This is a genomic window from Kribbella sp. NPDC049584, from assembly GCF_040675555.1.
Classification (GTDB): Bacteria; Actinomycetota; Actinomycetes; order Propionibacteriales; family Kribbellaceae; genus Kribbella.
The window spans coordinates 112,339-169,410 of the sequence record NZ_JBFAPF010000005.1; the positions used below are offsets into that span (position 1 = coordinate 112,339).

Here is a 57,072-nt window from a genome sequence, read left to right on the forward strand (position 1 = left end):
ACAGGTACGGCGAACGCGGTCTCGCCGGATTTCAGCGTGAGGACGGCGGCGTCCGCGCTGTCCGGGAGCTTGCCCTTGAACGTGATCGTTCCGTGCACGGTGCCGCCGGTGGCCACCTTGCTCGGCCAGCTGCTGCGGCGGGTGTCGGCGCGCAGGGCCGTGCCGTCCGCCGCGGTGAACGTCGCGCCGGCGATCGGGATCGTCACCGGCTCCTTCGCGCCGTTGGCGAGCATCACCTCGACGCGGGTGAAATGGCTCGTGTACGTGACGTTCTCGACCGTGACGGTGACCGCGCCGGAGGGTTTCGCGACGGGTTTGACCAGCCGGTCCTCGCCGGACTCGTTGCCGGTCAGGTAGCCGCCGACGTACTCCGTGCCCGCGGTGAGCGCGAACCCGCCGACGCCGACGCCGACGAGTACGACGGCGATCGCGATCAGGATCGACACGTCCAGCCGCCCGGGACGGTGGTCCTTCGGTGCGGCCGCGTCGAGCAGGGCCAGCACCATCGACACCACCAGCGCGATCCCCGGCGGCACGAGCCAGCGCAGTTCGCCACCGGGTCCGTCGGCGAGGAACGTGACGATCAGGTTCACGACGAGCCCGACGACGATGATCCCCGCGCCGACGATCAGCACGCGAGGCAGCCGCACGGTCCCGACGGCATCGCCGCCCTCGAACCCCGCAGTACGTCGGTCCGCATCGGGCAGTCGCCCTGCGTCCGTACGCCGGTCTGCATCGGGCGACCGGCCCGCGTTCGCACGTCGGTCCGCGGTGGCGCGTCGGTCGACGCTCGTACGACGATCCGCGCCGGGCAGCCGTCGCTCCGCCGGCGCGCGGCTCGGTTCCGGCCAGTTGTCCGGCTGGTTCCAGTTCGGCTCCGCCTGCTCGACCCGCGCCGAGATCTCCGACGGCGTCCGAACCGGCTCCGGGTTGTCCGCGGACGGATAAGCCGCCCAACCAGTGTCACCCGGCCGCCCGGCCTCCACCTCAAACCCAGGCACAACCCCAGCAGGCCCATACGAGGCCTCATCCTCAGCCCTGTCCTCGCCCTCAGCGCCGTGCTGCGCCTGAGCCCCGTACTCCGCCTCAGCGCCATGCTCCGCCTGGGCCCCGTGCTCCGGCTGAGCCCCGTACTCGGCCTGAGCGCCGTGCTCCGCCTCGGCGCGGTACTCCGCCTCACCGCGGTACCCGGCTCGGTCGCCCTGGTACGCCAGTCCGCCGTATTCGCCACCGCCGACCGCCTGGTCAGCCCGGGGCTGCTCCGGATCGGCCTGGTACGCAGGCTCGTCGTACTGCTCGCCGCCGTCCATAGCCCCGTCGGCCGCCCACGGCTCCTCAGCAGGCGGGAACGCCCCACCCGGCGCGGGCCCCGCAGGTGTCGGAGGCGGAGTGGGCACAGCAGCTGCCGGTGGCGGGGGAGCCGGTTGGCCGAACCCAGCCGGCTGGGCAGCCGCTTCGCGTTCATCGGCGCCGGGATAGGCGTCCGGCTGTGCCCCCGCGGCGTACGCCTCATCTGGGCGGGCGGCTGCTTCGCGGTCGTCCGCGCCTGGATAAGCGGCCGGCTGAGGACCCGGCGCGTACGCCTCGCCCGGCTGGGCCGCCGCCCGCGTCGCCGGGTCCGGGATGGTGGATTTGTGGAAGGTGAGGACCGATCGGCCGATGTGGATGCGGTCGCCCGTGCTCAGACGGGTGGGCGCTGTGATGCGGTGGCCGTTGAGGCCGGTGCCGTTGCGGGACTCGTCGTGGAGGGTCCAGGTGGCGCCGTCGCGGGCCAGGCGGGCGTGGATGCGGGAGATCTGGTCGTCGGCCTGCAGCCGGATGTCGGCGTTGGAGGCGCGGCCGATGGTGATCGTGTCGGCCTCGGCCGGCAGCGTCCAGCGCTGCTCACCGAGCGACAGCACGAATTCGGTTTCCACTCACACCCCAGCCGGCGTCATCCTGATCGCGTTCCGTCGCGCCGCTGCCGGCGCGTCGCACCCCGCGGCAGCCAACCCGTCTGCGCGATTCTGCCATCCGCGTCCGCTCCGGACCACCGGCAGTCCCCCCAGCACCCTCCGCGACAGCCCCCTCACGCCCCGGCCCGAGGCCGCCCGACGGACGGCCTCCGGTTGTCACAAATCTCAGGATTCGGTCGCCTTTGTCAGCTGTTAGTAGCGATGACAACGCGGTCAGTTGTCCTCAGGGTGCCAACGGCACGGTAGCGCCTTGCCCGGGTGAGGTCGCGGACATAGTGTCCCCCCGCGCGATTCATCGGGGCCGGATGAAAAGGGGGAGCCCAGCAACAGGCCCGATGAGTAGGCCGGAGGTTCCAGGCGGAGTGGTGCACCGCCTGCAGTCCGGCGAGGCGCAACCCGCCCAAAGCACCGTATTCGCGAAGGGACCAATACCAATGGTCTTGTTCCAGCGTTCTCGAAAGCCTGCCATCGTCTTGGGGCTCACCGGCCTCGCGGCGGCAGCACTCGCCGGATTCGGTACGTCGGCCGCAGGGGCCGCGCCGAGTGCGGCACCCCCGCCCCGGCCCTCGCAGGCGCAGTCGAAGGCGTTCGCCGTCGATTCCGCGTCGTCGCTGGTCGCCGGCCGGCCGAGCGCACTGCACGCCTCGAAGGACGACAAGTTCACCGCGAAATCGGTGATCTCGGATCCGTCCGGCCTGCAGTACGTCCCGTACGAGCGTTCGTACAAGGGCCTCCCGGTCATCGGTGGTGACTTCGTCGTCGTCACCGACGCCAGGGGAGCCGTGAAATCCACCTCGGTCGCCCAGACCACCGCCGTACCCGACCTGTCGACGACGGCCAAGGTGACCGCCGCGGCCGCACTGAAGACCGCCACCAAGCAGCTGAAGAAGGTCGACTCCTCGACCGCGCCGACGCTCGCGGTCTACGCGCTCAACGGCACCCCGAAGCTCGCCTGGCAGTCCCGGGTCAGCGGCAGCAAGGGCAACGAGCCGTCGAGTCTGTCGGTGTACGTCGACGCGCAGAGCGGCAAGGTGCTCGGTACCCAGGAGCACGTGATGGCCGGCAACGGCACCGCGGCGTACAGCGGACCGAACCCGGTCCACCTGGACACCACGCTGTCCGGCAGCACGTACTCGATGAAGGACCCCAACACCACCAACCAGTCCTGCCAGGACGCGGCGAACAACACCACGTTCTCCGGCCCGGACGACAACTGGGGCAACGGGACGGCGTCCAACAAGGAGACCGGCTGCGTCGACGCGTTGTTCACCGCGCAGACCGAGCGGCACATGCTGACCGACTGGCTCGGCCGCAACGGCTTCGACGGCAACGGCGGCGGCTGGCCGATCCGCGTCGGGCTGAACGACGAGAACGCGTACTACGACGGCACGCAGGTGCAGGTCGGCCACAACACGGCCGGCGGCTGGATCGGCTCGATGGACGTCGTGGGTCACGAACTCGGCCACGGCATCGACGACCACACCCCGGGCGGCATCTCCGGCAGCGGCACCCAGGAGTTCGTCGCCGACACGTTCGGTGCGGCCACCGAGTTCTACAGCAACCAGGGCTCGGCCTACGACCCGCCGGACTTCTACGTCGGTGAAGAGGTCAACCTGGTCGGCAGCGGCCCGATCCGCAACATGTACAACCCGTCGGCGGTCGGCGACCCGAACTGCTACTCGAGCTCGATCCCGGGCTCCGAGGTGCACGCCGCGGCCGGTCCCGGCGACCACTGGTTCGTCCTGCTCTCCATCGGCAGCGGCGGCAACCCGAACGTGCCGACCTGCAACAGCTCGTCGGTGACCGGTCTGGGCATCCAGAAGGCCATCAAGATCATGTACAACGCGATGCTGATGAAGACCAGCAGCAGCTCGTACCTGAAGTACCGCACCTGGACCCTGACCGCGGCGAAGAACCTGTACCCGGGCAGCTGCACCGAGTTCAACACCGTCAAGGCGGCGTGGGACGCGGTCAGCGTTCCGGCTCAGTCCGGTGACCCGACCTGCACCGTCTCCGGCGGCGTCACGGTCAACAACCCGGGCAACAAGAGCGCCACGGTCGGCACCTCGATCGCGCCGTTCACGCTGACGGCCAGCGGCGGCACCGCGCCGTACACCTGGTCCGCCACCGGTCTGCCGGCCGGCATCACCATCGGTTCCTCCACGGGCACCGTCTCCGGTACGCCGACCACCGCCGGCACCTACAACGTGACCGCCACGGCCACCGCGAGTGCGGGTGGGTCCGGCAGCACGTCGTTCAGCATCACTGTCAGCCCAGTCGGTGGCGGCTGCTCCTCGCCCGGCCAGAAGCTCGGCAACGCGGGCTTCGAGACCGGTACGGCGGCACCGTGGTCGGCCTCGACCGGAGTGATCGACAACACCGCTTCCCAGCCCGCGCACAGCGGCACCTGGAAGGCGTGGCTCGACGGTTACGGCCAGACGCACACCGACACACTGAGCCAGTCGGTCACCATCCCGTCCGGCTGCGCGGCGACGCTCACCTTCTACCTGCACATCGATTCTGCGGAGACCACCACCACTACGCAGTACGACAAGCTCACGGTGAAGGCGGGCTCGACCACGCTGGCGACGTACTCGAACCTGAACAAGGCGAGCGGCTACTCGCTCAAGTCGTTCAACCTCTCGTCGTTCGCCGGCCAGACGGTGTCGATCAGCTTCACCGGCACCGAGGATGTCTCGCTCCAGACCTCGTTCGTCATCGACGACACGGGCCTGAACCTGAGCTGACCCCCTGAAAGGAACCCGGCCGCCGCACCTTCGGGGGTGCGGCGGCCGGCTCATGCCCGGGGCTCAGCCGAGTGACATCCGGGGCTCGCCGTTGACGAGGCCGGTGCCGGCGATGGTGCAGGTTCCGCCGCGGTTCTGGGTGTAGGTCTGGCGGACGCAGTTGCGGAGTGCGAGCTGGGCCCAGTAGTTCGGGTGCAGGGACTCCTGGATGAAGTAGTCCGAGCCGACCGTGGTGACGGTGCGGATCTGGTTGATCCACTCGGTCTTGTCGACGGCGGTGGGCTGGGTCCAGGAGGTCAGTCCGACTTCCTCGTACAGGCCGACCGTTTTCTCGCACAGGCGACGGCCGTTGAAGGCGGACTGGAGTTCGAGCAGGCGGGCGTTGCTGAGGCCGGACTGGCCGATCGCAGCGCGGACGGTGTTGTTGATGGTGACCAGCGCGGTCGCGTTGGCCCAGTCGGCGTCGGCGTTCCAGAAGCCGCAGCCGCCGGTGCTCTGCCGGGTGTAGCCGGACTGGCTGTACCGGAACCCGGTAGCCGACGGGATCGGGGACGGATACGTCTGTACGACGAGGTTCCACGCGGTGTCGCCGTATCCGGCGTTGCGCATCGCGGTGCGGACGTTCTGGAACGCGGTCGCGATTCTGGCGCGGACGGTGGTGATGTTGGCGGAGGCGAAGTTCGCGACGACGGAGGAGTCGTCCTTGCAGTAGTCGGGATCCCAGGACGGCGACAGCAGGAAGTCCTGTACGCACTGGGTGACGATCGACGCGAAGTTGAAGTCGTTGCCGCCGATCGAGACGACGACCTGCTTCACGTTGTGGCCGACGGCGAACTGCTGCAGCATCTTCGCCTGGCCCAGGTTGCCGGCGCCGTCGTCGTAGAAGTCGATCCCCGGCTTGAAGTAGTCGCCGGTGGCGGTCGTGGTCTTGGCGCCGGAGCAGGCCAGGTTCAGTCCGCCGACTCCGCCGCCGATGTACGCCTCCGCGGACAGGCTGCGGTGGCATCGCGGGATCTGCTCGGCGGTGTGGCTCGCATTGTCGTGATAGGCGTGAGCACCGAGCGCGTCGGCCGGTGCCTCGGAGTCGTTCGAGCTACCGGCCCAGCGGCCGGCCTCACCCGAGATGTAGGAGTCCCCAACGGTGACGACGTACGGCGTACCGGAGCCGGGACCGTCGGCGTGGGCCGGAGGAGCGACCAGGCCGAGCCCGGTCAGGGACAGTAGGAGGATTGCTGCGGACACTCGACGCCAAGCTGAGAAAACAGAGGGCGGGTTTCTCACCGGAAGGCCTCTCTCGCCGGAGTTCGGTGATCCCAGGACCCCCACCAGATCACCGTCGGCGTCAAGGTACTCCCGGGTAACCCCTCAGGGGTAGACCGAGCGTACTGACACGTTTGCGCCCTGTCACCACCGTGTCAGTTCGATCCGGGGCGGCTCAGCCGAGGAGGTTGAGTTCCTCCGGCCAGCGCTGCTGCCACCAGGCGCGCCAGCGGGCCTCGAGCTCGTCGCGGTCGACGTCGCCGTACACGGACAGGATCGCCATCGTGGCGCCGTCGGGCTTCTGCTCGCCCGGCGGGATGTGGCTGAGCACGAGCAGACCGTTGCCCCAGGCATCTACTGTCACGCCGACCTGATGCTCGCTGGTATACCAAATCTCGCCCTTGATGGGCTGACCAACGAGCTCCAGCTCGACGAGTGCGCCGGCCGGCTCCGCCGGGATGCCCAGCTCCGTGATCGGGGACACCGCGCCGGTGCCCGAGAAGAACAGCGTGTGCCGCGGCTCGCCCGGATGCCGCTCGACGGCGAAGCGCAGCTGGTGCAGGAAGGTGATCCAGCCTTCGGTCACGTCGTCGTAGTACGCCTCCCACTCGGGGTTCGCGCCGCGGGGCGCGCGGGTCAGCGTGACCCGGGATCCGCCCTCGATCGGCTCGACCTCGAAGCGGTCCCCGTGGCCGAGCGTCAGCGTCGTACCCTCCTCGGTCGTCTCGGTGAAGTAGATGAGGTCGATCTCCTCCTCCAGCCCACCTTGAGCGCCCTCGTACTCCCAGCCGTGCCAGTGCCGGATCTTCTCCTTGTTCCGCAGGGCGTCCCAGACTGCCTCGACCGGCGCCGCGACGGTGACCACGATCTTCATGACTCTCCTTCGGTACGGCGGGGTGCCGGGTGACCGCCCGCGATCAATCGGTACGGCCGTCCGCCTTCGCTGTCGAACTGCTCGACGACCTGCTGTACTGCCGCGGCCAACGCATCGGTGAACCGATGCACGTCGCCCGGCTCGGCGAACCGCACGTCGGCCTCGAGCGTGAAGGTCAGCAGCCGCTTTCCTTCGACGTCAGCCGCGTTCTGCATCCGCGCTACCTCGCGGACCGTGCCGGCGGCGACCTCGACCAGGTGCTCGGCGGCGTACTGGTCCTGGATCTGGGTGAATGCGTGGCCCATCACGCCTGGATCGACCACCAGGCCGGCCGATGCACGCAGGATCCGCTCGGTGAATCCGCGCCGTTGCCGCTCCTCGACGAGCTCGACCAGGCCGGCCTTCTCCAGCTCGCGCAGGTGGTAGTTCACCCGCTGCCGGGGCAGGTCGAGCGCGGCGGCCACCTGGGTCGCGGACGCCGGCTCACGCAGTAGCTCGAGCAGCTGCCGCCGGATCGGCGACAGCGCCAACCGCACCTTCTCCGGCTCCTCGACGTAGCGCAGCATGTGCCCAATCTCTAATTGACAGGAAAATTTGTCAAGAGATTGGAGCCTGGGGATCCTTCGATGCGGGAGCATGGGCGGCATGTCGGTGCGAGGGCCGCAGTTGCCGGTGGGGACGCAGGTGGTGATTCGGGTGGCTGCCCCTGATGACCAGGGCGGTACGGCGCAGCGTGGCGCGACCGGGCGGGTGGCCGGCATCACCGCGGACGGGCGGTACGCCGTGCGGCTCGTCGACGGGCGGCAGACGGTTGCGCGGCGCGACCAATTGAGTCTGCGGACGGTATATCAGGACGAGGCGATCCAACTCGAACTGCCGGACGGGGGTCGGCTGGTCCGCGAACACACGATCTATGCGGCGGTCGTCGGGTCGCGGGCGTTCGGTCTGGATACGGATGCTTCGGACACGGATACGCGCGGGGTGTACGTCGCGCCGACCGAGGCGTTCTGGTCGCTGGCCAAGCCGCCCACGCACGTGGACGGTCCGGAGCCGGAGTGGTTCTCGTGGGAGGTCGAGCGGTTCTGCGAGCTGGCCTTGAAGGCCAATCCGAACCTGCTCGAGGTCCTGCACTCGCCGCTGGTGGTACGCCAAACCCCACTCGGTGAAGAGCTGGTCGGACTGCGCCAGGCGTTCCTGTCGCAATTGGTGTACCAGACCTATTCGGGGTACGTGCTCAGCCAGTTCAAGAAGCTCGAGGCGGACTTCCGGCGGGACGGTTCGCCGAAATGGAAGCACGTGATGCACCTGATCCGGCTGCTCCTCGCCGCTCGCAGTCTGTTGCTGGAGGCAACATTGGTCGTCGACGTCGGACCGCATCGGGACCGGCTGCTGGCGGTCAAGCGTGGCGAGATCCCGTGGGACGAGGTCGAGCGCTGGCGGCTGTCACTGCACGAGGAGCTCGACAACGCGCTCCAGCAGACGGTGCTTCCGGCGACCCCGGATGTCGCGACGGTCGATGAGTGGCTGCGGTCCGTACGAAGGAGGAGTCTCGGTGACGCGTGACATGCGACAACTCGACTACGCCGAGCTGCGCACGATCATGGGCGAGCAGCCGTACCCACTGCTGTTCGCGACACCGGCCTATCTGCCCGAGCTGATGGTCGCCAAGGCCGAGGCTGAACATGCGCCGTTGGACGGCCCGTCGGGGGAGCGGTTGTCCGAGGATGTCACCCGGCTCAGCTGAGGTCGCCGCGCGCCGCCGCGCGGTTTGAGGTGGTGCTGTCGGCCGGCTGGGGGTTGGATAACGGTTACCAGGCTCTGGGCTGACAACGCAGGACAGTCGTAGGGTAATTACTTAACTTCGTGAAGCATTGACATTGTGGCTGACGAGGTAAATAGTTCCGTCCTGAAATCAATCAGAAAGCAGAGTGAATCAACAGTGTCGAACATCGAGATCCTGCAGCTCCGGGCCGCCGCGGTCAGCCTGGTGCTCGATTGCTCCGGCCCCGGCCTGCCGTCCGTCCTGCACTGGGGTGCGGACCTGGGCGAGCTGACCGAGAGCGCTCTGCTGGAACTACGCCGCGGCGCGGGTGCGGTCCAGGACGGCAACGGCCTGGACGAGAACCGCCCGATCGCGATCGTGCCGGAGTACTCGGCCGGCTGGTTCGGTATCCCGGGCCTGAGCGGGCACCGCGACGGGCACGACTTCTCCGCGAGCTTCCGGCTGACCGGCGTCGCGCAGACCGGCAACACCGTGCGGGTCGACGCCGCCGACACCGCGGCAGGCCTGGACCTCAAGCTCACCATCGAGCTGACCGACTCCGGTCTGCTGCGTGCCAAGGCGGACCTGACCAACACGGCCGCGACCACGTACACTGTCGACGGCCTGCTGCTCGCACTGCCGGTCCCCACTGAGGCGACCGAGCTGCTCGACCTGACCGGCAGGCACATCGGCGAGCGCCACCCGCAGCGCCACGCGTTCACCCAGGGCGCGCACATCCGCGACAACCGCCGCGGCCGCACCGGCGCCGACGCGACCCTGCTGCTGTTCGCCGGCACCCCCGGCTTCGGCTTCCGCGACGGCGAGATCTGGGCCGTGCACACCGCCTGGAGCGGCAACCACCGTTCGTACGCCGAGCGCGGCATGAGCGGGTACGCCGTCATCGGCGGCGGCGAGCTCTTGCTCCCGGGCGAGGGCCGCCTCCAGCCGCAGGGCACCTACAGCACCCCGTGGATCTACGGCTCGTACGGCGTCGGCCTCGACCAGGTCTCACACCGCTTCCACGACTACCTGCGAGCACGGGCGAACCACCCGAAGACCGAGCGCCCCGTCGTACTGAACACGTGGGAGGCCGTGTACTTCGACCTCGACCTCGACAAGTTGAAGGCGCTCGCGGACGCGGCCGCGGAGGTCGGTGCCGAGCGATTCGTCCTGGACGACGGCTGGTTCCGCGGCCGCCGCGACGACCACGCCGGTCTCGGCGACTGGTACGTCGACGAGGGGATCTGGCCGAAGGGCCTGCACCCGCTGGTGGACCACGTGAAGGGCCTCGGCCTGCAGTTCGGGCTCTGGGTCGAGCCCGAGATGGTCAACCCGGACTCCGACCTGGCCCGTGAGCACCCGGACTGGATCCTCGCCGCCGGCGACCGGCTGCCGCCGACCGCGCGTCATCAGCAGGGCCTGAATCTTGGTATACCAGCCGCCTACGACTACATCCTCGAGCGGCTCGACAGCATCCTGTCCGAGTACGACATCGCCTACCTGAAGTGGGACCACAACCGCGACTTCGTTGACGGCGGCAACCAGTTGACGGGCACGGCGGGGATCCACGAGCAGACGCTGGCGGTGTACCGGCTGATCGACGAGCTCAAGCGCCGGCACCCGGGCCTGGAGATCGAGTCCTGCTCGTCGGGTGGCGCCCGCGTCGACCTCGGCATCCTGGAGCGCACCGACCGCATCTGGGGCAGCGACAGCAACGACGCCCTCGAGCGGCAGACCATCCAGCGCTACACGCAACTGCTGCTGCCGCCGGAGCTGATCGGCTGCCACGTCGGCCCGCCCCGGGCGCACACCACCGGCCGGACGCAGACCCTGTCGTTCCGCGCGACGACGGCCCTGTTCGGCCATTTCGGCATCGAGTGGGACATCGCGTCGGCCAGCCCCGAGGAGCGCGCGGAGCTCAAGGGCTGGGTTGCGCTGCACAAGGAACTGCGACCGCTGCTGCACACCGGCCGCGTGGTCCGCGCCGACCGCGGCCCCGAGGATGTGCTCGTGCACGGGGTCGTCGCGCAGGATGGCGGCCGAGGCGTGTTCAGCGTCGTACAGGTGAAGCAGTCGGTGACATCTGCTGTCGGACGGGTCCGGCTGCCCGGCCTCGACCCGCAGCGGACGTATCGAGTCAACAAGGTCGCGACACCCGGACCCGAGTCGCGGTCCACCGCCTGGTCGGCCGACCGTGGAAGCGTGGAGCTGAACGGCGCCGCCCTCGCCTCGGTCGGAGTACTCATGCCCGTGCAATGGCCCGAGAGCGCGATCTTGCTGGAAGTTACAGCGCTGAGCTCTAACGCGATGGGGTAAGCCGCCCGATCGCCGACAGAAGAGGAGATCCCCGTGACCGCCACCACCAACGCACCACCCGACACGAGACGAAGTCACGGGGACTCCGGAGCACCGCCGGGGAAGCGGCGAAGCCTGGGAGACCTGAAGGTGGCGATGATCTTCATCGCCCCCGCCACCCTGGGCTTCGTCGTGTTCTACATCTGGCCGACCTTGCGCGGCGCGTACCTGAGCTTCACCGAGTACAGCTTGCTCTCGGCACCGAAGTTCAACGGCCTGGCCAACTACGACCGGATGATCCACGACAGCTTCTTCTGGAACGCACTCGGCGTCACGGTCGAGTACGTCGTGATCAACATCGGCCTGCAGACCGTCCTGGCGGTCGGGATCGCGATGCTGATGTACCGGCTGACCAAGTCGATCACGGTCCGCGCGATCATCCTCGCGCCGTACCTGGTCGCGAACGTCGTGGTCGCGCTGGTCTGGTACTGGATGCTCGACGTGCAGGTCGGCGTCGTGAACACGTTCCTGGGCTGGGTCGGGATCGACCCGATCGCGTTCTTCGGCGACTCGCACTGGGCGATCCCGACCGTTGCCGGGATCAACGTCTGGCGGCACATGGGGTATACCGCGCTGCTGGTCTTCGCCGGCCTCCAGACGATCCCGTCGTACGTCTACGAGGCGGCCGAGGTGGACGGGTCGACCGAGTGGAAGACGTTCTGGCGGATCACGCTGCCGCTGCTGCGGCCTGTTCTGGTGATGGTCCTGGTGGTCACCATGATCGGGTCGTTCCAGATCTTCGACACCGTCGCGGTGACAACGCAGGGCGGTCCGATCAACGCGACAAGAGTCATCTACTACTACATCTACGAGCGAGCGTTCACCCGGTTCGACTTCGGGTACGCGTCGGCGATGGCGCTGGTCCTGTTCGCGATCCTCGCGGTCGTCTCGCTGGTCCAGCTGCGGTTGCTGCGGGCGCGGGAGAGTGATCTCGCATGAGTCTGTCGTCTGGTTCGGTGCGGCAGGTAAGCGTCGGGCGCACCGTCGCCTGGGTCCTGCTGTTCATTCTGCTGATCGTCACGCTGTTCCCGTTCTACTGGATGCTGCGGACCGCGTTCTCCGACAACACCCAGTTGCCCGGTCACCCGAATTCGCTGCTGCCGGTGGAGACGACGCTCGGCGCGTTCAAGCGCGTGCTGGGGTTGTCGAGCATCGAGGAGGCGCAGGCCCAAGGCGGCTCCGGCGCGGCGGTCAACTTCTGGCTGTACCTGCGCAACTCGTTGGTCGTGGCAACCATCACGACGGTGTGCCAGGTGTTCTTCAGCGCGATGGCGGCGTACGCGTTCGCCCGGCTGCGCTGGCCGGGCCGGGACAAGGTGTTCGCATTGTTCCTGGCTGCGCTGATGGTGCCGCCGATCTTCACCGTGCTGCCCAACTTCGTGCTGATCAAGAACCTCGGCCTGCTGAACAGCTTCGCCGGCATCATCCTGCCCGGCGCGTTCATGACGCCGTTCGCGATCTTCTTCCTGCGGCAGTTCTTCCTCGGGATCAACCGGGAGCTGGAGGAGGCCGCGATGATCGACGGCGCGGGGCACCGGCGGATCTTCTTCGGGTTGATCATCCCGATGAGCGCGGCGCCGATCGCGACGCTGGCGATCCTGACATACATCAACTCGTGGAACGACTACTTCTGGCCGCTGCTCGTCGGTCAGCAGGAGAACGTCCGCGTGCTGACGGTCGCGCTCGGCGTGTTCCGCTCGCAGACGCCACAGGGCGGTCCGGACTGGGCCGGGCTGATGGCGGCGACGCTGATCGCGGCGCTGCCGATGATCATCCTGTTCCTGGCGTTCGCCAAGCGGATCACGAACTCCATCGGCTTCTCCGGGATCAAGTGAGGGACAGGCCCATGAATTCACTGATTTCACGACGCAATCTGCTGAAGGCCGGACTCGCCGCCCTCGCCGTACCGTCGCTTGCCGCGTGCAACAACGGCGCTGCGGCCCGCGGACCGGGCGAGGTCATCTACTGGCTGTGGGACTCCGCCCAGCTGCCGATGTACACCGAGTGCGCGAAGGTGTTCCACGAGCAGAACCCCCAGTACACCGTGACCATCGAGCAATACGGCTGGAACGACTACTGGTCGAAGCTGGTGACCGGGTTCATCTCGGACACGGCGCCGGACGTGTTCACCGGACACTCCTCGAAGTACCCGCTGTTCGCGGACAAGGGGCAGGTCCTGCCGATCGACGATTACGTTGCCAAGGACAACGTTGATCTGAGCATCTACCAGAAGGGTCTCGCCGATCGCTGGATCGGTGCCGACGGCAAGCGGTACGGACTGCCGAAGGACTGGGACACCGAGGTCTACTTCTACAACAGCGCATTCACCGAGGCGGCCGGGATCAGCACCGACCAACTCAACTCGATGACCTGGAACCCGCACGACGGCGGGACGTTCGAACAGATCGTCCGCCGGCTGACGGTGGACGCGAAGGGGCGTCGGGGTGACCAGCCCGGGTTCGACAAGGAGAACGTGAAGGTCTACGGACTCGGGTACGCCGATGCCGGCGGTGGTGACGGGCAGACCAGCTGGAGTTGGTATGCCGCGATCAACGGCTGGAAGTACTCCCAGGGCGAACCGTGGGGCACCAAGTTCTTCTACGGCGACCCGAAGTTCACCGAGACGATCGGATGGTGGCGGGGCCTGATCACGAAGGGCCTGATGCCGACGTACGCGCAGGCGAAGTCCGGCGTGGACGTGACGACCTCCTTCGGCGCCGGGAAGTACGGGATGACCCCGAACGGCTCCTGGATGCTCGGGACGTACGGCCAGCTGAAGCAGGTGAAGACGAAGCTGGCGCGGTTGCCGATCGGTCCGATCGGGAAGCGGATGTCGATGATGAACGGTCTGGCGGACACCATCTGGGCCGGGACGAAGCGGCGGGACGCGTCGTGGGCCTGGGTGAAGTTCCTCGGTTCGAAGACTGCTCAGGACATCGTCGCCAAGGCGGGGGTGGTGTTCCCGGCGGTGGCGGCCAGCATGCCGGCGGCGAAGGCTGCGTTCGCCAAGAGCGGCTGGGACGTCACGCCGTTCCTGGAGCCGGTCGAGGCGGGCGACGTGTTCCCGTACCCGGCCAACCCGAACGCCGCGGACGTGACCGCGGTGATGACGCCGGCGATGGAGTCGGTGATGTCGTTCGAGGCCGACCCGAGCTCGCTGGCGAAGGCGAACGACGACGTGAACAAGATCCTCGCGGTCAACACCTGAGGCAACAGCTGAGGGAACAGCTAAGGGTTGACCCTGGCCGGGCCTACGCCCGGGGGAGTACGTCGTACTGCGTCGGCAGGCGCAGGGTGCTCCTCCGGGGGTAGGTCAGGTGTCGCCGCTGAGGCGACGCGGAGACGGGGCCCGCGACGACAACCTTGGTGCCATCGGAGAACCGACGAGCATCGAGGAGAATCATGAGCGACGACAGGCCGGGCGGATCGATCCGCATCGGCGACAGTGAGCGCGAGGACGCGGTCAAGCGTCTGGGCGAGCATTACGAAGCCGGCCGGCTGAGCGCCGAGGAGCACTCCGAGCGGGTCGAGCAGGCGCTGAAGGCGCGCACGGGAGCGGACCTGGACGGCTTGTTCACCGACCTGCCGGGCGCACACCAAGCCGGCGACGCCGCCTTCGGCGGCGAAGGTGAGGGTGGCGCCGGTGAGGGATGGAGCGGGCCGTGGGGCTGGCGGAAGCCGCCGTGGACGGCGCCGGAAAACGCTGCCGGCGCAGCCGGGCCAGGCACCGGACCCGGACGGGGAGCTGGCTACGGAGCCGGTAGTGGTGGGCCGTTCGGGGGGCAGCGGCCGGAGTGGGCCAGGCGCGGGTTCATCGGGCGGGTTCCGTTGCCGTTGCTGCTCATGCTCGGCGTGATCGGCGTACTCGCGTCGTTCGGGTGTGTGGTGCTCGGCGGGCACCCGCCGTTCCTGCCGATCGCGTTGATCGTCGCCGCAGTGATCGTCATCCGGAAGCGTCGAATGGAGCGCCGGGCATGAGAAAGGTATATCGGGTACTCGGTCTGCTGATCGCGATCGCGGTCGTGCTGCAGATCGCCTCGATCGCGCTCTCCGGGTTCACGATCGCGAAGGATGCGGACGACGGGACCGCGATCGGGGCGGACTACAGCAACTTCGGGCAGAGCTACCACAGCATCGCCGGCACGGTGATCGGCCTGCTCGCGCTGGTGTTCCTGATCGTGTCGTTCCTGACCGACGTACCGCGGGGTCGCGTGCTGGCCGGGATCGTGTTCGGTCTGGTGGTCCTGCAGTTCCTGCTCGCGGTGGTGTCCTTCGGGGTACCGGCGCTGGGCGTGCTGCACGGGATCAACGGGCTCGCGGTCGCCGCTGTCGCGAGCATGGGGGCTCGACGGGCCGCCGTACCCAACCAGCCCGTGACCAGTGGCTGAGGCCAAGAAACGGCGGTGGGGCCGGCTGGTCGCACTCGGGATCACCCTGGCGGTACTCGTACCGCTGGGGTATCTCTGGGCGACCAGCCTGGTCCCGGGCTCGTACAACCCGGCGGAGATGGGGTACGCCGATTACGGCGGCGGCCCCTCGATGGATCAGTCGATGGATCACGAGCACCAGGCCGGCATGAGCGGGATGAGCGGGATGAGCGTCGCGGAGCTCACCGGGCCGAATACTGGTACACCAAATGTGAACGTGACGCTGACGGCGCGCAAGCAGAAGTTCCAGCTCGCTTCCGGGGAGACCGTCGACGGGTACACCGTGAACGGGACGTCGCCGGGTCCGCCGATCCGGGCGCGAGTGGGCGATCTGATCCAGGTGACGTTCGTGAACGAGTCCGTGCCGGACGGCGCGACGTTGCACTGGCACGGGATCGACGTACCGAACGCCGAGGACGGGGTCGCCGGGGTGACGCAGGACGCCGTACCGATGGGTGGGAAGCACGTGTACCGGTTCAAGGCGTCGGCGGCGGGGACGTACTGGTACCACTCGCATCAGGTGTCGGCCGACGAGGTGAAGGGCGGTCTGTTCGGCCCGATCGTGATCGCGCCGGCATCGCCTGGCGAGGTGATCGCCACCATCCACACGTACGACGGCAAGCGGACGATCAACGGGCACACCGGGACCTCGCGAGTCGACCTTCCGGCGGGTACGACGGCGCGTGTCAGGGTGATCAACACCGACAACGCGATCCTGCGGGTCGGTCTGGCTGGTATGCCATACAAGGTGGTCGCGGTCGACGGACGCGACGTACACGGGCCGACCGCGGTGACGGCTGCGTATCCGTTGGCGGCAGGCGGGCGTGTCGACCTGGAGGCCGTCGTGCCGGCCGGCGGGATGCGGTTGGACGCGGGTACGGCGTCAACGTCGCTGGGGATCGGACCCGCCGATCCACCTCAGGCGGAACTGCCGGGGAACAACGTCGATCTGCTGAGCTATGGCACGCCGGCGCCGCTCGGCTTCGACCCCGCGAAGGCGAACCGCAACTTCGAGTACCGGATCGGCCGGTCGGCGGGCTTCCTCGATGGCATACCAGGGCTGTGGTGGACGATCAACGGCCACAAGTTCCCCGACGTGCCGATGTTCATGGTCGCCGAAGGAGACATCGTCAAGATGAAGATCTCCAACACCAGCGGCCAGGCACATCCCATGCATCTCCACGGCCACCACATCGTCGTCCTGTCCCGCAACGGCGTCGCCGCCACAGGCTCACCCTGGTGGACCGACTCCCTCGAGGTCGGCAACAAGGAGACCTACGAGATCGCCTTCGTGGCCGACAACCCCGGCCTCTGGATGGACCACTGCCACAACCTCCCCCACGCCTCCCAAGGCCTGATAACCCACCTCATGTACGAAGGCATCACCACCCCGTACCAAATAGGCGGCCACGCCGACAACGAACCCGAGTAGCCGGGTCAGGAGGCCTGGTCGGTGAGGTACGTCGGCTCGCGATGTAGCGCGGCGAGGCGAGCGCAGGCGGCTTCGATGGCGGCTCGTTGGGTTGTGTAGGAGCCCCACCACAGCGGGTTGTCCGGCTGGGGGTCGAGTTGGTCGTCGACGTCGGCGTACCACTCGTCGAGAGTTCTGAAGACTCGCGCGTGTAGATGGTTGTCGTTCACCGCCACCACTCCTGGAGTGAGAACCGTGTACGTCTTCAGGATGTGACGCGGGTGTGGCGTTGGCGGTGAACGACACGCGGGTTTCAGGTGACCAGGACGGTGATGCGTTGCGCGGTGTTGTTGCTGAAGCCGCCTCGGTTCCACTCGGCTTCGATGGGTTGTTCGCGGCCGCTGGCGTCGTACGCGCGGACGGTGAGCACGTGTTCGCCGGGCGTTGCCTCCCAGTCGTAGGCGAAAGCGCGCCAGGCGAGTTCGTCGTTGCCGAGGGCATCCAACGTGGCTTCGTGCCAGTTGACGCCGGCGTCGGTGCTGACCTCGACGCGTTCGATCGGGGCCCAGCCGGACCAGGCCCGGCCGAACAGCGGAACGGTGCCTGCGGCAACGAAGCGATGGCGGCTCATGAAGTCCGGGAACCCGGGCGGCATCAGCAGCGCCCGCGGCTCGATGCGGGTCACCGGCCGGCCGGGATCGTCCAGATTCTGGCGGATCACGTAGGCCACCGCGTTCTGGAACCCCTCGAACTTGTGGTCGATCAGCTCGATCGACCGCAGCCACTTCACGCTCGCCATCCCGTACCACCCCGGTACGACCAGACGCAGCGGGTAGCCGTGCTGCGGCGGCAGCGGTGCGCCGTTCATCTCCCACGCGACGATCGCGCCCGACTCGATCGCCTCGGTCAGCGACAGCCCGCGCTGATAGTCCTGTACGACGCCACGCTCGACCCCGCGATCCGCGCCCGTGAACACCACGTCCACGGCATCCTCGCGGATCCCGGCCAGCCGCAGCAGGTCCGACAGCAGCACCCCGGTCCACTCCGCCGTACCGACCGCTTCCTGCAGCCAGGGCTGGCTGATCGGCCGCGGTTGCAACGTCGCCCGCCCGTTGCCCGCGCACTCCAGCGTGACCCGGATCGTCCGGCGTCCCATCGCGCGCAACTCGGTCAGCCCGAACGACAACGGTTGCTCGACGCACCCGTTCAGCTCGAGCCGCCAGTCGCCCGCATTCGTTGCCGGTATGTCGTAGTGCACCAGCACGTAGTGCAGTCCCGGCGGCGTCACGTCGTACCGCAGGCCTTCCAGCGGCATCCCGTGATTCCGTGCCGCGAGCTGCAACTCGTCGGCGGTGATCCCCTCACCCGTGTCCGCCAACCGCCCGCGGACGCTGAATTCCTCGATTGAATTCACAAATCCCACCCCCAAGAGACAACCCTAAACCCCCCGCCCCTCGCTCCGCTCGGGGAAGGGACCTCGGAGGTAGGGGCCGCCTACAACCAGCCGTTGTCGACGGCGATGCGGGCCGCCTCGGCGCGAGTGCGGGCGCCGGTCTTGCCGATCGCGGCGGAGAGGTGGTTGCGGACGGTTCCCTCGGACAGGTGCAGTTCTTTGGCGATGTCGGAGACGGTCCCGCCTTCACGCGCGGCGCGCAGTACGTCGGCCTCGCGGCCGGTGAGCGGGCTGGTGCCGGCGACGAGGGTCTCCGCGGCGAGTGACGGATCGACGACACGCAGCCCCTGGTGCACCCGCCGTACGGCGTCGGCCAGCTGCGTTGCGGGCGTGTCCTTGACGACGAACCCGGCCGCGCCGGCCTCCATCGCGCGGCGCAGGTACCCGGGCCGGCCGAAGGTCGTCACCATCAGCACCCGAACGCCGGGCACGGCGGTGCGCAGGGCAGCGGCCGCCTCGATCCCGTCCAGCCCCGGCATCTCCACGTCGAGCAGCGCGACGTCGGGCTGGGAGTTCTTCGCGGCATCGATCACCTCGTCACCACGACCGACCTCGGCCACCACCTCCAGGTCGGGTTCGAGGTCGAGCAGCGCGGCCAGGGCTCCACGCACCAGTGCCTGGTCGTCGGCAATCAGCAATCGGATGCTCACAGGTCCATCCTCACAGGCCGACCCGGACAGCCAACCGGAACCCGCCACCGGGTGCCTGACCGATCTGCACACTCGCACCGGCCTGGTCCGCCCGCTCTCGCAACCCGACCAGCCCGTGACCGGACGCGCCGCCGCCGGGCGTCGGGCCCTTCCCGTCGTCCAGTACTTCGATCTGCGTCGCCGTGAGCCGGATCGTGCAACGCTTCGCGCCGGAATGCCGTACGACGTTCGTCACGCCCTCCCGCACCACCCACGCGAACAGCTCCCGGTTCTGCTCCGGTACTTCGTCCACGGTGGTCGGGAGATCCGCCTTGACCTCGGCGGCCTGCAGCGCGGCCCGCGCCGAGACCAGCTCACCGGCCAGGCTCAGCTCGCGGTACCCGGCGACGGCGGCCCGTACGTCGGCCAGCGCGGCCCGCGCCAGGCTCTCGACGTCCGCGACCTCGGCGGCCGCCCGTGTCGGGTTGGCTTCGATCAGCTTGCCGGCCAGCTCCGCTTTCACGGTAATGACCGTGAGCGAATGCCCGAGAATGTCGTGCAGATCCCGGGCAAACCGGTTCCGCTCCTCCTGCACGGCCAGCTCGGCCATGTCCTTGCGGGCCGCGTTCAGCTCGATGCTGCGCTGGATCGCCCGCCGCAGCCCGAACACCGCGAGCGCACCGAGGAAGATCGCGAAGCCGTAGCTGCCGTCATCGGTCCATCCGGGCACGACCCGCATAGAGATCTCGGCGCCGGCCAGCAGGATCGCGACGAACGCGACGGCGGCGCGGAGGTCGAGCAGCATCATCGCAACCGACGCGATGTAGACCAGTCCCGTCAGGGCCGTCTGGCCGGCGGTCGGGATCATCAGCAGGCACAGCGTCAGCATCAGGATCAGATAGCCGACCTGCTGCCACACGGCCAGCAGGTGCTTGCGGGCCATCCGGCGCAGGATTCCGAAGAACCCCAGGTAGCTGGCCGCGAACAGGATCACCGTGAGGAACCCGAGGATCTGGCTGATGCCGTCCTTGCGCTCCGCGATCTTCTGCAGCGGCTGCGCCAGGTAGAACAGCCAGACCCCCGCGGCCAGCCAGCCCCAACGACCTGGACCGGCGCCGACTCGCTCGGCCATTCCGTTCAGGACGCTGGGGTCGCGGTTGGTCTTCACGGTGGTCACGCTACCGCTCGCGTCCTCAGGCGCGAGCGGTGTCGGCGCGGAACCGGCGCAGGCCGATGAAGCCGAGTACGACGGTCCAGCCGAGCACCACGAGCAGTGCCTGCGTGTCGACGCCGCCCTGCGTCAGGGCGCTGCGGGAGGTCAGCCCGGTCCAGTACGCCGGGGTCAGTTGCGCGATGTGCTTCATGATCGACGGCATCTGGTCGACCGGCAGCCACAGACCGCCGAAGGCCGCGATCAGCATCGTGCTCAGACCCGTGATCGGCTGCACGCTGTCCGGCTTGGCGATGTAACCGATGACCAGGCCGATCGCTGCGAACGGAAGGGCGCCCAGCCAGGACACCAGCGCGACGGTCATCCACTGGCCGAGGTTCAGGTGCACGTGGCCGAAGATCATTCCGAAGGCGAAGACGACGAGCAGCGGCGGGATCGCCAGCAGCAAGGACAGGATGACCTTGTTGACGACGTACGCCTGGGGCTTCAGCGGGGTCAGCCGCAGCGTCCGGTTCCAGCCGCCGTCACGCTCGGCCGCGATCACACCGCCGCTGCTCATCGCGGCGGACATCGAGCCGAACATCGCCATACTCACCATCACGTAGGCGATCGCGGAGATTCCGCCCTCGGTCGCGTCCTTCGGCAGCGTCATGCCGAAGATCCCGAACAGCACCAGCGGCATCAGGATCGAGAAAATCAGCACCCGGCGGTTCCGCAGGGTCCGGCGGATGTCGAAGATCAGGTAGTTGCGGTTCATGCCAGAGTCTCCTCTTGGGCCGCGCTGATCGCGAGGACGGCGTCCTCCAGGTCGGCGGACGTTACTTCGATGTCGTGGGCGGTGGTGTTGTCCAGCAGGTGCCGCAGCGTGTTGTCGGAGTCCGCGCACTGCAGGAGGACGACCTCACCGCGGGTCTCGACATTCCGTACGCCGGGCAGCGACGCGAGCGCGGCGAGATCGGCGCCGGGGATCGTGGCGCGGATGGTGCGGCCGGACACGCTCGCCTTGATCTGCGCGGCGGTGCCGTCGGCAACGACCTTGCCGTGGCGCATCAGCACGACGCGGTCGGCGTACGAGTCCGCCTCTTCGAGGTAGTGGGTGGCGAACAGGACCGTGCGGCCGCGGGCGGTCTCCTCGTGCATCGACGCCCAGAAGTCGCGGCGGGACTCGACGTCCATGCCGGTCGTCGGCTCGTCCAGGACGATCAGGTCGGGCTGCGGGATGATCGCCATCGCGAACCGCACCCGCTGCTTCTGACCGCCGGACAGCGCCTTCATGGTCCGGCCGGTGAGGTCGGCGATGCCGGCACGCTCGAGCGCCTCCTCGACGGGCATCGGGTTGTTGTGCAGCCCGGCGACCAGGTCGAGGAGTTCGCCGACCTTGGCGTCCTCGATGATTCCGCCGCTCTGCAGCATCACGCCGACCTGCCCCTGGGCGATCGCGTCGGTCGGCGTACCGCCGTACACCTGGACGGTGCCGTTGTCCGGCTTCACCAGGCCGAGCAGCATCTCGATCGTGGTCGACTTGCCGGCACCGTTCGGGCCCAGCAGCGCCACCACCTCGCCGGCCCGGATGGTCAGATCCACCCCGGCGACGGCCTGCACGCTCGCATACTTCTTGGTCACACCCCGCAGGCTGACCGCAGTCGTTGTCGTCATAGCCAGAAGCTTGTCCGAGGACGGCGTACACCCCCTGGATCGCTCGTCACGACCGATCCATGACATCCGTCAGCCCGTTCTCAGGGTCGGTTCTCAGGGGTGGTTCTCAGGGTGTTCACCGACCGCGCCAACTAATCGCCGGGACGGACCGTCCAGAGGTGAAAGGGGGTGGTTGAGGTGGTCGAACTACGGGCACGAGTGGGAGGGTGGCAGGGGAGGAGCGCGATGGCGACGTTGACGGTGTGGAAGTTCGAGAACTGGGACGGGGCCAACCAGGCGATCGGGACGCTCGAGAGCCTTGCCAAGCAGAAGCTGATCAAGATTCATGACGCCGCGACGGTGTCGTGGCAGCCGGAGAAGCGGCGGCCGCGGACCCGGCAGGTGCGGAACATGACCGGACCGGGCGCGGTCGGCGGGGCGTTCTGGGGAATGTTGTTCGGGACGATCTTCCTGATGCCGTTCGCGGGCGCCGCGATCGGGGCCGCGGCGGGTGCGGTGGCCGGCAGGCTCATCGACGTCGGGATCGACGACGACTTCATCAAGGAAGTGCGGTCCCAGGTGACGCCGGGGACGTCGGCGCTGTTCCTGCTGTCCAGCGACGAGGAGACCGACAAGGTCCGCGAGACCTTCCGGAAGACGAGGCTCCGGGCCAAGCTCATCCACATCAACCTGAGCGACGACCAGGAGACCGCCATCCACGAGATGTTCGGCGACTAGACATCAGGGTGCGCTGAAACGTAACTCTGGAAGGCGGTGTACGGCGGGTTGAGCGGCGTACCGTCCGCCTCGGTCAGACCCCACTGCGTGCCACCGTCCAGCTCGTAGAACATCCCCGACTGGAACGCCTCGGTGGTGCGATGGGCCCGGAACTCGGCCAGCTGCGTCTGGATGTACGACGCCCTGTGCGTCGTGCCCTGGTTGGGGTCCGAGTTCCACTCCGTCATCATGAACGGCTTGCCGTACCGCGCCTTCGCGTAAACGGGCAGGTTGAACGACGGCCCGGCGCCGTCGGTGCCGATGTGGAAGATGTCGCCGTCGCCCTCGTAGTTGTGCCAGGTCGTGATGTCCCAGCGGATCTGCGGGTACCCACCCGAGCCGTCCGGCTGAATCCCGTCCCACAGGGCATCGGCGGCGCCGATGTCCGACTTGCAGAAGTTGATGCCGCACAACGCCGACGGCTGGACCGTCTTCACGCCGTCGATGAGGCCCTTCATGAACCCGCGCATGATCGGCCAGTTCGTGTTGTTGAAGTCGATCGCCTTCGTGCCGGCGTCGGCGACGTGGCCCGGCAGGATGATGTACGGATCCCGGGTGAGCTCGTTGCCGCATTCGTACATCGTCACGCCGTACGGCGCGAACGCCTGCGCGACCTGGGTGCCGATCGCCCGCGCGGCGTAGTACGCGTCCGACTCGGATCCGTACGCCAACGCTCCGGCCCCGTCGCGTAGACCGGCGTCGATTACCGGGAACGTGTGCTTGCCGACGCTGCTCAGGTAACTGGCGATCGACGCGGCGGCGCCGATCGTGCTCGCGTCGCCGCCGGTGTTCACGCGGAACACGGAGGCGCCCAGCGAGGACATCCGGTCGGCGATGACGGCCGGCGAGAGCGCGGTGTCGTAGTGGCCGTTGACGCCGTACATCAGGCCGGCCGGAGCGGACAGGGCGATGCGCGGGTCGGTCACCTTCAACCAGACGTCGTTGAAGCAGACGTACCACTGACCGCCGGTGCCGCAGTGGTACACGCGCCCGCCGTACCAGAGCAGGACGCTGACGTTGTAGGTGTTGCCAACGGTTACGCCGTTGCGGTAGATCACCCCGCCGGCGACCGTCCAGACGGCGCCGCCGTTGTCGGTGATCGCAGTGGCCGACGGGATGGTCGTGCCGTCCGGCGAGGCGTTCGGCGAGTCGCCGGCAGACGCGATCGACGTGCCGGTGGCGGCGGTGAGAGCGGCGGCCCCGGCGGCTCCGAGGAAGGTGCGACGCGAGATCTGGTGCATGTGGAAGACTCCCGTCCGGAGGGAGATGCGCAAGTGTTTGCGCAGCCAGCATGAGGGCCGGAAACCGAACCGTCAAGAGCTCGTCACGCGCCGTTGACAAAGTTGTCATCGCGGTTCTAGCGTCCCCGATCAACACGCATTTCAGCGTGAATCTTGATCATTGACGGAGTCCTCGTGAAGATTCGTCCGCTTTCTGCAGGGCTTGGCGTGGTGATGCTCTGCGCGATCTCACCAGCGTCCAGTGTGCAAGCATTTTCACAACCATCCGCACCGATCGGCTGTACGCCGGCCGCCGCGAATCCCACCACCGACAACGTGGCCGACTACCGGCTCGACACCAACGTGGTCGCGCCCGGCCGCTGGTCGTACCAATCGATCGCCGGCGACGCCACGAGCCTCCTGGGGAAGGGCGGGTCCGGGGTCTTCGCGGCCGACGAGTGGGCCGCCGACGCGAAGAAACCTGAGCACGCCTGGTTCGTCAAGGCCGACGGCTCCATCGGCACCGATTACCGAGCCATCGCCGAGACGTACACGGTCGCCGACCAGGCCGACGGCAAGACCGTGCATGTCAGTGGCACCTTCGAGTCCCCAGGCGGCCGCTTCCGCGTGCTGCTCGCCCACGACGGCGACGCCACCAAGACGGTAGGACCGTTCACAGAGCTTTACACGTACACGGGCAAAGCTGCCTCGTTCGACCTCAACATCGTCGCGTCGAAGGGCGACGACCTACTGTTCGTCAGCGATCAGGTCACCACCTGGTGGGTGCCCGGCAAGCTCAAGGCCGCGATCACGACGGAGTTGGCGCCGCAGACGGCAGCGGTCACGGCGACACCCGGCCCGGGCGCGCTCAGGTCCGGCAGCACGGTGCAGCTCGCGAGTGCGACGAAGGACGCGTGCATCCGCTACACCACCGATGGCAGCGACCCGACCACGTCAGCAACGGCCCAGCCGTACAGCAGCCCCATCGCCATCACGGCTGACACCGACCTGAAGGCCGTCGCCGCCGCGACCGGCTCCGCGCCGAGCATCGTGGCCGATCTGCCGTTCGTGCTCAACGAACCGTTCCGTGCCTTCGCAGGCGAGAACCAGGGCACGCAGACAGGGCTCGTCGCCGGCCTGCAATGGGATCGGATGGACTTCGACTGGGGTTCGGTCGAGCCCGCGAAGGGCCAGGTCGACCAGGCCGCCATCGCCGAGTACGTGCGCCAGTTCAACCTCGCGAAGTCCCACGGCATCACGATCCTGCCGGTGCTCGCGTACACCGCCGGCTGGGCGGCCAACCGGACCGGTTACTCCTACGAGTTCCACGGCAAGACCTATGAGTACGGGCCGGTGAAGTCCGAGAACAGCGGCCAGTTCACCCGCCAACTCGTCACCAAGGATGCCGGCGGCAACGTGCTGTCGACGAAGGACGTGCAGACGAGCATCGGCCGTACGCCGCCGCAGGATCCGCAGGACTGGACGAACTTCGTCAAGCTCGCGATCGACACGCTGAAACCGCTCGGGATCACGTACTTCCAGGTGTGGAACGAGGCCTATCCCGGCTCGGGCTTCTGGGAGGGCGGCATGGATCAGTACATGACCGACATTCAGTTGCCAGCGGCAAAGGTCATCCACGACGCGGGCGTCAAGCTGGTGTACGGCGGCTGGATCTGCGGCGCGCCGCTGAGCGAGTACGTCGCGCTGCTCGACAAGTACAAGGCCTGGAAGAGCATCGACGTCTACGACCTGCACTACATGCCACTCGGCACGATGCAGACCATCTACGCGGCCGCGCAGAAGCGTGGCGTCAAGAATCCCGCGGTCTGGCAGACCGAGATCGGCTTCACCACCGAGGACAAGTTCATCGCCGACATCTACCCACGGGCGTTCCACTGGGCGCTGAGCAAGGGCGGCGACGATCTCGACCGGTTCAAGCTGCTGTACTTCGCGGAGTGGGCGCCGGACGACACAGGTGCCTTCGGCTACAACCGGACCTTACGCACCGGCAACAACCTCAGCCCCAAGGGAAAGACACTGGTCACGCTGGCGAACCTGTTGCGTGGGGCAAAGGCCGAGGCGTACGACGACTTCGACACCACGCCTGAACTCAAGCCCGAGTTGAACGAGGCACTGTCCACGGCCAACGGTTTCCGGCTCGACGACAAGCGGGTCGTGCTCGCGATCGACCTCAAGCGCCAGAACCAGGCCGACATATTCGAGGACCCGAACACCGGTGACACCATCCACCTGAACTTCGGCGAGCCGACGATGACCGTCACCTTCCGGAACGTCCACGACGTCAAGACGCTCGACCGTGTCGACCTGTACGGCAATCGCACGCCGCTGCAGTGGAAGAGCACCGGCCACAACACGATCGAGGCCGAGGTGCCGATCATCGACCCCGACCCGACCGTGAAGGCGCTCAACCAGACGGAGCAGGAAGACGTGTTCTACCTGTCGCTCCAGCAGAACTGAAGGCGCCGGGCCGCCCTTCCACGGGGAGGGCGGCCCGTGGCGCCGGATTCAGTCTTAGATTTGGTCTCAGATTCAGGGCCGGAGGAAGGCCAGCACGTGCAGCCAGTCCTCCTCGAGCAGGTCGTGCCCGCCGGACCGTACGTGGTATCCGATCCCACCATCGTCGAACGCCGGGCGTGCCGCGACGACGGCCAGATACTCGCCGACCGGGTCGGCCCAGGCGTCGTCCTCCGCGCTGGCGACGTACACGCGGCGCGGGGCGATGCTCGCCAGCAGTTGATGCTGATCGACGGGCAGCGTGCTCTCGACGCCGGCGTACGCCGCCAACGACGGCAGGAACCAGTGCGGAAACCGCGAGGTGATGGCGGCGATGTCCTCTCCGCCCGGATGCCGGAAGAGCGAGGCGCCGCAACAGCCGGAGTCGTTCGAGACCGTGACGGCGAAGCGCTCGTCCTGCACACCCGCCCACAGCGCCGCCTTGCCGAGCCGGGAATGTCCGAGCGCGACCGCGCCGGCCGTCGTCAGACCGTCGATGCGGTCAGCGATGTCGAGGCAGCGCGACAGACCCCAGGCCCAGGCTCCGACCGCGCCCCATGATCCCGCTCCGGCCGGGAACAGCGCCCGTACGCCGGGAGCAGCCGGCGCCGGATCGTCCGGCTCGATCTGTCGATAGTCCACCGTGAGTACGGCGTATCCCGCAGCGGCGATCTTGGCGTAGGGCCAGCGTTGTGCCTGGTCGCCGTCGATCGTCTGGTCGTTGCCGGTGAAGTTCAGCGCGATGATGACCGGCGCCGGATCAGCGTTGGCAGGAAGGTGCAGGAGCGTGTCGAGCTCGAGGTCGCCGAGTGGGCAGGTGATCGTGGCTCGGTGGACCAAGCGATCGGCCGCACCATCCAGGACGCCCTCCTCGTGCGAGCGCAGTACGACGTCCACCAGGTCGCCACCTGTCGGCGTACGGCCGTAGATCGTGCGGGCGAACTCGTCGACCGGGTCGGCTCCGATGGGCGGCAGTTCGGGTAGCTCTGCCCGCTGCCAGGCAGCTGGAAGCTCGGTGGCGAGGTTCGTCAAGAGAAGCTCCCTCGGGTTTAGCGTTTTCGCACGTGCTCCACGCCTGGATCAGGCTAGTTGAGCGCAAGCAATTTCGCACCCTTACACTCGACCGACCGGGAGGAGGCAGGGATGGCGAAACGGGCCAGCATGAGCGACGTCGCCCGAGTGGCAGGCGTCTCGCTCACGACGGCGTCGCGCGCCCTGAGCGGTGGCGGGCGGGTGTCGGCGGAGACCCGGGCGAAGGTGATCGAGACGGCGGAGCGGCTGCAGTTCCAGCCGGACATGATCGCGCGGTCGTTCGTCACTGGTCGGAGCTTCATCGTCGGCGTGCTGGCCGAGAAGGCCCACGGGCGGTTCAGCATGCCGCTCATCGTCGGCGCCACGGACTTCCTCGGCCGCGAGAACATCGCCGCCGTCACGCTCGACGCGCACGGCACTCCACGGGTGCTGAACGACTACCTCAAGCGCCTACGCTCCCGCCGGATCGACGGTCTGCTCGTCGTCGGCGACGATCCGAACCGGGCGAGCCTGGTGCTGTCGGAGGACTTCGCGGTACCGGTGGTCTTCGCCTCATCGTCCGCGACCCCGGAGACGGACTACGTCGTCGCGCCGGACAATCGTGGCGCCGGCCGCGCCGCCGCCGAACACCTGATCGGCCTCGGCCGGCGCCACATCGCCCACGTCACCGCCGCCGTAGACGACCCGGCGGTCGGCGCACGCGTCGACGGTTTCACCGGCGCGATGCGAGCGGCGGGCATGCCGATCGCCATGGGCGGCGCACCGCTCTACGGCAGCTACCTGCAGCGGTGGGGGATCGATGCGGCGGAGCACATCATCGAGAGCGGCCAGCCGGTCGACGCGATCTTCGCGGCCAACGACGAGATCGCGATCGGTCTGTTCGCGACGTTCCACCGCCACGGCATCCGGGTGCCCGACGATATCGCGATCGTCGGCTACGACAACCGCCTGGCCGGCGTACGGCGTCCTGACGATCCGTTGAGCACCTTCGATCCGGAGCTCCCGACCGTCGGAGAGCGCGCCGCCGAACGCCTGCTCGCGGTGATCGGCGGAGCTGGTGAACCGGGTATCGACTATGTCCAGCCCCGCTTCGTAGAAGGTCGCTCGACGGTCGGCCCGACCCTCGAGCCGTACGACATCCTCTGACCGTTCGAGACAAGCGAAATCGGTTGACCGTTGAGTGCAGCGGGTGTGAGGGTCGCGGCGTGACCAGCGTTCCGAAGCTGCATGACGACGAGGTCGAGATCGACACGTCTCTCGTGGAGCGGCTCGTCGCTCAGCAGTTCCCGCAGTGGGCGGGGCTGCCGGTGCGGGTGGTGGCGGGGTCGGGCACAGACAATGTGACCTTCCGGCTGGGGGATGAGCTCGCCGTACGGCTGCCGCGGACCGAACGGACCCAGGGCCAGGTCGAGAAGGACCTGACCTGGATGCCGCGACTCGCGCCGCACCTGCCGCTTCCGATCCCGGAGCCGCTCGAGAAGGGTGAGCCGGGCGCGGGATATCCCCTCACCTGGGGCGTTTACCGGTGGTTGGAGGGCGAACCGTACTCGGCCGGGCTGATCGACACCGTGGATGCGGCGCAGCAACTGGCCGAGTTCGTCCGGTGTCTGCAGGAGGTGGATACCACTGGAGCTCCGGTGCCGCCGGACGATCCGTTCAGCCGGGGTACGCCGTTGGCGCCGCGGGACAGTCTGTTCCGGGAGGCGCTCGAGCAGTTGCAGGACGACTTCGACACCCCGCGGTTGCTCGCTGCCTGGGAGGCGTCGCTGGAGTCGGACACTTGGGACGGCCGGCCGAGCTGGATCCACGGTGATCTCATGCCAGGCAACATTTTAGTTGCTAATGGCAAGCTTTCGGCGGTGATCGACTTCGGGACTGCCTGGGCCGCCGATCCGGCCGCGGATCTACTGGCCGCCTGGTACACGTTCGACGGCCCGGCGCGGGCCGCCTTCCGCGAAGCGATGAGGGTCGACCGGGACAGCTGGGCCCGCGCGCGGGCGTGGGCGTTGTCGCTCACGATCATCGCGGTCCCGTATTACCGCGATCGCCGGCCGGGCGCGGTCCGTGGAGCACAGTCCTTCGTCGCCGAGATCCTGGCGGACTTCGACGCCTGACCGTGCGATGTCCTCGATTGGGTTGTGGACGACGCGCCGATGCTTGTGGATAGAGAATTCCCTTGAAATAAAGGGCTTCTTCGTTTGGAAAGTGTCGGTGGAGGTGCCTAGAGTTGGCGTATGGATGCGGTGGGTGAGCGGCCGGTGTGGTCGATGAGTGGAGGCGAGATGCTGTCCACTCTCGATCAGCTCGACGCTGCGCTCGCCCGGCTGGAGACGTACCGTCTGCAGGTGATCGCCGGTCTGGACGGTGTCGGTCACGCGCAGGAGATCGGTGCCCACAACACGGTTCAACTGCTCGAGTTCCGGTACCGCTTGGATCCGGCGCGCGCTCGCCGCGACGTCCGGTTGGCGTTGTCCTTGGCGAAGTACGACGCCGTCAAGGCTGCCTTGCCCGCCATGGATCAGCCAATCACCGACACCGAAGTGCGAATGCGTCCGGCGCAGGCCGAGGCGATCGTGTCCGCACTCGAGAAGGTGCCGACAACTGTCCCGGTCGAGGATCTCGATGTGGCGGAGCGCGAGCTGGTCGGACTGGCCCGTCACCTGCCGCCTCGCGAGCTGCGCGAAGCTGGTCAGCGCATCCGTGATCTGCTCGACACCGACGGCCCGGAACCTGAAGAAAACAAGGCATATGGGCGCGAAACGCTGACGCTGACTCCGGCCGATCGTGGTGTGAAGTTCCGCGGCTACCTTGCGAATGAGAATGCCGAGTTGCTGCGCGCGGTCGTCCATGCAGGTGCGCGCCCACACAAGACCGTCGACGGTGAACTCGACCCGAGACCTCGTGAGAAGCGTCAGGCGGACGCTCTGACCACAGCTCTGACAGTCGCCGCTACTGCGTGGGACACAGCGGCTCCGGGCACGGCGGTCCCCGGTTCGACCGAAGGAGAGGCGGTCGGAGACGGCTCGTCTCAGGTGCGGGCGGATGCGGCGGGCTCGACATCGACCGCTGCCGGGTCCGGTGGACGGGTTCCCGGATACGGAGCGAAGGCAACCATCACCGTCACGATCGACTGGCAGGATCTGAAGGCGGCGAGCGCGGATGCGATCGGCGATGCGGTGTACGGCGATGGCCTCTCCGCTGGGTTGGTCCGGCGCATGGCCTGCGACGCGAGGATCGTGCCGTTGGTGCTCGGTTCGAACTCGGAGCCGCTGGATGTCGGGCGCTCCGAGCGATTGGTGACCCGAGGGATGCGGCGCGCCCTGAACGCCCGTGACAGAGGCTGTGTTGTCTGCGGCGCCCCACCGATTCAGTGCGATGCGCACCATCTCGTGTCGTGGATCGACGGCGGCGAAACCAAGATCGCGAACCTGGCGCTGCTGTGCCGACGCCACCACATCGACGTACACGCTGGCGACTGGACAATCACCATCACCGACGGCGTCGTGCGCGTCTCCCGTCCCGATTGGGCAGATCCACCAAACCAACAGATCGTGAAACCCCAGGCCACGGCGCCACCCTTCTCACCGGTCCTCGCATCAGACCCGCGGCCGACTGTTGCGTCGGGTGGTGTGTCGGCTGGTGTGTCTGGTGTGTCGGGTTCGGTGCCGGGCGCGGCGGAAGGACGCGAACTGGTCGCGACGGCGGCACCTGTGTCGAGCACGGCTGGGTTTGTGGCCAGACGTTCGGCAATCGGGCGGCGACTGCTCGAGGAGCTGATGGCGCGCGGGCACGTGGGGGTAGACGCGGCAACCTCGTTGCGGGAGGCTGCGTGCCTCGCCATCTGGGGCGAGAGCCCGACGACAGCCGACCGACGGACGGATTCCGAGGACAAGCCGGTAGTCGCCGACGCGTTCGATCCCTGGGGCGAGGTGGCGGAGGTCAAGGCCCGCGGCGTTGTGAAGTAGTTGTTGCCGAGGTCGTGTTCCGCGCCTACCTACGTCGCTGGCGAGCCCGTCTATCGGGCCGGACACGAGCTCAGACTCGGCCAAGACTCGGCCAAGACTCGCGCACGGCTCAGGCTCAGACTCAGGCCGGGCGCGGCTCGGGCTCGGGCACGGCTCGGGCTCGGGCAGGAGGCAATCGGACTCGGGCACGGGCTCAGGCACGACACGGGCTCGGGCACTCGGGCACTCTGGCTCAGGCTCGGGCACTCGGTCTCGGGCAGGCAACAATCGAACTTGGGCACGGGCTCAGAACACGACACGGGCTCGTGCACGGGCTCGGGCACTCGGGCTCGGGCAAGGGCTCGGGCACGGGGCTCGGGCAAGGGCGCGGGCTCAGGCACTCGGGCACTCGGGCACGGGGCTCGGGCTCGGGCACTCGGGCACGGGGCTCAGTAAAGGGCTCGGGCACTCGGGGTCGGGGCCTGGTGCGGAGGACACGCAGCGCTGCTATCCCATTTGCCGAGGACTACGGGGACGGGGCGACTGGGCGGCGTGGCGGCTTACCAGAGTTTGTCGATGGGGCCGGGGTGGAGGGCGATTCGGCTGTGCCCGAAGGTGCCGGCTGCCTGACGGGCGGAGTCGCTGAAGAAGGCGGCCAGGGTGACTTTGTCGAAGCCTGGTTGGTCGCTGGGGAACGGGTCTTCGGGCGTGCCGCCGATGAGGGTTGTGCCGGGGAGGACCTGGAAGCCGGCGCGTTCGTAGAACGGTTGTAGTGGGCGGTCGCAGGTGAAGAGGGCGAGGTCCAGGTCTGTCATTTCCGCGCGGGCGGCAGAGACGAGTCGGAGGCCGTAGCCGTGGCCGCGGAGGTCCTTGCGGGTGACGACGGTGCTGAGACCGCCGGCGCGGAAGGTGTTGCCGGCGTGGACGACGGTCTTGTGGAGGATGTCGAGGGCGGCCACCACAGTGTCGTTGTCGATGAGGAGCATCGACAACGGATCGAGCGCCGGGTCGTGGACCAGGGCGTCGGAAGACACCTCGACCGGCGAGTCAGCAGGCGAGGACGGAGACGGAGGCAGGGGCGGCGCCAGAGGCGAAGGCTGAGGCGGGGGCGGCGCCAGAGGCGAAGGCTGAGGCGGGGGCGGCGCCAGAGGCGAAGGCGGCGCCGGAGGCGAAGGCGGCGCCGGAGGCGAAGGCGGAGGCGAGTGCGGCGCCAAAGGCGAAGGCGGAGGCGTGGGCGAGGGTGCCGGTGTGGTTGGCCAGGCTTCGTTCTGGAGGGCATGGACTTGGTGGCGGAGGGCGGCGGGGACGGCGGCCTCGGGGTAGGACTCGATGTGCATCAGGTGGACTTGAGGGTGTGGAGGCCCTGCCAGAGCAGGTCTTGGAGGGTGCGGGCCACCTTCTCGGGGCTGGGCGGGGTGGCGGAGCGGGTACGCCAGATGGCCAGCCGTTCGGTGGCGCCGGAGATGCTTTGGGCAACGATCTGGACCTCGTCCTCGTCGACCGGGCGGCCGGACGGCAGGTTCATCCGGACCATCGTGGCGATCAGCTCGATGAAGGCCGCGCGTACTTCGTCGGTCGCCTCCGCGGCCGGCCCCGCGCTGAGCATGCCCTCGTCGACGAGCACCGACCACGCCTGCGGATGGTCGTCGAGGAACTGGAACCACGCGACGAACCCGGCATACAGCGCGTCCTCGGCGTCCGGCGCCTGCATCACCGCATCGGACACCGTGTCCAGCAGTTGACCGCGCAGGCGGGCGAGGCACGCGAGGAAGAGTCCGTCCTTCGAGCCGTAGTACTGGTAGATCAGCGGCTTCGAGACGCCGACCTGCGCGGCGACGTCGTCCATCGATGTGCCCTGGTACCCGCGCTCACCGAAGATCCGCTCGGCCGCCTCGAGGATCTCCCGCTCCCGGGCGGCCCGGTCGCGGCGACGCTTCGGGGCGGCAGTGGTCGAGGTCACTTGCGCAGTCTAACTGACTCCGAGTAACTTACTGGGAGTAAGTTCCAGCCGAGCGGGAGGCCAGGGATGACTGAGCAGCATCGGATCGTGGTGATCGGCACCGGGTTCGCCGGGATCGGGATGGCGGTCCGGCTGAAGCAGGCCGGGTACGACGACTTCGTCGTGCTGGAGCGTGCTGACGACGTCGGCGGCACCTGGCGCGACAACACGTACCCGGGCTGCCGCTGTGATGTGCCGTCGCATCTCTACTCGTTCTCGTTCGCGCCGAACCCCGACTGGTCGTCGACGTTCTCGCCGCAGCCCGAGATCGAGGACTATCTGCGCAACGTCACCGACGCGTTCGGCGTCCGCCCGCACATCCGCTTCGGTCACGCGGTCGAGTCGGCGAGCTGGGAGGACGGCCGCTGGCGGATCACGACCGGGGCGGGTGAGTTCACCGCCGACATCCTGCTGTCCGGGATGGGTCCGCTCGCCGAACCGTCGTACCCGAAGCTGCCGGGGATCGAGGACTTCGAAGGCGAGGTCTTCCACTCGGCCCGATGGAACCACGAACTGAACCTCAGTGGTCGCAAGGTTGCTGTGATCGGGACCGGCGCGTCGGCGATCCAGTTCGTGCCGGCGATCCAGCCCGAGGTCGAGGAACTGCACCTGTTCCAGCGCACGCCGCCGTGGGTGATGCCGCGTCCTGACCGCAAGATCACCGCGGCCGAGAAAATGGTGTACCGGCGGTTTCCCCTTGTGCAGAAGGCGATCCGGGCCGGCATCTACTGGGGTCGCGAGTCGATGGTGCTCGGCTTCGCGAAGCTGCCCGCGATCATGAAGCAGGCGCAGAAGGTCGCCGAGAAGCATCTCGCGCACCAGGTCCGCGACCCGCTGCTGCGCGCCAAGCTGACGCCGGACTTCACCCTCGGCTGCAAGCGGGTGCTGATCTCCGACGACTACTACCCGGCGGTCGCGCGTCCGAACGTCGAGGTGGTCACCGACGGGATCGCCGAGGTCACGCCGACCGGGATCGTCACGAACGACGGCGTGAAGCACGAGGTCGACACGATCATCTACGGCACCGGCTTCAAAGTGACCGACCTGCCGGTGATGGACATGGTGCACGGCCGCAACGGCGTCTCGCTGCGCGAGGCGTGGACCGACGGCATGGAGGCCCACCTCGGTACGGCGATCGCCGGCTTCCCAAACTTCTTCATGTTGATCGGCCCGAACACCGGCCTCGGCCACAGCTCGATGGTCTTCATGATCGAGTCCCAGATCGCCTACATCCTGGATGCGCTGAAGACGATGGACTCACAGGGGCTGCGGGAGGTCGAGGTACGGCGGGAGGTGCAGCGTGCGTTCGTCGACGGGGTCCGCGCGTCGATGCGGAACACGATCTGGACCCGCGGCGGCTGCACCAGTTGGTACCTGGACTCGGAGGGCCGCAACACCACGCTCTGGCCGTCGTTCACGTTCCGGTTCCGCCGACTGACCAGGCGCTTCAACCCCGACGAGTATCAGACCCTCGCTATGTGACATTGAGCGTGTTACATTCGATCGGTCGGATAATCCGGGCTGATCGGAGGCTGCGGTGCTGGAGTTGCTCCTGCCGCTGCACGGGATCGGTGGTCGAGGAGACCTGCCGGTGCCGCTGTGGCTGGCGATCTACTCCGCCAGTGCCGCGGTCGCGGTCTCGTTCTTCGCGCTCGCGGCGTTCTGGTCGCGGCCTCGGTTCGAGCAGAACGCCGGGCGGCCGCTCGGCGTACTGACGCGGATCGTCGAGAACGGCGCGACTCGCGTCGTGCTGAAGGTTGCCGGGCTTGCGGCGCTCGGGTTGCTGCTCGGCGCCGCGTGGTTCGGCGATCCCGAGCCGTCGCGGAACCCAGCGCCGACTTGGCTGTACGTGTGGATCTGGGTCGGCATCATCCCGCTCTCGCTGGTCTGCGGCCCGATCTGGCGACTCGCGAATCCGCTGCGCACGATCGCCGGCCTGGTGCGGCGTACGTCGTACCGGCAACTGCCCGACCGGGTGGCCTACTGGCCGGCCGTGGCGGGACTGGTGGGCTTCCTCTGGCTGGAGTTGGTATACCCGGACGGATCCGAGCCGCTCGTGGTGGCCGTTGCCGTGACCGTTTACGCGATCGCGAATGTTGCCGCAGGCATCGTTTATGGTCCGGTTTGGTATACCACCGGCGACAGCTTCGAGGTGTACGCCGAAGTGCTCGCGCGGCTGAGCCCGATCGGACGGGGTGCCGGCGGTCAGTTGGTGGTGCGCAACCCGTTGGCCGGCCTGGCGACGATGCCACAGCGGCCGGGGATCGTCGGGCTGCTGTGTTTGTTGCTCGGGTCAACGGCCTTCGACGGCATCTCCCGCTGGTCGGCGTGGACCCAACGCACCGGGGAGCTGAGCCGACCGCAACACCTCGTGGTCTACACACTCGGGCTCACCATCTCGGTCGCGATCGTCACGGTCCTCTTCCTGCTGGCCGCCCGGATGACGGGAGCGGCGCAGACAGGCCCGGCGGGATCGGGGCGGCCGGATTGCCGGGCGTGTTCGTGCATTCGCTGGTGCCGATCGCGATCGGGTACGCCGTCGCGCACTACTTCTCGTTCGCGCTGTTCCAGGGGCAGCAGGGCTGGCTGCTCGCGACCGACCCGTTCGGGCGCGGATGGGACCTGCTCGGCACCAGCGGGACGCGGATCGACTACGCGTTCCTGAGCACCGGTTTCATCGCGGGGGTCCAGATCGGCGCGATCGTGCTCGGACACGTGCTCGGGGTGGTGTCCGCGCACGATCGCGCTGCCGACCTGTTCCGACGCAGGCAGTTGCGACGTACGCAGTACCCGATGCTGGCCGCGATGGTCGCGTTCACCGCGGGTGGCATCGCCCTGGTGACGGCATCATGATCGCCCTGCACATGGGCGGCATCCCCGAGACCGCGATGGTCCTCGGCCCGATCCTGCTGATCGCCGCCTTCATCCGTGTTGCCCGCCGCAACGAAGCGGAGCTTCCCGACGAGGACGACTGGGATGCCGACCTCGGCGACCTGCCTGATCACCCGCATCACACCCGGACACAGTGAGGCCCGGAGAACCCCCTGCGGTTCGCCGGGCCTCGCCCCGTAGTTCCCCGTGGATCTAGGCGGCCAGAGCCGGTTCGTAGTACCCGCTCAGGCGCGTGGGTGTTGCGATCGAGACGAGCTTGGCCAGCTCGGAGCAGCCGGCGCTGAGCGCGGCCTCGAGCGTCGGCCACTGGTCGACGCACCAGTACGGGTCGTCGGGCTGACGGTCGTTGTCGTCGTCGATATCGGCACACCACCCGCCGGAGCGGACGTGGTGGACATGCAGTCGAAGCTTCATGGCGGGTTCAGCTCTCGGGTTTCAGCTCTCGGATTCAGCTCTGGGTTCAGAAGGGCAGTGGACGGCCGGACGGCGTCCGGAGGTCGAGCGTCTGAGTCTGCGTCTGGCGGCGTGTCGTCGTGCCACGCGGCCGCCGACGGATCTGGATCTGGCGCATCGCCGTCCTCCTGCCTGGTCTGTTCTGGTAGCTATACGGTCCCGCGTGAGGACCGGTTCACACATGCGGAGGATTACCTATCTACGTCCCGAGCAATCCCTGATGCGGGCCCGGGGCGGAGCTAGGGGATCGGCTGACCGATGTGTAGTGCTACCTAGGGGGCTCAGCCGGTGGAGGGAAGGGCTTTCGGGTCGAGGCCTAGTTCTTCGTAGGCGACTTGTTCTATTTCGCGGGCCATGGCTTCGCGGAAGGCTGCGACCAGGGCCTGGCCGGCCAGGGGGATGATTCCTTCGAGGGTTCGCTGGATCTCGGGCCAGCCGTCGGCGGGCATGCCGGCGTTGGTGAAGTCGCGCCAGACGGTCGAGCGGAACAGTTCGACGTACGTCTTGGCGACCGCGTCCGCCTGGGCGAACAGCTTGGGCAGCATCTCGAAGATCGCTTCCATCGGGACGCCGAGCTTGATCACCTCGAGGCCGGTGCGGAGCAGGTCGGAGTTCGGGATGCGTAGGCGGCCGTCCTCCAGCCGCTCGGCGATGCTCAGCTCGACCAGGCGCTCGATCACGGCGGGGTCGTACGGCACGCCGGCCCGGTCGGCGAGCTGCTCGCCGTCGAGCACCTCCGGCTCCGACGGCGTCCACGGGTTGACGAGGGTCTCGAAAACGCCGAGCGCGAGTGCGCCATCGGGCAGCTCGCCCAGCATCCGCTCGACGGCGGCCAGCGTGTAGCCCTTGTCGAGCAACTCGCGGACGAGCGTGAGCCGGGCCACGTGATCGTTGCCGTAGTAACCGGTCCGGCCGACCAGGCGCGGCGGCGGGATCAGCCCGCGTCCGGCGTACGCGCGCACGTTGCGGACCGTCATCCCGACCTTGGCGGCCAGTTGGTCGACAGTGAGCTCCTCTTCCACCCTTGACAGTCTTCCAGACTCCACGTTACATAGTAGATGTAACATCAAGCATGGCGCATGTCTGATGTAAGGAGTCTCGATGGCGATCCCGCTGGCGACCACCGGTACGGCGAGCTTCGACCAGATCGCGATCGTCACCGGCGTCGTGGGTTTGGTGTACCTCGCACTCGCCGTGCTGCTGTGGCGGGAACGCACCGGACGCGTCACGCTGGTAGGTAGGTTTGCGGACACCATCGGGAGACTGGACGGAGTCCCCCGATGGGCCGCGCTGACGCCGTACCTGCATGCGGTCTCGCTGCTCGCCTGCGCGTTCGGGGTGTGGTGGGACATCGCGATCCACATCGATCGCGGCCGCGACACCGGCCCGTTCGGTACGGCGGCGCACTATCCGATCTTCTTCGGCATCCTCGGCGTGATCATCTCGGGCGTGTTGCCGATCGCGCTCGCCGGCAAGCCGCTGCCGGCCCGCACGATCAAGCTGACCAAGGGCTGGCGGATTCCGTGCAGCGCCGCGCTGGTGACGGTCTGCGGCACGTTCGCGCTGGTCGGGTTCCCGCTCGACGACGTGTGGCACCGGCTTTTCGGTGAGGACGTCACGCTGTGGGGGCCGACCCACCTGCTGATGATCGGCGGGGTGGTGTTCTCGATCTTCGCGCGGCTGCTGGCGATCGCCGAGGTCGAGCAGCTGGTCGGGGCGAACAAGCGCCGGATGTTCCAGGAGATCGTGTCGGTCGGTGCCTTGCTGATCGCGTGGGACCTGTTCAGCACCGAGTTCAACTACGGCGTACCGCAGTTTCCCCTTGTTCTGCAGCCGATCCTGATCGTGTTCGGCGCCGCGCTGGGATTCACGATCCTGCGTGCGCGGCGCGGTCCGGGTACGACGTTCGCGGCGCTGGCGGTCTACCTGATCATCCGCGGCGGGATCGCCTGGGCGGTGGCCGAGCCGCTGGGCCAGATCGTCGGGCACTTCCCGTTGCTGATCGTCGAGGCGATCCTGGTCGAGCTGGTCGCACTTGCCCTGGGCAACAAGAACCGCTTCCGCCTGGGCGCGGTCGCCGGTGCGCTGATCGGGACCGTCGGCCTGGTGGCGGAGTACGCGTGGAGCCACGTCTGGATGCCGATCGCCTGGCCGTCGTCGATGCTCCCGTCCGCCCTCGGGTACGGCGTCATCGTCGGAACTGGAGCCGGTCTCGTCGGCGCCTGGCTCGCGACGCGGTACGCCGAGGTTGCCGGCGAGGAGCGGGCCGTCGGGATCAAGCACATCCGGCCGGTCGCGGTCCGGCGTACGCATCAGCTCGGTGCGGTCGGGCTGGTCGCCGTTGTGGCGACCGTGTTCTTCTGTGTGCCGCGGTCGGCGGACCCGGGCGTGTCGGGCGTGGTGTCGTTGGAGCGGGTGGCCACGGGGGCCGAGCCGACGGCGTACGTCACGATCACGATGTCGCCGGGTGATGCTGCTGACGGTGCGCGCTGGTTCGAGGCGCTCGCCTGGCAGGGCGGCGGTTTGGTGTACCAGCCGATGGAGAAGGTTGCCGACGGCACGTATCGGTCGGCCGGCGCGCTGCCGATGTACGGGAAGTGGAAGTCGATGATCCGGCTGCACCAGGGGCAGCGGGACATGGTGGCGGCCTGGGTGTACGCGCCGGAGGATGCGGCGATCGAGAAGCCCGCGGTGCAGGTGTCGAACGGGCAGACGGTCGAGTTCGTCAACGAGCAGCAGATCCTGCGGCGCGAGGAGAAGTCCGACGTGCCACGATGGATGTGGAACGCCGGTTATGCGCTGCTCGCGGTGGTCGGGCTGCTCGAGATCATCGGGATCGCCTGGCTGGTCGGGCGTGGTGCCCGCGGCGGGCGGGCGCGTGCGGCTCATCTGGCCGGCGAACGGGAACGGGAGATTGCGTGACGATCCAGGTGGAGCGGTCCGGGGTCACTGCTCGCGACGGAGTACGGCTGAACGTCGAGGTGACCGGACCGGCCGACGCGCCGGTGACGGTGCTGCTCGTGCACGGGTGGACGTGTTCGACGCGGTCGTGGCACAACCAGGTGGAGAAGCTGCCGGAAGTCCTCGGGCCGGACGCCGTACGCGTCGTCACCTACGACCACCGCGGACACGGCCGGTCCGAGGCTGCACCCGTCGGGTCGATGGGGCTCGACCAGCTCGCTGACGACCTGGTGACGGTCCTGGACGAGGTCGTCGGTGACGGTCCGGTCGTGTACGCCGGCCACTCGATGGGCGGCATGACGCTGATGGCCGCCGCGGACCAGTATCCGGAACTGTTCGGCTCACGCATCCGCGCGGCGGCACTGGTCAGCACCACCTCCGGCCACCTCACCGAAGGCGCCCTCGGCATCCCACCCCGCTTCGACCCCGCAGCCGCCCGCATAGCCCCTCGAGTCCTGAACCTAGTAGGCACCAGAGCCGAGCGTAGGGCTGAAGCGGCAGCGCGCCGGGCGGAGGCGCGAGCCCGGCAGGAGTCAGAGGGCGAGCCAGCTACCGTCGTCGGGGCATCCGGGAGGCGGCCTGCCGCACGGTTCGCCGGCGCCGCTCGTCGTGCGGCAGTCGCCGCCGCCCAGCTGCAGAGGCCGGCGTTGCGGCGGGTGGTGTTCGGGAAGTATGTGGATCCGGCTGAGGTGGAGTTGTTTCTGGAGGATCTGGCGATTGTGCCGGGGCCGTCGTACGGCGGGTTCTTCGAGACGATGCTGGAGCACGAGCGGGGGCACGCGTTGAAGGTGCTCGACCAGTTGCCGGTGGAGATCATGCACGGGACGCGCGACCGGCTGCTGCCGCCGCGGCACGCCAACCGGATGGCGGCCGAGCTTCCCTCTGCCCGGCTGTGGATCTACCCCGGCGCCGGCCACATGCTCATGCAGGAACGCCCGCGCGACGTCACCCACCGGCTGGCATCCCTGGCGCGCAAGGTGTCTGCCTGAGAGTCGCGTCACGGCCGGTCGCGGTGTACTCGCCTACGCTCGACCCGTGAACCTTCTGTCCGACGTCGTGGTCGTGGACCTGACCCGTGCGCTCGCCGGTCCGCACGCGGCGATGATGCTCGGGGATCTCGGCGCCCGCGTGATCAAGGTCGAGACCCCGAACGGCGGCGACGACAGCCGCGGCTGGGGTCCGCCGTTCGTCGAGGGCGAGTCGACGTACTACCTGTCGGCGAACCGGAACAAGGAGTCCGTCACCGCCGACCTCAAGTCCGCCGAGGGCAAGGAGTTCCTGACCAAGCTGGTCCGCAAGGCCGACGTCCTGATCGAGAACTTCCGGCCGGGCGTGCTCGATCGGCTCGGGTTCTCCACGGAGGTCCTGCACGAGCTCAACCCCGGCCTCGTGATCCTGTCGATCACCGGCTTCGGGCACGACGGGCCGGACGGCGGACGTGCCGGGTACGACCAGATCGCGCAGGGCGAAGGCGGTCTGATGAGCATCACCGGCGCGGTCGAGCCCACCAAGGTCGGCGCCCCGATCGCGGACCTCCTGGCCGGTATGTACGGCGCTTACGGTGCGCTCGCCGCACTGCACGAGCGATCGATCACCGGCAAGGGTCGCGTCGTACGGACGAGCCTGCTCGCGTCGGTGATCGGCGTCCACGCGTTCCACGGGACGAAGTGGACGGTCGCGCATCAGTTGCCTGAACGCGTAGGCAATCACCACGCGCAGATCGCGCCGTACGGGATGTATCGCACCGCCGACACCAGCATCCAGGTCGCGGTGGGAAGCGAGGGGCAGTGGCGGACGTTCGCGCCGATCGTCGGACTCGATCCGAACGACGAGCGCTTCGCCGTCAACGCCCAACGCGTCGCGCACCGCGACGAACTGACGGCCGCGATCGAGGTCGCGTTCGCCGCCGAGCCGGCCGACGAGTGGCTGAAACGTCTTGCCGCGAAGGGCATCCCGGCCGGCAAGGTCCGCGACTTCCAGCAGGTGTACGAGTGGGAGCAGACGCTGTCCCAGGGGCTGCTGATCGACGTCGAGCACCCGACCCTCGGCACCGTCCAGCTGCCCGGTCCACCGCTCCGCTTCGACGACAATCCGTACGCCGGAGCGCGCGAGACCAACCTCCCGCCGCCCCGCCTCGGCGAGCACAACGAGTCCGTCAGAGCCTGGCTCGACGACTAGTCATGCACTTTACGTACGTAACCTCGGGGCATTACCAGTGACGTGAGAGGATCACCCGCGTGACTGCCTTGCCGAGTGTTTCGTACTCCATCACCGTTCGCCTCGAGGTGCCCGCGGGTGGCTCGACGGTGAGCAAGCTGACGACCGCGGTCGAGCAGGCCGGCGGTCTGGTCACCGCGCTCGACGTGACCGCGTCCGGCCACGAGCGGCTGCGGATCGACGTCACCTGCGCCGCGGCCGACACCGAGCACGCCGGCCGGCTGGTCGAGGCGATGCGGGCCGTGCCGGGGGTCGAGATCGGCCGGGTCTCGGACCGGACGTTCCTGATGCACCTCGGCGGCAAGATCTCGATGGAGGCCAAGCACCCGATCCGCAACCGCGACGACCTGTCGATGATCTACACGCCGGGGGTCGCGCGGGTCTGCCTGGCGATCGCGGCCAACCCGGACGACGCGCGCCGGCTGACGATCAAGCGCAACAGCGTCGCGGTCGTCACCGACGGTTCCGCCGTACTGGGGCTCGGCAACATCGGCCCGAAGGCCGCGCTGCCGGTGATGGAGGGCAAGGCCGCGCTGTTCAAGCGGTTCGCCGGGATCGACGCCTGGCCGCTGTGCCTGGATACGCAGGATCCGGACGCGATCGTCCAGATCGTCAAGGCGATCGCCCCCGGGTTCGCCGGCATCAACCTCGAGGACATCTCCGCGCCGCGCTGCTTCGAGATCGAGGCCCGGCTGCGCGAGGAGCTCGACATCCCGGTCTTCCACGACGACCAGCACGGTACGGCGGTCGTCGTGCTGGCTGCTCTCTACAACGCGCTGCGCGTGGTCAGCAAGGACATCACGAACGTGCGGGTGGTGCTGTCCGGCGCGGGCGCGGCCGGTACGGCGATCCTCAAACTGCTGCTCGCCGCGGGCGTGAAGGACGCCGTGGTCGCTGATGTCGACGGCATCATCCACACCGAGCGCGCGGGCCTGTCGCCGGAGCTGCGCTGGATCGCGGAGAACACCAACGCGGCGAAGTACAGCGGCAACCTGAAGGGTGCGCTCGCGGGCGCCGACGTGTTCATCGGCGTCTCCGCGCCGGACATCCTCGACGGCGCCGACATCGCCACGATGAACGAGGACTCGATCGTGTTCGCGCTGGCGAACCCGGTGCCCGAGGTCGACCCGGCCGAGGCCGGCGAGCACGCGGCGGTCGTCGCGACCGGCCGCAGCGACTACCCGAACCAGATCAACAACGTGCTGGTGTTTCCGGGCGTGTTCCGCGGTCTGCTCGACGCGCAGTCGTCGAAGGTCTCGGTCGACATGGAACTCGCGGCCGCCAAGGCGCTCGCCGGCGTCGTCACGGACGAGGAGCTGAACGCGACGTACATCGTGCCGAGCGTCTTCCACCCCGAGGTGCACACGCGCGTCGCGCACGCCGTCCGCGACGCGGCCGGCGGCAAGGCGCCGGCGCACGAGAACTACCCGGACGACACTCCGGCGTGACCGTGCGGGTAGCGGACGAGACGAGGACGGCGCGGACGGTCTGGCTCTGGCGGATCGCGTTCGTCGCCGCGGTGGCGTTGCAGCTGTACGGCGTGTACTCGCCGCGGGAGGCGGGTCCGCACATCGGGATCCCGCAGATCGACAAGGTCGCGCACTGCTTCCTGTTCGCGGCGGTCGCGTTCACCGGGCTGAAGGTCGGCGTGCCCGGACGATGGTTGCTGGGAGCACTGGCCGCGAACGCGATCGTCAGCGAGCTGGTGCAGCACTGGTTGCTGCCTCAGCGTGACGGCGACCCGTTCGATGTGCTGGCCGACCTGGTCGGGGTCGCGCTCGGAGCTTGGATCGCCGGCAAAACACGCAGTAGAGCGAACCGTCGTACGCCATGATGGAGGTATGACGGTCTCGACCCTGACCGGATCGCTGCTGGTGGCGACCCCGTTGCTCGACGAACCGCCCTTTCGCCGGTCGGTGATCCTGCTGCTGGACCACGACGACGACGGTGCGCTGGGCGTGGTGGTGAATCGTGCCGCCGACCTCGCCGTGAACCAGGTGCTCCCGGACTGGTCGACGGCCGTGGACGAGCCCGGTGTGCTGTTCATGGGCGGGCCGGTCGGGACCGACAGCGCGCTCGCGGTCGCCGAGGTGGTCGAGGCCACGGATCCGCCCGGCTGGCGCGAGTGTTTCGGCCGGATCGGTCTGGTCGACCTCGACGTACCGCCGGTGCTGCTCGAGGGCGCGATCGCCCGGATGCGGATCTTCGCCGGGTACGCCGGGTGGTCCAGCGGTCAGCTCGAGGGCGAGATCGCCGAGGGCGCCTGGTACGTCGTGGAGTCGGTGACCGAGGACGTGTTCGGGCACGACCCGGACACGCTGTGGCGCCGGGTCCTGCGCCGCCAGAGCGACCAGATGGCCTACCTGGCGACGTACCCCGACGACCCCACGATGAACTAGCCGATGAACTAGCCGATGAACTAGCGCGGGCTACTCGCCGTCGTCGCCGCCCTTGTCGTCGCCCGGGTTCAGCGAGTCCCAGATCTCCTTGCACTCCGGGCAGACCGGGAAGCGCTCCGGATCGCGGCTCGGCACCCACACCTTGCCGCACAGGGCCACCACCGGCGTGCCCATCACCATCGCCTCGGTCAGCTTGTCCTTCGGCACGTAGTGCGAGAACCGCTCGTGGTCCCCGCCCTCCAGCGGCTGCGTCCGCTCATCGACAACCGTCTCCGCACCCGGGGTCAGCTGAGTACTCATACCCCCGAGTGTATGACGTCCCACCAGACGATCCGGGAACTTTATCCACAGACTGCCCGTACCCCGACATGCCGTACGACGGTTGTCACGTCCGTCAGGTAACGTTCCTGCACGGCCGACAGTCGACTATCGGGGGAGTATGCCGTCCGTGGATTCGCATCTGCCCGCCGCGCCAGCCGTTCTTCCACCGGCGTATCCGGAGCGTGCGGCGTGGGGTACCGCGAGCAAGCTGCGAGCGTGGCAGTCCGAGGCGCTGAAGCTGTATCTCGACGCCAACCCGCGGGACTTCCTCGCGGTGGCGACGCCGGGCGCCGGTAAGACCACGTTCGCGCTGACCGTGGCCGCCGAGCTGCTGCACCGGCGGGTGATCGAGCGGATCACCGTGGTCACGCCGACCGAGCACCTCAAGGTCCAGTGGGCCGAGGCCGCGGACCGGGCCGGGATCGCGATCGACCCTGCGTTCGCCGGGCGGCGCGGCAAGACCAACAAGGACTTCCAGGGCGTCGCGGTGACGTACGCCGGGGTCGCGGTCAACCCGCTCGCGTTCCGGGTCCGGACCGAGCGGTTCAAGACGCTGGTGATCCTGGACGAGGTGCACCACGGCGGCGACGCGCTCAGCTGGGGTGAAGGTGTGCGCGAGGCCTTCGAGCCCGCGGCACGCCGGCTCTGCCTGACCGGTACGCCGTTCCGCAGTGACGACAACCCGATCCCGTTCGTCACGTACGAGGAGGGCCACGACGGCGTCGCCCGGAGCAAGGCGGACTACACCTACGGGTACGGTCACGCGCTGCGCGATCACGTCGTACGTCCCGTCATCTTCATGTCGTACTCCGGTGAGATGCGCTGGCGGACCAAGGCCGGTGACGAGGTGGCCGCGCGACTGGGCGAGCCGCTCACCAAGGACCTGACCGCGCAGGCGCTGCGGACCGCGCTGGACCCGACGGGCGAGTGGATGCCGGCCGTCCTGGCCGCCGCGGACAAGCGGCTGACCGAGGTACGGCGGCACATGCCGGACGCCGGTGCGCTGGTGATCTCGGGTGACCAGAACACGGCCCGCGCGTACGCCAAGACGCTGCGCGAGCTGACCGGCGAGGCGCCGACCGTCGTGCTGTCCGACGAGAAGGCGGCGAGCAAGAAGATCCAGAAGTTCTCCGAGGGCGACTCGCGCTGGATGGTCGCCGTGCGGATGGTGTCCGAGGGCGTCGACGTGCCACGGCTGGCTGTCGGGGTCTACGCGACGCCGACCTCGACGCCGCTGTTCTTCGCGCAGGCGGTGGGACGGTTCGTGCGGGCGCGGAAGCGGGGTGAGACGGCGTCGGTGTTCGTGCCGTCGGTGACCCGGCTGCTCGGCTTCGCGGCCGAGATGGAGGTCGAGCGGGACCACGTCCTCGGCCGGAAGAACAGCAACGACGACGGCGACATCTTCGCGCTCGAGGACGACCTGCTGAAGCAGGCGAACCAGACCGAGGGCGCCAGCGACGAGCTCGAGGGGAACTTCGAGGCGCTCGGGTCGGACGCGAGTTTCGACCGGGTGGTCTTCGACGGCGGCGACTACGGAACGGGCGGCGACCAGGCGTCGGACGAGGAGCTGGACTTCCTCGGCCTGCCCGGTCTGCTGGAGCCGGACCAGGTGCGCGAGCTCCTGCAGAAGCGCCAGCAGAAGTCCGTGGCTGCACAGAAACGCGGCCAACGCGGCTCCGGTGCGCCGGAACGCGAGGACCCGACGCCGACCGAGCTGGCCACCCACGAGCAGATCGCCCTCCTGCGCCGCGAGCTGAACGGTCTGGTTGCCGCCTGGCACCACCGCACCGGTCAGCCCCACGGGGTTATCCACAACGACCTGAGGCGCAAACTCGGCGGCCCTGCGGCCGCCCATGCGTCCTCCATCCAGTTGAAGGAACGCATCGAGCTCATCCGCGATTGGGCCACCCAGCGCCGGGCCTGAGTCGGTCCCGGCGGTGGCTGACTCAGGAGCGGGTTGCCAGCTCCTGCATGCCGATCACGTCGAGCAGCCGGATGGCCTGGTCGGACTCCGAGCCGGGCTCGGCCGTGTAGAGCACGACCCGCTGATCGCGCTCGGGGACCACGAGGACCTCGCAGATCACGTCGATCCGGCCGACCTGCGGATGGAAGATCGTCTGGCACAGCGACTGCTGCCGCCCGACCTCGTGCCGGGCCCAGATCTCCGCGAACTCCGGACTGCCGTCGAGCAGGTCACGCACCAGCCGCGCGAGCTCCGGATCGTCCGGGTACGTGCTGGTCGCGGCGCGCAGGTCGGCCGCGACCTCGCGGGCGAACTCCCGCGTCGCATCCTCGCCGAACAGCCGAGCCTGCCGATCCTGCCCATCGGTCAGGAACCGCAGCCGCAGCAGGTTCCGTTCCCGCGGCGGCAACGCGGAGAAGTCCGTGATCAACGCCGCGGCCAACGGGTTCCACGCGAGTACGTCGTACTTCGCGTCGAGCACCAACCCCGGTACGTCGAGCCGCGCGAGCATCCGCAGTACGCCGGACCGTACGTCGGCGGGTGGTCCCGGCGGCGGACCGGGCTGTTCGCCGGCCAGCCGGAACAGGTGATCGCGCTCGGCGTCGGACAACCGCAACGCCCGAGCCAAACCGGTCAGGACTGGGCGGGACGGGCGCGGGCCGCGGCCCTGCTCGAGGCGGGTGTAGTAGTCCGTCGACATGGTCGCCAGGCTCGCCACCTCCTCCCGGCGCAGACCCGGCGTACGGCGGCGCAGTCCGGCGGGCAGGCCGACATCGGCCGGTTGCAGCGCCTCCCGGCGTACCCGAAGGAACTCGGCCAGTCCGTCCCGATCCACGGTCCCAGGATCGCAGCTGACGAGACGGCCCAGCCAGGGACTGCCGATCCCAGGGTCGGCTCGCTCTGCCTGGGCAGCACGATCCGCCGGAGCGTGGACGGCATGAACACGAACAAGATCGCGCTCGTCACGGGCGCCAACAAGGGCATCGGCAAGGAGATCGCGCGGCAGCTCGGGCAGGCCGGGTTCACCGTCCTGCTCGGATCACGCGACGTCGAGCGCGGCGAGCTCGCGGTGAAGGAACTGGTTGCCGAGGGCCTCGATGTGGTCGCGGTCCAGCTGGAGGTCACGAACGAGGTGTCGGTCCGGGCGGCGGCCGAGCGGGTCGAGGCGTCGTACGGGCGACTGGATGTGCTGATCAACAATGCCGCGATCATCCCGGCGGGTGACGATGCCGTGTCGCGGATCGACGCCGGCGCACTGCGGGAGGCGTTCGAGACGAACGTGCTGGGGCTGGTCGGGGTCACCCAGGCGTTCCTCCCGCTGCTGCACAAGGCGAACGCGGCGCGGATCGTGAACCTGTCCACGTCGCTGGCGTCGTTCGAACAGGTCGGGGATCCGGCGTCGCGGATGTCGACCGTGCTGACGCTCGGCTACAACTCCTCGAAGGCCGCGGTGAACATGGTCACGGTCATGCTCGCCAACGAACTTCGCGGCACCGGCATCCTGGTGAACGCTGCCGATCCAGGCAACTGCGCAACCGATATGGGTGGGTGGAGCGCCGCGCGGACGCCTGCCCAGGGTGCGGCGGTCGCCGTCGGACTGGCGACGCTCGGCGCCGACGGTCCGACCGGCGGGGTGTACGCCGAGGAGGGACGCCTCGCCTGGTAGCTCCTGCGGAGTGTCAGACGATGGCACCGGACCAGGCCAGGGCCTGCTTGAGCAGTTGACCGCGGCCGCCCTCGAGGTCGTTCAGGAGACTCGGCGCCAGGGCTTCCTCGGGGGTGAGCCAGGTCAGCTCGAGGGCGTCCTGGCGCGGGTTGCACTCGCCGGTCACAGGTACGACGTACACGAGGGCGACCGCGTGCTGGCGCGGATCGTGCAGCGGGGTCACGCCGGGGAACGGGAAGTACTCCGCGACCGTCACCGGGACCAGCGTGGCGGGCAGGCGCGGGAACGCGGCCGGGCCGAGGTCCTTCTCGATGTTGCGCTGCAGCGCGTCGCGGATCGACTCGTTGTGCATGACCCGGCCGGAGACCAGCGTGCGGATGATCTCGCCGGTCGCGGCCGAGGTCCGCAGCAGGACCCCGATGTGCTCGATCTGGCCCAGGGCGTCGACCCGGGCCGGCACGGCCTCGACGTACAGGATCGGGACCCGCGTCCGGGTCTCGGCGAGCGCGAACTCGGACAGCCAACCGGGATTCGGGTCAGGCGTTTGCAACGACGACGTCATACCCACATCTTTGCTTACGGTCTGAAGGCGGATCGGTACTGGGATGGACTCAGTCCGAATGTTGAGCGGAATCTTCTCGTGGCGTGGCTGGGGTCGTGCCAGCCGACCATCGCGCCGACGCTCGCGACCGGGAGCTCGGTCTCGATCAGGAGGCCGGCGGCTCGCTCGGCGCGGATGCGGTTCAGGTACGCGATGGGGGACATGCCGACGGACTTGCCGAAGAGCCGAATCAGATAACCGGGCGCGAGGTTGACGCGTGCTCCGAGCTGTTCGAGCGTCCACGGCTCGGCGAGGTCGGCTTCCAGCAGGCGCATCGCATGCTGGACGGCGGGGTGCGCGGGCGCGCGGGTGCTGGGACCGCCTGGCACCAGCGCGCCGGAGAGGAGCCCGAACACATCCGGTCCCAGGTAGGCGTTGCGCACGACCAGGCCGGCGCAGTCGACGTACCCGTGCCACTCGCCCGGCCGCAGGACAACCACCGAGTCCGGCGCCAGCTCGACCTCGCCGGCCGCCGACACATGCACGCCCCGCCCAGCGACCACCACCGCGATCTCGAAGAAGGCGTGGCTGTGGACGGCGACGTCCGCGACCAGCTCGAGCCGCTCGCCCGCGACCGGTAGCCGTGGATCCGGGAACACCTCGCTGCTCAGCACGTTGTGCACGACCGCCTCCAGGAGGTCAAGATCAGTCAAGTCCTGGTCAACCACTGCCTGTCCGCAGCAGCGGCGAACAGCGAGTCTGGAATCACCTTCCAGTCAACGGAATCCAGGAGCTCCTCGATGACCACGACCGAGCCTACGACACCGCTCACCCTCGACGAAGAGACGATTTCCGCCTACCGCCGCGACGGCGTAGTGCGGATCAAGAACATCATCAGCCGCGAGGAAGCGGCCCGGTTCCGGGACGCCGCGGTGGCCGCGACCGCGAACGCCGACGACCTGTTCAAGGAGTCGAAGATCTTCAACCAGTACGTCAACGTCTGGCGCGACAACGACGTACTGCGTGAGCTCACCCTCGACCCGCGCCTCGCCGCCGCGGCGACCGCGCTGGCCGGCGTACCGCTGCGGATCTGGCACGACCAGCTGCTGATCAAGCCGCCGCACAACGGCGCCGCGACCGAGTTCCACCAGGACGCGCCGTACTGGCCGCATGCCGGCTCCCGCGCCTCGCTGTCGGCGTGGATCGCGCTGGTCGACGTACCGGTCGAGCGCGGCTGCATGACGTTCATCCCCGGCTCGCAGGACCACCAGAACCTGCGCAGCCAGGACCTGTCCGACCGCGACGACCTGTTCCGCGCCTCGCCCGATCTGCGCTGGGAGGAGCGGTTGACGATCCCGCTGCAGGCCGGCGACTGCACCTTCCACAACGCGTACCTGGCGCACTCGGCGACACCGAACCTGACCGACGACCCGCGGATCGCGCACGTCAACATCTACTTCGACGCCGAGGCGACGTACACCGGCGCCCGTCACGTGGTCACCGACGGCCTCGGCCTGACCGTCGGCGCACCGCTCGACCACGAGCTGTTCCCGGCTGTTTGATCTTTCACGGTGTGACATAAGTTGTCGTTGTGCGTCTGCTCACCGACATCCGTCCGTTGCGTGAGTCAGCCGATTTCCGGCGGTTGTGGATCGGGTCGACGGTGTCGCAGCTCGGTCAGCAGATGACCGCGGTGACGGTGTCGATCCAGGTGTACGCGATCACGCATTCGACGTTCTCGGTCGGTGTCGTCGGGCTGTTCTCGCTGGTCCCGCTGGTCGTCTTCGGGCTGTACGGCGGGGCGATGGCCGACGCGATCGACCGGCGGATCCTGTCGCTCGTCTCCTCGACCGGGTTGTGGCTGCTGTCGATGGTGCTGGTGCTGCAGTCGCAGCTGGACTGGGGCAAGGTGTGGGTTCTGTACGCCGTCGTCGCCTGTCAGTCGGCGTGCTTCGCCGTCAACAACCCGGCGCGGTCCGCGATCATCCCGCGGCTGATCCGCCCCGAGCTGCTGCCGGCCGCGAACACGCTCAGCCAGGCCGCGTTCAACCTGGGCTTCACCGCCGGGCCGTTGCTCGGCGCGGCGGTGATCGCCTGGCACGGGTTCGCGGCGGCGTACCTCGTCGATGTCATCACGTTCACCGCCGCGCTCTACGCGCTGTTCCGGCTGCCGGCGGTGCCGCCGACAGGCGCGATCCGGCGGGCCGGGCTGCGGTCGGTGCTCGAGGGCTTCACGTTCCTGCGTGCCGCGCCGGCATTGCTCGCGACGTTCCTCGCGGACATCTTCGCGATGGTGTTCGCGCAGCCGCGGGCGCTGTTCCCGGCGGTGGCCGGCGCGTTCTTCGGTGGCGGCGTACGGACGGTCGGGCTGCTGCAGGCCGCACCGGCAATCGGCGCGCTGATCGGCGTCATCTTCTCCGGCTGGGTGACCCGCGTACGCCGCCAGGGCGTCGCGATCGTGCTGGCCATCACGGCGTACGCCACCGCCGTCGGACTGTTCGGGTTCTCGCGGACGATCTGGCTGGGGGTGGCGTTGCTCGCGATGTCCGGTGCGGCCGACATGGTGAGTTCGGCGTACCGGAACACAGTGCTGCAGTCAGCGGCGCCGGATGCGATGCGAGGGCGGCTGCAGGGAGTCTTCATCGTCGTCGTGGCCGGTGGGCCGCGGCTCGGTGACTTCGTCGCGGGTACGACGGCGTCGCTGACCAGCCCCACGATCGCGCTGCTCGGAGGTGCCGCGGTCTGCATCACCGGCCTGCTGATCCTGCTCGCCCGGAACCGGCCGTTCCGCGTCTACGACTCGCAAACCCGCGCGCTTAGCTGATCAGCCGCCGGTGGCGAGCTTCTTCAGGACCGTGAACCAGGAGTCCATGTCCGGGTTGATCTCGGTCATCGGCTTGTCGCCGACGGTCACCATCTTGCGATCGCCCAGCGGCTTCTTCAGCTTGAACGGGGTCAGCGAGGCGTTGCTGTCCGGCGGGCACGGGGTGTCGACGTCGACGAACACCAGCACCTTGTCGTCCTGCTCGTCCACCCGGAGGTCGCCGGCGCAGGACAGGCCCGTCCCGATCACCATGTCGTACTCGTCGTACTTCGGGGCGTTCTGGATCCACTTGAGGTAGTGCGGCTTCTTGCCCTTGATCAGCTGGTAGTACTGCACGGGCTGTGGGTTCTTCTCCGAGCTGGGGCCCTTGCCGTCGCCGAGGAACGTGCCGAACACCATGTCGACGCACGGGTCCTTCATGTCCGGGCCGTCGGTCGCGCCGAACGCCTTCGCGGCCTTGTAGCAGCCGACCGCTTCGCGGTTGAAGGAGATGTTGAAGCCGACCAGGATCAGCGCGCCGACGACCAGCGCGATGGCGAGCATCCGGCGGCTCCTCAGCTGCTGCGGTCCGAGGACTCCGGCCGCGCGGCGGGCCTCCTCCGGGGTCGCGTCGGCGGGGATCGGAGCGGTGCGGAACAGGGCCATGATCGAGCTCGTCCACTGCGGGTTGATCAAGGTCGGGATGGCATAAACCAGGATCAGCACCACGGCCACAATGACGGCGGGGAGCAGCGACCAGTAATTTCGCACGGCAGCAAGATACGGGGCCATCGGTCCGCGCCCGAATAACGGATACCCTGGCACCGTGCCAGCCGAGACCTCGCAGACGCTCGACCGGGGATTGACGGTCCTCGAGTTGCTGGCGGATGCCCCGGACGGGCTCTCCATCACCGAGCTCGCCGCGGCGCTGGGGGTCAGTCGGACCGTGGTGTACCGCCTGGTGAACACGCTCGAGCTGCATCGGCTGGTGCGCCGTGACAGCGAGGGGCGAGCCCGGCTCGGTCTCGCCGTACTGCACTACAGCCGGCGCGTGCAGCCGACGCTGCGAGATGCTGCGCTTCCGGTACTGCGTTCGCTCGCCGAGGACACCGGCGCGACGGCGCACCTGACTGTCGCGGACGGTGAGGAGGCGCTCGCGATCGCGGTTATCGAGCCCAGCTGGACCGACTTCCATGTCTCGTACCGGATGGGCTCCCGCCACGCGCTGGACCAGGGCGCCGCAGGCAAAGCGATCCTGGCCGGCCGCCGCAAACCCGACCCCGCCGGCCGCCCCTTCGTCGTCACCTCGGGCGAACTACAGGCAGGCGCCCAAGGCGTCTCCTCCCCGGTCCTCGGCGTCCCAGGCGTAGAAGCCTCCATCGGCGTAGTAGTCCTGGGCAAACTCGACCGAGACTTCGTAGGCCCCCGAGTAGCCCGAGCCGCAGTAGAAGTAGCCAAACGCCTCGCCTAGTTCTTCGTGGCTGCTTCTACCAAGGGGAGTACTCGGTGGGGGATCTGTTCGGCCAGCGCGATGACTGTGGAGGCTCGTTGGATGCCTCGGACGATGACTACCTGGTCGATCACGCGCTGCAGGTCCGCGTTGGAGCGTGCGACGATGCGGCACCACAGGTCCTCGGCGCCGGTGATCGTGTGGACCTCGAGTACTTCGGGGATGCGGGCCAGCGCCTCGGCGACCGTCGTATGGCCTGAGCCCTGCTCGATCTGCAACGTCGCGAACGCCGTCACCGGGTAGCCGATCGCGGTCGTGTCGATGTCAGGGCCCCACCCGCGCACCACGCCGTCGCGCTGCAACCGGTCCAGCCGCGCCTGCACCGTGCCCCGTGCGACCCCGAGCCGCCGCGACGCCTCGAGTACGCCGACCCGCGGCTCGGCCGCGAACAACCGCAGGATCCGGCCGTCCAGTTCGTCCACCGACACCAGGCACCTCCGGCGAGATAGTCAGCCTGACCAAATAGTCCAGCGAAGTCGCCAACATACTGTGCAACCTGACCAGCGAAATAACAAACTGTTGCACAACCTGTCGTCATCCCGCGAGGCTCGGTGCACGTACCCGACCCGGGAGGACCCCGATGACCAGCACCGACCTCACCCCCGCAGAGCTCGACGCCGATCTCGACCTCGACCAGCTCAAGCAGCTCGTCGGCCTGGTGCCGTACGACGAGAGCACCGACCCGTTCCCGGTCACCGCGATGGACGCGGTGGTGTTCGTGGTCGGCAACGCCACCCAGACCGCGAAGTGGTACCAGCTCGCGTTCGGTATGGACCTGGTCGCGTACTCCGGTCCCGAGACCGGCAGCAAGGACAGCAAGTCGTATGTGCTCAAGTCCGGCTCCGGCCGCTTCGTCATCTCCGGCGGCGTGAGCCCGAAGAGCCCGCTGCTCGACCACCACCGCAGGCACGGCGACGGCGTCTCCGACCTCGCCCTCGAGGTGCCGGACGTGGACAAGTGCATCGAGCACGCCCGGAAGGTCGGCGCGGTCGTCCTCGAGGAGCCGAACGACGTCAGCGACGAGCACGGCACGGTCCGGCGCGCGGCGATCGCGGCGTACGGCGACACCCGGCACACGCTGATCGACCGGAGCAAGTACGACGGCCCGTACCTGCCCGGCTTCGTCGCGGCGACCACTCAGGTGACTCGTCCCGAGGGGCACCCGAAGCGGCTGTTCCAGGCGGTCGACCACGTCGTCGGTAACGTCGAGCTCGGCAAGATGGACGAGTGGGTTGCCTTCTACAACAAAGTCATGGGCTTCGTGAACATGGCCGAGTTCATCGGTGACGACATCGCCACCGACTACTCGGCGCTGATGAGCAAGGTCGTCGCCAACGGCAACCACCGGGTCAAGTTCCCGCTGAACGAGCCGGCGGTGGCGAAGAAGAAGTCGCAGATCGACGAGTTCCTGGAGTTCTACGACGGCGCCGGCGCGCAGCACATCGCGCTCGCGACCAACGACATCCTGCGCACGGTCGACATCATGCGGGCCAACGGCGTCGAGTTCCTCAACACCCCGGACTCGTACTACGAGGACCCGGAGTTGCGGTCCCGGATCGGCAACGTCCGCGTGCCGATCGAGGAACTGCAGTCGCGCGGCATCCTGGTCGACCGCGACGAGGACGGCTACCTGCTGCAGATCTTCACCGCCCCGATCGGCGACCGCCCGACGGTCTTCTACGAACTGATCGAGCGGCACGGCTCGCTCGGCTTCGGCAAGGGCAACTTCAAGGCGCTGTTCGAGGCGATCGAGCGCGAACAAGAGCGACGCGGCAACCTGTGAACGATCAAATCCTTGCCGGGTGCAACTGAACACGGCGTGTCGCCGTCCGATTACCGGAATGACTGTTGGGGCAAGCTCCGGTCGCGTAGTGTGCCTTCCTGAGTGTGCGTCGGGGCGCGCACTCAGGAAGGGTTTCGTCATGAAGACACTGGGCATTCTGCTCAGCACCGCAGGACTGGCCGGAGTCGGCGTGCTCACTTTCGCCGCCGCAGCGCCGGCCCAGGCGGCCGAAGCGGCCACCTGTTCAGGTGCGAGATCCATCGCGTCGGCGCCGATGCTGCGCGACCACAAACCACCCAGTTGGGGCACTGTCCGGTTGGTCCGGGACAGCTGCTCGCAGTACTGGGCCGAAATCAGCATGGCCTCGCCGGTGGTGGCCAATGCGAAGGCCAACGCCTTCGTGGTGCAGTACGGCGGCGGCAACGACGGCCGGGTGCTCAGCTGCGACAGCAGCGGCGGCAACGGTTCGGTGATCCAGGGGCAGCGCACCTGCCGGACACCGAAGGTCAAAGGCGGCAGTGGCATCACGTTCGCCGCGATCGGCCGGGAGTACCACAACTACGGCGGCGGCTACGAGGAGATCTCGGAGAACGCCACCAAACGCACCCGCTGACCAAACACGACCTCATCCGGACACTGGGACGGTGCGCGGTACCGCGCAGTAGTTATTAGGCTCGACGGTATGAGTGAGGTTGTCGAGCAGTTGCGTCAGGCCCTGCCGCCCGAAGCGTTGGTGACCGATCCGGACCGGATGGAGAGCTACCGGTACGACCGGGCGATGTTCTGCCCGGCCGGGATGCCCCTTGCCGTCGTGCTGGCGCGGGAGACCGCGCACGTGCAGGCGGCGGTGCGGATCGCGGCCGAGGCCGGCGTACCGATCGTTCCGCAGGGCGCGCGGTCCGGGCTGTCCGGCGCCGCCAACGCGCTCGACGGCTGCATCGTCATCTCGCTGGAGAAGATGGACAAGATCCTCGCCATCGAGCCGGTCGATCGGTACGTCGTCACGCAGCCAGGCGTGTACAACGCCGTACTGTCGCGTGCCGTCGCCGAGCAGGGCCTGTTCTATCCGCCGGACCCGTCGAGCTGGGAGTTCTGTTCGATCGGCGGCAACCTGTCCACGAACTCGGGCGGTCTGTGCTGCGTGAAGTACGGCGTCACCACGGACTACGTGCTGGGTCTGGAGGTCGTGCTCGCGGACGGGCGCGTACTGCGGACCGGCCGGAAGACCGTTAAGGGCGTCGCGGGGTACGACCTGGCCAAGCTGATCGTCGGCAGCGAGGGCACGCTCGGCATCATCACCGAGGCGACTCTGGCGCTCCGGCCGGCAGCAGCCAAGCCGAAGACGATGGCCGCACTGTTCGGGTCCGGCGTCGAGGCCGGTAACGCGATCCTCGAGATCATCCGCAGCGGCGTGTCGCTCAGCCTGCTGGAGATCATGGACCGCACCACGATCCAGGCCGTCAACAAGTACAAGCGGATGGACCTTCCCGAAGAGGCAGCCGCGATGCTGATCGCGCAGTCCGACGCGGGTGGTGAGGCTGGCGCTGCCGACGTCGCGACGGTCGCCAAGCTGTGCCGCGACCACGGCGCTCTCGAGTGCATCGAGGCCGAGGACGACGCCGAGGGGGAGTTGCTCCTCGAAGGGCGCCGCGTCGCGCTGACGGCCCTGGAGGAGCTCGGTACGACGATGATCGACGATGTCGCCGTACCGCGGTCGCGGCTGGCGGAGTTCATCGGCCGGCTCGAGCAACTGTCGGCGGAGCTGGACATCACCATCGGCGTACTCGGGCATGCGGGTGACGGCAACATGCACCCGACCGTGGTGTTCGATCAGACCGACCCGGGCCAGGCGGAGCGGGCCCAGCAGGCCTTCGACCGGGTGATGGAGATCGGGCTCGAGCTCGGCGGCACGATCACCGGCGAGCACGGTGTCGGCGTACTCAAGCGCGCCTGGCTGGCCGAGGAAGTCGGGCCGGTCTCGCTCGACGTGCATCGGGCGATCAAGAACGCGCTGGACCCGAAAAACCTGCTCAATCCCGGCAAGATCGTTGCCGAGTGAGCCAGTCCGCCGCTGTGACGCAACCGCAATAGAACTGTCGAGGCCATTCGACGTCCATGCCCGTCGAATGTGACGTCCGGCCGACACTATGGAAGGTACTTAGCTGAATTCGCGGGGGGACTGGATGCAGGGTAGGAGGCGCCCGATGGGTCTGTGGCGCCGTACCGTGCTGCCTGCCGTCGCGGCTGTGGTCGCGACCGCGGCGCTGTCCGCCTGCGCGAACGGCGGCGGACTGCGGGTCGAAGGCCCCGAGTCCCCGCCCCCGTCGAGCCCGACGCCGTCGGTTGCCTTCGGCACCACTCAGCCGCACCCGGCGCAGACCCCTGAAGTGGCGGTCGA

General features: G+C 68.3%; 55 protein-coding genes (2 of these 55 cut by a window edge). 33 read left to right on the forward strand and 22 right to left on the reverse strand.

What is annotated here, in order from left to right; all coding sequences use genetic code 11:
• Positions 1 to 1,916, reverse strand: partial view of an FHA domain-containing protein gene (locus AB0J62_RS19375; RefSeq protein WP_363872339.1) — the 5' portion only. Its footprint begins 16 nt before the window's first position; 1,916 of the gene's 1,932 nt are visible here — the first part of the coding sequence; it begins with the start codon at positions 1,914 to 1,916; the stop codon falls past the left edge of the window.
• Between the two features lie 473 nt (positions 1,917 to 2,389).
• Between AB0J62_RS19375 and AB0J62_RS19380 the strand changes: the two genes are divergently transcribed.
• Positions 2,390 to 4,702: a M4 family metallopeptidase gene (locus tag AB0J62_RS19380; protein WP_363872342.1), complete on the forward strand. Its 2,313-nt coding sequence runs from the start codon at positions 2,390 to 2,392 to the stop codon at positions 4,700 to 4,702.
• A 63-nt stretch (positions 4,703 to 4,765) separates the two neighbouring features.
• Here the strand turns inward: AB0J62_RS19380 and AB0J62_RS19385 are convergent, their stop codons facing one another.
• From AB0J62_RS19385 to AB0J62_RS19395, 3 genes are all read right to left on the reverse strand, one after another.
• Positions 4,766 to 5,944, reverse strand: a complete 1,179-nt coding sequence (locus AB0J62_RS19385) for a hypothetical protein (RefSeq protein WP_363872345.1) — start codon at positions 5,942 to 5,944, stop codon at positions 4,766 to 4,768.
• 193 nt (positions 5,945 to 6,137) lie between these two features.
• Positions 6,138 to 6,836: a hypothetical protein gene (locus tag AB0J62_RS19390; RefSeq protein WP_363872348.1), complete on the reverse strand. Its 699-nt coding sequence runs from the start codon at positions 6,834 to 6,836 to the stop codon at positions 6,138 to 6,140.
• On the reverse strand, positions 6,833 to 7,402 hold the full coding sequence (locus tag AB0J62_RS19395; RefSeq protein WP_363872351.1) for a winged helix-turn-helix domain-containing protein: 570 nt from the start codon (positions 7,400 to 7,402) through the stop codon (positions 6,833 to 6,835). Before AB0J62_RS19395 ends, AB0J62_RS19390 begins: the two co-directional genes overlap by 4 nt.
• Positions 7,403 to 7,481: 79 nt before the next feature.
• On the opposite strand from AB0J62_RS19395, the gene AB0J62_RS19400 reads away from it, so the two are divergent.
• The 9 genes from AB0J62_RS19400 (at position 7,482) to AB0J62_RS19440 (ending at position 16,812) form a co-directional block, all read left to right on the forward strand.
• Positions 7,482 to 8,399 carry a nucleotidyltransferase domain-containing protein gene (locus AB0J62_RS19400; RefSeq protein ID WP_363872354.1) on the forward strand — a complete coding sequence of 306 codons (918 nt, stop codon included), beginning with the start codon at positions 7,482 to 7,484 and terminating at the stop codon, positions 8,397 to 8,399.
• Positions 8,389 to 8,580 carry a hypothetical protein gene (locus AB0J62_RS19405; RefSeq protein ID WP_363872357.1) on the forward strand — a complete coding sequence of 64 codons (192 nt, stop codon included), beginning with the start codon at positions 8,389 to 8,391 and terminating at the stop codon, positions 8,578 to 8,580. The genes AB0J62_RS19400 and AB0J62_RS19405 overlap by 11 nt, the downstream gene beginning before the upstream one ends.
• A gap of 195 nt (positions 8,581 to 8,775) precedes the next feature.
• Positions 8,776 to 10,914: an alpha-galactosidase gene (locus AB0J62_RS19410; RefSeq protein ID WP_363872360.1), complete on the forward strand. Its 2,139-nt coding sequence runs from the start codon at positions 8,776 to 8,778 to the stop codon at positions 10,912 to 10,914.
• 33 nt (positions 10,915 to 10,947) lie between these two features.
• On the forward strand, positions 10,948 to 11,892 hold the full coding sequence (locus tag AB0J62_RS19415) for a sugar ABC transporter permease (protein ID WP_238159875.1): 945 nt from the start codon (positions 10,948 to 10,950) through the stop codon (positions 11,890 to 11,892).
• The gene (locus tag AB0J62_RS19420) at positions 11,889 to 12,788 is read left to right on the forward strand and encodes a carbohydrate ABC transporter permease (protein WP_363872364.1); all 900 of its coding nucleotides are present in this window, start codon (positions 11,889 to 11,891) and stop codon (positions 12,786 to 12,788) included. The genes AB0J62_RS19415 and AB0J62_RS19420 overlap by 4 nt, the downstream gene beginning before the upstream one ends.
• Before the next feature lie 11 nt (positions 12,789 to 12,799).
• Positions 12,800 to 14,161 (forward strand): sugar ABC transporter substrate-binding protein, encoded by a 1,362-nt coding sequence (locus tag AB0J62_RS19425; RefSeq protein WP_363872367.1) that lies wholly within the window; start codon positions 12,800 to 12,802, stop codon positions 14,159 to 14,161.
• Between the two features lie 194 nt (positions 14,162 to 14,355).
• Entirely contained in the window at positions 14,356 to 14,931 is a 576-nt protein-coding gene (locus AB0J62_RS19430) for a DUF1707 domain-containing protein (protein ID WP_363872370.1), read from the forward strand.
• Positions 14,928 to 15,341, forward strand: coding sequence for a hypothetical protein (locus AB0J62_RS19435; RefSeq protein WP_363872373.1), 414 nt, complete (start codon positions 14,928 to 14,930; stop codon positions 15,339 to 15,341). The genes AB0J62_RS19430 and AB0J62_RS19435 overlap by 4 nt, the downstream gene beginning before the upstream one ends.
• Positions 15,334 to 16,812: a multicopper oxidase family protein gene (locus AB0J62_RS19440; RefSeq protein ID WP_363872376.1), complete on the forward strand. Its 1,479-nt coding sequence runs from the start codon at positions 15,334 to 15,336 to the stop codon at positions 16,810 to 16,812. The genes AB0J62_RS19435 and AB0J62_RS19440 overlap by 8 nt, the downstream gene beginning before the upstream one ends.
• Positions 16,813 to 16,817: 5 nt before the next feature.
• Here the strand turns inward: AB0J62_RS19440 and AB0J62_RS19445 are convergent, their stop codons facing one another.
• The 6 genes from AB0J62_RS19445 to AB0J62_RS19470 form a co-directional block, all read right to left on the reverse strand.
• Positions 16,818 to 17,021 (reverse strand): hypothetical protein, encoded by a 204-nt coding sequence (locus AB0J62_RS19445; protein ID WP_363872379.1) that lies wholly within the window; start codon positions 17,019 to 17,021, stop codon positions 16,818 to 16,820.
• A gap of 83 nt (positions 17,022 to 17,104) precedes the next feature.
• The gene (locus tag AB0J62_RS19450) at positions 17,105 to 18,205 is read right to left on the reverse strand and encodes a sulfite oxidase (protein ID WP_363872382.1); all 1,101 of its coding nucleotides are present in this window, start codon (positions 18,203 to 18,205) and stop codon (positions 17,105 to 17,107) included.
• Positions 18,206 to 18,285: 80 nt separating this feature from the next.
• Positions 18,286 to 18,894 (reverse strand): response regulator transcription factor, encoded by a 609-nt coding sequence (locus AB0J62_RS19455; protein WP_363872386.1) that lies wholly within the window; start codon positions 18,892 to 18,894, stop codon positions 18,286 to 18,288.
• A gap of 10 nt (positions 18,895 to 18,904) precedes the next feature.
• On the reverse strand, positions 18,905 to 20,041 hold the full coding sequence (locus AB0J62_RS19460; protein WP_363872389.1) for a sensor histidine kinase: 1,137 nt from the start codon (positions 20,039 to 20,041) through the stop codon (positions 18,905 to 18,907).
• Positions 20,042 to 20,066: 25 nt separating this feature from the next.
• Positions 20,067 to 20,801, reverse strand: a complete 735-nt coding sequence (locus AB0J62_RS19465) for an ABC transporter permease (protein WP_363872392.1) — start codon at positions 20,799 to 20,801, stop codon at positions 20,067 to 20,069.
• Positions 20,798 to 21,700 (reverse strand): ABC transporter ATP-binding protein, encoded by a 903-nt coding sequence (locus AB0J62_RS19470; RefSeq protein ID WP_363872395.1) that lies wholly within the window; start codon positions 21,698 to 21,700, stop codon positions 20,798 to 20,800. The genes AB0J62_RS19465 and AB0J62_RS19470 overlap by 4 nt, the downstream gene beginning before the upstream one ends.
• A 225-nt stretch (positions 21,701 to 21,925) precedes the next feature.
• On the opposite strand from AB0J62_RS19470, the gene AB0J62_RS19475 reads away from it, so the two are divergent.
• Entirely contained in the window at positions 21,926 to 22,417 is a 492-nt protein-coding gene (locus tag AB0J62_RS19475; protein ID WP_363872398.1) for a DUF1269 domain-containing protein, read from the forward strand.
• Here the strand turns inward: AB0J62_RS19475 and AB0J62_RS19480 are convergent.
• The gene (locus tag AB0J62_RS19480) at positions 22,414 to 23,697 is read right to left on the reverse strand and encodes a twin-arginine translocation signal domain-containing protein (protein WP_363872401.1); all 1,284 of its coding nucleotides are present in this window, start codon (positions 23,695 to 23,697) and stop codon (positions 22,414 to 22,416) included. The genes AB0J62_RS19475 and AB0J62_RS19480 overlap by 4 nt on opposite strands.
• A gap of 174 nt (positions 23,698 to 23,871) precedes the next feature.
• Between AB0J62_RS19480 and AB0J62_RS19485 the strand changes: the two genes are divergently transcribed.
• Positions 23,872 to 26,154: a chitobiase/beta-hexosaminidase C-terminal domain-containing protein gene (locus AB0J62_RS19485; protein WP_363872405.1), complete on the forward strand. Its 2,283-nt coding sequence runs from the start codon at positions 23,872 to 23,874 to the stop codon at positions 26,152 to 26,154.
• 72 nt (positions 26,155 to 26,226) lie between these two features.
• On the opposite strand, the gene AB0J62_RS19490 is transcribed toward AB0J62_RS19485, so the two are convergent.
• Positions 26,227 to 27,222, reverse strand: a complete 996-nt coding sequence (locus tag AB0J62_RS19490) for an acetylxylan esterase (RefSeq protein ID WP_363872408.1) — start codon at positions 27,220 to 27,222, stop codon at positions 26,227 to 26,229.
• A gap of 111 nt (positions 27,223 to 27,333) precedes the next feature.
• On the opposite strand from AB0J62_RS19490, the gene AB0J62_RS19495 reads away from it, so the two are divergent.
• The 3 genes from AB0J62_RS19495 (at position 27,334) to AB0J62_RS19505 (ending at position 31,187) form a co-directional block, all read left to right on the forward strand.
• Complete coding sequence (locus AB0J62_RS19495) at positions 27,334 to 28,368, forward strand: LacI family DNA-binding transcriptional regulator (RefSeq protein ID WP_363872412.1); 1,035 nt, start codon at positions 27,334 to 27,336, stop codon at positions 28,366 to 28,368.
• Between the two features lie 59 nt (positions 28,369 to 28,427).
• Positions 28,428 to 29,336, forward strand: coding sequence for an aminoglycoside phosphotransferase family protein (locus AB0J62_RS19500; RefSeq protein ID WP_363872415.1), 909 nt, complete (start codon positions 28,428 to 28,430; stop codon positions 29,334 to 29,336).
• A 168-nt stretch (positions 29,337 to 29,504) separates the two neighbouring features.
• Positions 29,505 to 31,187, forward strand: coding sequence for a DUF222 domain-containing protein (locus AB0J62_RS19505; RefSeq protein WP_363873494.1), 1,683 nt, complete (start codon positions 29,505 to 29,507; stop codon positions 31,185 to 31,187).
• A 539-nt stretch (positions 31,188 to 31,726) separates the two neighbouring features.
• On the opposite strand, the gene AB0J62_RS19510 is transcribed toward AB0J62_RS19505, so the two are convergent.
• On the reverse strand, positions 31,727 to 32,200 hold the full coding sequence (locus tag AB0J62_RS19510) for a GNAT family N-acetyltransferase (RefSeq protein WP_363872418.1): 474 nt from the start codon (positions 32,198 to 32,200) through the stop codon (positions 31,727 to 31,729).
• A gap of 302 nt (positions 32,201 to 32,502) precedes the next feature.
• Positions 32,503 to 33,126: a TetR/AcrR family transcriptional regulator gene (locus AB0J62_RS19515; RefSeq protein WP_363872421.1), complete on the reverse strand. Its 624-nt coding sequence runs from the start codon at positions 33,124 to 33,126 to the stop codon at positions 32,503 to 32,505.
• A 66-nt stretch (positions 33,127 to 33,192) separates the two neighbouring features.
• Between AB0J62_RS19515 and AB0J62_RS19520 the strand changes: the two genes are divergently transcribed.
• The 3 genes from AB0J62_RS19520 to AB0J62_RS19530 all read left to right on the forward strand — a co-directional run bounded on the left by AB0J62_RS19520 (position 33,193) and on the right by AB0J62_RS19530 (position 36,194).
• On the forward strand, positions 33,193 to 34,647 hold the full coding sequence (locus AB0J62_RS19520) for an NAD(P)/FAD-dependent oxidoreductase (protein ID WP_363872423.1): 1,455 nt from the start codon (positions 33,193 to 33,195) through the stop codon (positions 34,645 to 34,647).
• 55 nt (positions 34,648 to 34,702) lie between these two features.
• Positions 34,703 to 35,830, forward strand: a complete 1,128-nt coding sequence (locus tag AB0J62_RS19525; RefSeq protein ID WP_363872426.1) for a hypothetical protein — start codon at positions 34,703 to 34,705, stop codon at positions 35,828 to 35,830.
• 184 nt (positions 35,831 to 36,014) lie between these two features.
• Positions 36,015 to 36,194: a hypothetical protein gene (locus AB0J62_RS19530; protein WP_363872430.1), complete on the forward strand. Its 180-nt coding sequence runs from the start codon at positions 36,015 to 36,017 to the stop codon at positions 36,192 to 36,194.
• Positions 36,195 to 36,249: 55 nt separating this feature from the next.
• Here AB0J62_RS19530 and AB0J62_RS19535 read toward each other — a convergent pair whose 3' ends face one another.
• Together AB0J62_RS19535 and AB0J62_RS19540 are read right to left on the reverse strand one after the other, a co-directional pair.
• Positions 36,250 to 36,471, reverse strand: a complete 222-nt coding sequence (locus tag AB0J62_RS19535) for a hypothetical protein (RefSeq protein WP_363872433.1) — start codon at positions 36,469 to 36,471, stop codon at positions 36,250 to 36,252.
• Between the two features lie 320 nt (positions 36,472 to 36,791).
• A complete protein-coding gene (locus tag AB0J62_RS19540) occupies positions 36,792 to 37,532 on the reverse strand; it encodes a MerR family transcriptional regulator (RefSeq protein WP_363872436.1) in 741 nt (246 codons plus the stop codon).
• A gap of 79 nt (positions 37,533 to 37,611) precedes the next feature.
• Here AB0J62_RS19540 and AB0J62_RS19545 point away from each other — a divergent pair, with 79 nt between their 5' ends.
• From AB0J62_RS19545 to AB0J62_RS19570, 6 genes are read left to right on the forward strand one after another with little or no spacing between them, the layout of a single operon-like run.
• Complete coding sequence (locus AB0J62_RS19545; RefSeq protein WP_363872439.1) at positions 37,612 to 39,432, forward strand: hypothetical protein; 1,821 nt, start codon at positions 37,612 to 37,614, stop codon at positions 39,430 to 39,432.
• A complete protein-coding gene (locus AB0J62_RS19550) occupies positions 39,429 to 40,460 on the forward strand; it encodes an alpha/beta hydrolase (protein ID WP_363872442.1) in 1,032 nt (343 codons plus the stop codon). The genes AB0J62_RS19545 and AB0J62_RS19550 overlap by 4 nt, the downstream gene beginning before the upstream one ends.
• Positions 40,461 to 40,506: 46 nt before the next feature.
• Entirely contained in the window at positions 40,507 to 41,649 is a 1,143-nt protein-coding gene (locus AB0J62_RS19555) for a CoA transferase (RefSeq protein ID WP_363872445.1), read from the forward strand.
• Between the two features lie 59 nt (positions 41,650 to 41,708).
• The gene (locus tag AB0J62_RS19560; RefSeq protein ID WP_363872448.1) at positions 41,709 to 43,136 is read left to right on the forward strand and encodes an NAD-dependent malic enzyme; all 1,428 of its coding nucleotides are present in this window, start codon (positions 41,709 to 41,711) and stop codon (positions 43,134 to 43,136) included.
• The gene (locus AB0J62_RS19565) at positions 43,133 to 43,522 is read left to right on the forward strand and encodes a VanZ family protein (RefSeq protein ID WP_363872451.1); all 390 of its coding nucleotides are present in this window, start codon (positions 43,133 to 43,135) and stop codon (positions 43,520 to 43,522) included. The genes AB0J62_RS19560 and AB0J62_RS19565 overlap by 4 nt, the downstream gene beginning before the upstream one ends.
• A gap of 7 nt (positions 43,523 to 43,529) precedes the next feature.
• Positions 43,530 to 44,087: a YqgE/AlgH family protein gene (locus AB0J62_RS19570; protein ID WP_363872454.1), complete on the forward strand. Its 558-nt coding sequence runs from the start codon at positions 43,530 to 43,532 to the stop codon at positions 44,085 to 44,087.
• Positions 44,088 to 44,117: 30 nt separating this feature from the next.
• On the opposite strand, the gene AB0J62_RS19575 is transcribed toward AB0J62_RS19570, so the two are convergent.
• Positions 44,118 to 44,387, reverse strand: coding sequence for a DUF3039 domain-containing protein (locus AB0J62_RS19575; RefSeq protein ID WP_363872457.1), 270 nt, complete (start codon positions 44,385 to 44,387; stop codon positions 44,118 to 44,120).
• Between the two features lie 139 nt (positions 44,388 to 44,526).
• Between AB0J62_RS19575 and AB0J62_RS19580 the strand changes: the two genes are divergently transcribed.
• Positions 44,527 to 46,332 (forward strand): DEAD/DEAH box helicase, encoded by a 1,806-nt coding sequence (locus tag AB0J62_RS19580; RefSeq protein ID WP_363872460.1) that lies wholly within the window; start codon positions 44,527 to 44,529, stop codon positions 46,330 to 46,332.
• A gap of 22 nt (positions 46,333 to 46,354) precedes the next feature.
• On the opposite strand, the gene AB0J62_RS19585 is transcribed toward AB0J62_RS19580, so the two are convergent.
• Complete coding sequence (locus tag AB0J62_RS19585; protein WP_363872463.1) at positions 46,355 to 47,206, reverse strand: helix-turn-helix transcriptional regulator; 852 nt, start codon at positions 47,204 to 47,206, stop codon at positions 46,355 to 46,357.
• A gap of 102 nt (positions 47,207 to 47,308) precedes the next feature.
• On the opposite strand from AB0J62_RS19585, the gene AB0J62_RS19590 reads away from it, so the two are divergent.
• Entirely contained in the window at positions 47,309 to 48,037 is a 729-nt protein-coding gene (locus AB0J62_RS19590; protein WP_363872467.1) for an SDR family oxidoreductase, read from the forward strand.
• A 13-nt stretch (positions 48,038 to 48,050) separates the two neighbouring features.
• Here the strand turns inward: AB0J62_RS19590 and AB0J62_RS19595 are convergent, their stop codons facing one another.
• Positions 48,051 to 48,599, reverse strand: coding sequence for an NUDIX hydrolase family protein (locus tag AB0J62_RS19595; RefSeq protein ID WP_134104901.1), 549 nt, complete (start codon positions 48,597 to 48,599; stop codon positions 48,051 to 48,053).
• A 14-nt stretch (positions 48,600 to 48,613) separates the two neighbouring features.
• A complete protein-coding gene (locus AB0J62_RS19600) occupies positions 48,614 to 49,291 on the reverse strand; it encodes an AraC family transcriptional regulator (protein ID WP_363872472.1) in 678 nt (225 codons plus the stop codon).
• A gap of 87 nt (positions 49,292 to 49,378) precedes the next feature.
• On the opposite strand from AB0J62_RS19600, the gene AB0J62_RS19605 reads away from it, so the two are divergent.
• Positions 49,379 to 50,140, forward strand: a complete 762-nt coding sequence (locus AB0J62_RS19605; protein ID WP_363872475.1) for a phytanoyl-CoA dioxygenase family protein — start codon at positions 49,379 to 49,381, stop codon at positions 50,138 to 50,140.
• 29 nt (positions 50,141 to 50,169) lie between these two features.
• Positions 50,170 to 51,402, forward strand: a complete 1,233-nt coding sequence (locus tag AB0J62_RS19610; protein WP_363872478.1) for an MFS transporter — start codon at positions 50,170 to 50,172, stop codon at positions 51,400 to 51,402.
• On the opposite strand, the gene AB0J62_RS19615 is transcribed toward AB0J62_RS19610, so the two are convergent.
• Positions 51,403 to 52,152: a hypothetical protein gene (locus AB0J62_RS19615; protein ID WP_363872481.1), complete on the reverse strand. Its 750-nt coding sequence runs from the start codon at positions 52,150 to 52,152 to the stop codon at positions 51,403 to 51,405.
• Between the two features lie 55 nt (positions 52,153 to 52,207).
• Between AB0J62_RS19615 and AB0J62_RS19620 the strand changes: the two genes are divergently transcribed.
• Complete coding sequence (locus tag AB0J62_RS19620) at positions 52,208 to 52,852, forward strand: helix-turn-helix domain-containing protein (RefSeq protein ID WP_130444922.1); 645 nt, start codon at positions 52,208 to 52,210, stop codon at positions 52,850 to 52,852.
• Here the strand turns inward: AB0J62_RS19620 and AB0J62_RS19625 are convergent.
• Positions 52,849 to 53,313, reverse strand: coding sequence for an Lrp/AsnC family transcriptional regulator (locus tag AB0J62_RS19625; RefSeq protein WP_363872485.1), 465 nt, complete (start codon positions 53,311 to 53,313; stop codon positions 52,849 to 52,851). The genes AB0J62_RS19620 and AB0J62_RS19625 overlap by 4 nt on opposite strands.
• Positions 53,314 to 53,471: 158 nt before the next feature.
• Here AB0J62_RS19625 and hppD point away from each other — a divergent pair, with 158 nt between their 5' ends.
• From hppD to AB0J62_RS19645, 4 genes are all read left to right on the forward strand, one after another.
• Complete coding sequence (gene hppD, locus AB0J62_RS19630) at positions 53,472 to 54,674, forward strand: 4-hydroxyphenylpyruvate dioxygenase (RefSeq protein WP_363872488.1); 1,203 nt, start codon at positions 53,472 to 53,474, stop codon at positions 54,672 to 54,674.
• Between the two features lie 139 nt (positions 54,675 to 54,813).
• Entirely contained in the window at positions 54,814 to 55,287 is a 474-nt protein-coding gene (locus AB0J62_RS19635; protein ID WP_363872491.1) for a hypothetical protein, read from the forward strand.
• Positions 55,288 to 55,356: 69 nt separating this feature from the next.
• Entirely contained in the window at positions 55,357 to 56,733 is a 1,377-nt protein-coding gene (locus AB0J62_RS19640; protein ID WP_363872494.1) for an FAD-linked oxidase C-terminal domain-containing protein, read from the forward strand.
• Positions 56,734 to 56,878: 145 nt separating this feature from the next.
• Positions 56,879 to 57,072, forward strand: the beginning of a protein-coding gene (locus AB0J62_RS19645) for a hypothetical protein (protein WP_363872497.1). It continues 400 nt past the right edge of the window; 194 of the gene's 594 nt are visible here — the first part of the coding sequence; it begins with the start codon at positions 56,879 to 56,881; its stop codon lies beyond the right edge, outside the window.

Excerpts from the sequence above, each read along its gene's own strand:
- AB0J62_RS19380 (WP_363872342.1), top strand. The coding sequence starts at position 2,390 with ATGGTCTTGTTCCAGCGTTCTCGAAAGCCTGCCATCGTCTTGGGGCTC.
- AB0J62_RS19390 (WP_363872348.1), bottom strand. The coding sequence starts at position 6,836 with ATGAAGATCGTGGTCACCGTCGCGGCGCCGGTCGAGGCAGTCTGGGAC.
- AB0J62_RS19395 (WP_363872351.1), bottom strand. The coding sequence starts at position 7,402 with ATGCTGCGCTACGTCGAGGAGCCGGAGAAGGTGCGGTTGGCGCTGTCG.
- AB0J62_RS19400 (WP_363872354.1), top strand. The coding sequence starts at position 7,482 with ATGTCGGTGCGAGGGCCGCAGTTGCCGGTGGGGACGCAGGTGGTGATT.
- AB0J62_RS19420 (WP_363872364.1), top strand. The coding sequence starts at position 11,889 with ATGAGTCTGTCGTCTGGTTCGGTGCGGCAGGTAAGCGTCGGGCGCACC.
- AB0J62_RS19425 (WP_363872367.1), top strand. The coding sequence starts at position 12,800 with ATGAATTCACTGATTTCACGACGCAATCTGCTGAAGGCCGGACTCGCC.
- AB0J62_RS19430 (WP_363872370.1), top strand. The coding sequence starts at position 14,356 with ATGAGCGACGACAGGCCGGGCGGATCGATCCGCATCGGCGACAGTGAG.
- AB0J62_RS19435 (WP_363872373.1), top strand. The coding sequence starts at position 14,928 with ATGAGAAAGGTATATCGGGTACTCGGTCTGCTGATCGCGATCGCGGTC.
- AB0J62_RS19465 (WP_363872392.1), bottom strand. The coding sequence starts at position 20,801 with ATGAACCGCAACTACCTGATCTTCGACATCCGCCGGACCCTGCGGAAC.
- AB0J62_RS19470 (WP_363872395.1), bottom strand. The coding sequence starts at position 21,700 with ATGACGACAACGACTGCGGTCAGCCTGCGGGGTGTGACCAAGAAGTAT.
- AB0J62_RS19475 (WP_363872398.1), top strand. The coding sequence starts at position 21,926 with ATGGCGACGTTGACGGTGTGGAAGTTCGAGAACTGGGACGGGGCCAAC.
- AB0J62_RS19480 (WP_363872401.1), bottom strand. The coding sequence starts at position 23,697 with ATGCACCAGATCTCGCGTCGCACCTTCCTCGGAGCCGCCGGGGCCGCC.
- AB0J62_RS19495 (WP_363872412.1), top strand. The coding sequence starts at position 27,334 with ATGGCGAAACGGGCCAGCATGAGCGACGTCGCCCGAGTGGCAGGCGTC.
- AB0J62_RS19505 (WP_363873494.1), top strand. The coding sequence starts at position 29,505 with ATGCTGTCCACTCTCGATCAGCTCGACGCTGCGCTCGCCCGGCTGGAG.
- AB0J62_RS19520 (WP_363872423.1), top strand. The coding sequence starts at position 33,193 with ATGACTGAGCAGCATCGGATCGTGGTGATCGGCACCGGGTTCGCCGGG.
- AB0J62_RS19530 (WP_363872430.1), top strand. The coding sequence starts at position 36,015 with ATGATCGCCCTGCACATGGGCGGCATCCCCGAGACCGCGATGGTCCTC.
- AB0J62_RS19535 (WP_363872433.1), bottom strand. The coding sequence starts at position 36,471 with ATGAAGCTTCGACTGCATGTCCACCACGTCCGCTCCGGCGGGTGGTGT.
- AB0J62_RS19545 (WP_363872439.1), top strand. The coding sequence starts at position 37,612 with ATGGCGATCCCGCTGGCGACCACCGGTACGGCGAGCTTCGACCAGATC.
- AB0J62_RS19570 (WP_363872454.1), top strand. The coding sequence starts at position 43,530 with ATGACGGTCTCGACCCTGACCGGATCGCTGCTGGTGGCGACCCCGTTG.
- AB0J62_RS19575 (WP_363872457.1), bottom strand. The coding sequence starts at position 44,387 with ATGAGTACTCAGCTGACCCCGGGTGCGGAGACGGTTGTCGATGAGCGG.
- AB0J62_RS19580 (WP_363872460.1), top strand. The coding sequence starts at position 44,527 with ATGCCGTCCGTGGATTCGCATCTGCCCGCCGCGCCAGCCGTTCTTCCA.
- AB0J62_RS19590 (WP_363872467.1), top strand. The coding sequence starts at position 47,309 with ATGAACACGAACAAGATCGCGCTCGTCACGGGCGCCAACAAGGGCATC.
- AB0J62_RS19595 (WP_134104901.1), bottom strand. The coding sequence starts at position 48,599 with ATGACGTCGTCGTTGCAAACGCCTGACCCGAATCCCGGTTGGCTGTCC.
- AB0J62_RS19605 (WP_363872475.1), top strand. The coding sequence starts at position 49,379 with ATGACCACGACCGAGCCTACGACACCGCTCACCCTCGACGAAGAGACG.
- hppD (WP_363872488.1), top strand. The coding sequence starts at position 53,472 with ATGACCAGCACCGACCTCACCCCCGCAGAGCTCGACGCCGATCTCGAC.
- AB0J62_RS19635 (WP_363872491.1), top strand. The coding sequence starts at position 54,814 with ATGAAGACACTGGGCATTCTGCTCAGCACCGCAGGACTGGCCGGAGTC.
- AB0J62_RS19640 (WP_363872494.1), top strand. The coding sequence starts at position 55,357 with ATGAGTGAGGTTGTCGAGCAGTTGCGTCAGGCCCTGCCGCCCGAAGCG.